Origin of the sequence: Nocardioides psychrotolerans, assembly GCF_900113685.1 — a bacterium.
Lineage (GTDB): Bacteria > Actinomycetota > Actinomycetes > Propionibacteriales > Nocardioidaceae > Nocardioides > Nocardioides psychrotolerans.
Genome location: NZ_FOQG01000007.1, coordinates 1 through 57,671 on the forward strand (window position 1 = coordinate 1; position 57,671 = coordinate 57,671).

General features: G+C 71.3%; 50 protein-coding genes and 2 tRNA genes (1 of these 52 running past the window's edge). 9 read left to right on the top strand and 43 right to left on the bottom strand.

All coding sequences use genetic code 11. The features are described from left to right. Positions 1–318 precede the first annotated feature (318 nt). The 30 genes from BM204_RS09930 to BM204_RS10075 form a co-directional block, all read right to left on the bottom strand. Positions 319–1,125: an SDR family oxidoreductase gene (locus tag BM204_RS09930; RefSeq protein WP_091112681.1), complete on the bottom strand. Its 807-nt coding sequence runs from the start codon at positions 1,123–1,125 to the stop codon at positions 319–321. 110 nt (positions 1,126–1,235) lie between these two features. Continuing rightward, positions 1,236–2,111 (bottom strand): Bax inhibitor-1/YccA family protein, encoded by an 876-nt coding sequence (locus tag BM204_RS09935; protein ID WP_091112684.1) that lies wholly within the window; start codon positions 2,109–2,111, stop codon positions 1,236–1,238. Positions 2,112–2,272: 161 nt separating this feature from the next. Continuing rightward, positions 2,273–2,938, bottom strand: coding sequence for a class I SAM-dependent methyltransferase (locus BM204_RS09940; protein WP_091112686.1), 666 nt, complete (start codon positions 2,936–2,938; stop codon positions 2,273–2,275). A gap of 45 nt (positions 2,939–2,983) precedes the next feature. Beyond that, positions 2,984–3,057, bottom strand: a tRNA-Leu gene (locus BM204_RS09945). A 61-nt stretch (positions 3,058–3,118) separates the two neighbouring features. Beyond that, positions 3,119–3,673: a peptide deformylase gene (locus BM204_RS09950; RefSeq protein WP_091112689.1), complete on the bottom strand. Its 555-nt coding sequence runs from the start codon at positions 3,671–3,673 to the stop codon at positions 3,119–3,121. Next, the gene (locus BM204_RS09955; protein ID WP_218031174.1) at positions 3,670–4,200 is read right to left on the bottom strand and encodes a glycine cleavage system transcriptional repressor; all 531 of its coding nucleotides are present in this window, start codon (positions 4,198–4,200) and stop codon (positions 3,670–3,672) included. Before BM204_RS09955 ends, BM204_RS09950 begins: the two co-directional genes overlap by 4 nt. Then, positions 4,197–5,030: a uracil-DNA glycosylase gene (locus BM204_RS09960; RefSeq protein WP_091112690.1), complete on the bottom strand. Its 834-nt coding sequence runs from the start codon at positions 5,028–5,030 to the stop codon at positions 4,197–4,199. Before BM204_RS09960 ends, BM204_RS09955 begins: the two co-directional genes overlap by 4 nt. A 33-nt stretch (positions 5,031–5,063) precedes the next feature. Beyond that, positions 5,064–5,330 (bottom strand): hypothetical protein, encoded by a 267-nt coding sequence (locus BM204_RS09965; protein ID WP_091112693.1) that lies wholly within the window; start codon positions 5,328–5,330, stop codon positions 5,064–5,066. Between the two features lie 71 nt (positions 5,331–5,401). Next, positions 5,402–6,295, bottom strand: coding sequence for a Ppx/GppA phosphatase family protein (locus BM204_RS09970; RefSeq protein ID WP_246166159.1), 894 nt, complete (start codon positions 6,293–6,295; stop codon positions 5,402–5,404). After that, on the bottom strand, positions 6,292–6,849 hold the full coding sequence (locus BM204_RS09975) for a DUF501 domain-containing protein (RefSeq protein ID WP_091112694.1): 558 nt from the start codon (positions 6,847–6,849) through the stop codon (positions 6,292–6,294). Before BM204_RS09975 ends, BM204_RS09970 begins: the two co-directional genes overlap by 4 nt. Beyond that, positions 6,846–7,436: an FtsB family cell division protein gene (locus BM204_RS09980; RefSeq protein ID WP_091112697.1), complete on the bottom strand. Its 591-nt coding sequence runs from the start codon at positions 7,434–7,436 to the stop codon at positions 6,846–6,848. Before BM204_RS09980 ends, BM204_RS09975 begins: the two co-directional genes overlap by 4 nt. Before the next feature lie 16 nt (positions 7,437–7,452). After that, positions 7,453–8,730, bottom strand: a complete 1,278-nt coding sequence (eno, locus tag BM204_RS09985) for a phosphopyruvate hydratase (RefSeq protein ID WP_091112698.1) — start codon at positions 8,728–8,730, stop codon at positions 7,453–7,455. Between the two features lie 134 nt (positions 8,731–8,864). Further along, on the bottom strand, positions 8,865–9,467 hold the full coding sequence (locus tag BM204_RS09990) for a nucleoside triphosphate pyrophosphohydrolase (protein ID WP_246166157.1): 603 nt from the start codon (positions 9,465–9,467) through the stop codon (positions 8,865–8,867). A 3-nt stretch (positions 9,468–9,470) separates the two neighbouring features. Continuing rightward, the gene (locus BM204_RS09995; RefSeq protein WP_091112701.1) at positions 9,471–10,184 is read right to left on the bottom strand and encodes a hypothetical protein; all 714 of its coding nucleotides are present in this window, start codon (positions 10,182–10,184) and stop codon (positions 9,471–9,473) included. Between the two features lie 10 nt (positions 10,185–10,194). Further along, the gene (gene mfd / locus BM204_RS10000) at positions 10,195–13,791 is read right to left on the bottom strand and encodes a transcription-repair coupling factor (protein WP_091112703.1); all 3,597 of its coding nucleotides are present in this window, start codon (positions 13,789–13,791) and stop codon (positions 10,195–10,197) included. 95 nt (positions 13,792–13,886) lie between these two features. After that, positions 13,887–14,294 carry a VOC family protein gene (locus tag BM204_RS10005; protein WP_091112705.1) on the bottom strand — a complete coding sequence of 136 codons (408 nt, stop codon included), beginning with the start codon at positions 14,292–14,294 and terminating at the stop codon, positions 13,887–13,889. A gap of 75 nt (positions 14,295–14,369) precedes the next feature. Next, positions 14,370–15,095, bottom strand: a complete 726-nt coding sequence (locus tag BM204_RS10010) for a phosphate ABC transporter ATP-binding protein (RefSeq protein WP_246166169.1) — start codon at positions 15,093–15,095, stop codon at positions 14,370–14,372. Between the two features lie 240 nt (positions 15,096–15,335). Next, on the bottom strand, positions 15,336–16,883 hold the full coding sequence (locus tag BM204_RS10015) for an Ig-like domain repeat protein (RefSeq protein WP_091112709.1): 1,548 nt from the start codon (positions 16,881–16,883) through the stop codon (positions 15,336–15,338). Positions 16,884–16,938: 55 nt separating this feature from the next. Continuing rightward, on the bottom strand, positions 16,939–17,904 hold the full coding sequence (locus tag BM204_RS10020) for a sortase domain-containing protein (protein ID WP_091112712.1): 966 nt from the start codon (positions 17,902–17,904) through the stop codon (positions 16,939–16,941). After that, a complete protein-coding gene (locus BM204_RS10025; RefSeq protein WP_091112714.1) occupies positions 17,901–20,555 on the bottom strand; it encodes a hypothetical protein in 2,655 nt (884 codons plus the stop codon). The genes BM204_RS10020 and BM204_RS10025 overlap by 4 nt, the downstream gene beginning before the upstream one ends. Further along, on the bottom strand, positions 20,555–22,222 hold the full coding sequence (locus BM204_RS10030) for a phosphate ABC transporter substrate-binding protein PstS (protein ID WP_246166155.1): 1,668 nt from the start codon (positions 22,220–22,222) through the stop codon (positions 20,555–20,557). The genes BM204_RS10025 and BM204_RS10030 overlap by 1 nt, the downstream gene beginning before the upstream one ends. After that, positions 22,219–23,379 (bottom strand): phosphate ABC transporter permease PstA, encoded by a 1,161-nt coding sequence (pstA, locus tag BM204_RS10035; RefSeq protein WP_091112717.1) that lies wholly within the window; start codon positions 23,377–23,379, stop codon positions 22,219–22,221. The genes BM204_RS10030 and pstA overlap by 4 nt, the downstream gene beginning before the upstream one ends. Further along, positions 23,379–24,362 carry a phosphate ABC transporter permease subunit PstC gene (gene pstC / locus BM204_RS10040; RefSeq protein ID WP_246166154.1) on the bottom strand — a complete coding sequence of 328 codons (984 nt, stop codon included), beginning with the start codon at positions 24,360–24,362 and terminating at the stop codon, positions 23,379–23,381. Before pstC ends, pstA begins: the two co-directional genes overlap by 1 nt. A gap of 229 nt (positions 24,363–24,591) precedes the next feature. Next, positions 24,592–25,014: an HAD-IA family hydrolase gene (locus tag BM204_RS10045; protein ID WP_246166151.1), complete on the bottom strand. Its 423-nt coding sequence runs from the start codon at positions 25,012–25,014 to the stop codon at positions 24,592–24,594. Positions 25,015–25,133: 119 nt separating this feature from the next. Beyond that, positions 25,134–25,955: a 3'(2'),5'-bisphosphate nucleotidase CysQ gene (locus BM204_RS10050; RefSeq protein WP_091112718.1), complete on the bottom strand. Its 822-nt coding sequence runs from the start codon at positions 25,953–25,955 to the stop codon at positions 25,134–25,136. Between the two features lie 247 nt (positions 25,956–26,202). Continuing rightward, on the bottom strand, positions 26,203–26,796 hold the full coding sequence (pth, locus tag BM204_RS10055) for an aminoacyl-tRNA hydrolase (RefSeq protein WP_091112721.1): 594 nt from the start codon (positions 26,794–26,796) through the stop codon (positions 26,203–26,205). 98 nt (positions 26,797–26,894) lie between these two features. After that, positions 26,895–27,587: a 50S ribosomal protein L25/general stress protein Ctc gene (locus BM204_RS10060; protein WP_091112722.1), complete on the bottom strand. Its 693-nt coding sequence runs from the start codon at positions 27,585–27,587 to the stop codon at positions 26,895–26,897. Between the two features lie 213 nt (positions 27,588–27,800). Further along, positions 27,801–28,379 (bottom strand): ABC transporter permease, encoded by a 579-nt coding sequence (locus BM204_RS10065; RefSeq protein WP_170259111.1) that lies wholly within the window; start codon positions 28,377–28,379, stop codon positions 27,801–27,803. A gap of 202 nt (positions 28,380–28,581) precedes the next feature. Then, positions 28,582–29,127: an ABC transporter permease gene (locus BM204_RS10070; RefSeq protein WP_091112728.1), complete on the bottom strand. Its 546-nt coding sequence runs from the start codon at positions 29,125–29,127 to the stop codon at positions 28,582–28,584. Then, positions 29,124–29,432: an ATP-binding cassette domain-containing protein gene (locus BM204_RS10075; RefSeq protein ID WP_091112730.1), complete on the bottom strand. Its 309-nt coding sequence runs from the start codon at positions 29,430–29,432 to the stop codon at positions 29,124–29,126. The genes BM204_RS10070 and BM204_RS10075 overlap by 4 nt, the downstream gene beginning before the upstream one ends. 60 nt (positions 29,433–29,492) lie before the next feature. Between BM204_RS10075 and pepN the strand changes: the two genes are divergently transcribed. Further along, a complete protein-coding gene (gene pepN / locus BM204_RS10080; RefSeq protein ID WP_091112733.1) occupies positions 29,493–31,967 on the top strand; it encodes an aminopeptidase N in 2,475 nt (824 codons plus the stop codon). 31 nt (positions 31,968–31,998) lie between these two features. Then, a complete protein-coding gene (locus BM204_RS10085) occupies positions 31,999–33,168 on the top strand; it encodes an SGNH/GDSL hydrolase family protein (RefSeq protein WP_143099710.1) in 1,170 nt (389 codons plus the stop codon). A gap of 144 nt (positions 33,169–33,312) precedes the next feature. Here BM204_RS10085 and BM204_RS10090 read toward each other — a convergent pair whose 3' ends face one another. The 8 genes from BM204_RS10090 to BM204_RS10125 all read right to left on the bottom strand — a co-directional run bounded on the left by BM204_RS10090 (position 33,313) and on the right by BM204_RS10125 (position 43,211). Next, on the bottom strand, positions 33,313–34,293 hold the full coding sequence (locus BM204_RS10090) for a ribose-phosphate diphosphokinase (protein ID WP_281290191.1): 981 nt from the start codon (positions 34,291–34,293) through the stop codon (positions 33,313–33,315). 64 nt (positions 34,294–34,357) lie between these two features. Continuing rightward, positions 34,358–35,857, bottom strand: a complete 1,500-nt coding sequence (gene glmU, locus BM204_RS10095) for a bifunctional UDP-N-acetylglucosamine diphosphorylase/glucosamine-1-phosphate N-acetyltransferase GlmU (protein ID WP_091112740.1) — start codon at positions 35,855–35,857, stop codon at positions 34,358–34,360. A gap of 116 nt (positions 35,858–35,973) precedes the next feature. Further along, entirely contained in the window at positions 35,974–37,806 is a 1,833-nt protein-coding gene (locus BM204_RS10100) for an AMP-dependent synthetase/ligase (RefSeq protein ID WP_091112743.1), read from the bottom strand. Between the two features lie 5 nt (positions 37,807–37,811). Continuing rightward, entirely contained in the window at positions 37,812–38,273 is a 462-nt protein-coding gene (locus BM204_RS10105; RefSeq protein WP_091112745.1) for a GNAT family N-acetyltransferase, read from the bottom strand. Positions 38,274–38,341: 68 nt separating this feature from the next. Beyond that, positions 38,342–38,686: a hypothetical protein gene (locus BM204_RS10110; protein ID WP_091112748.1), complete on the bottom strand. Its 345-nt coding sequence runs from the start codon at positions 38,684–38,686 to the stop codon at positions 38,342–38,344. Between the two features lie 177 nt (positions 38,687–38,863). Next, on the bottom strand, positions 38,864–40,054 hold the full coding sequence (locus BM204_RS10115) for a sensor histidine kinase (RefSeq protein WP_143099711.1): 1,191 nt from the start codon (positions 40,052–40,054) through the stop codon (positions 38,864–38,866). A gap of 987 nt (positions 40,055–41,041) precedes the next feature. Then, positions 41,042–41,120, bottom strand: a tRNA-Gln gene (locus BM204_RS10120). A gap of 48 nt (positions 41,121–41,168) precedes the next feature. Continuing rightward, positions 41,169–43,211 carry a hypothetical protein gene (locus BM204_RS10125; RefSeq protein ID WP_091112753.1) on the bottom strand — a complete coding sequence of 681 codons (2,043 nt, stop codon included), beginning with the start codon at positions 43,209–43,211 and terminating at the stop codon, positions 41,169–41,171. Positions 43,212–43,291: 80 nt separating this feature from the next. On the opposite strand from BM204_RS10125, the gene BM204_RS10130 reads away from it, so the two are divergent. From BM204_RS10130 to BM204_RS10155, 6 genes are read left to right on the top strand one after another with little or no spacing between them, the layout of a single operon-like run. Beyond that, a complete protein-coding gene (locus tag BM204_RS10130) occupies positions 43,292–44,446 on the top strand; it encodes an ATP-dependent DNA ligase (RefSeq protein WP_177223719.1) in 1,155 nt (384 codons plus the stop codon). After that, a complete protein-coding gene (locus BM204_RS10135) occupies positions 44,439–44,978 on the top strand; it encodes a hypothetical protein (protein ID WP_091112754.1) in 540 nt (179 codons plus the stop codon). Before BM204_RS10130 ends, BM204_RS10135 begins: the two co-directional genes overlap by 8 nt. Before the next feature lie 37 nt (positions 44,979–45,015). Continuing rightward, complete coding sequence (locus BM204_RS10140) at positions 45,016–45,912, top strand: hypothetical protein (protein ID WP_091112757.1); 897 nt, start codon at positions 45,016–45,018, stop codon at positions 45,910–45,912. After that, positions 45,912–48,593, top strand: a complete 2,682-nt coding sequence (locus BM204_RS10145) for a stealth family protein (protein WP_091112759.1) — start codon at positions 45,912–45,914, stop codon at positions 48,591–48,593. The genes BM204_RS10140 and BM204_RS10145 overlap by 1 nt, the downstream gene beginning before the upstream one ends. After that, positions 48,590–49,282 carry a hypothetical protein gene (locus BM204_RS10150; protein WP_091112762.1) on the top strand — a complete coding sequence of 231 codons (693 nt, stop codon included), beginning with the start codon at positions 48,590–48,592 and terminating at the stop codon, positions 49,280–49,282. Before BM204_RS10145 ends, BM204_RS10150 begins: the two co-directional genes overlap by 4 nt. Then, on the top strand, positions 49,279–51,966 hold the full coding sequence (locus BM204_RS10155) for a stealth family protein (protein WP_091112764.1): 2,688 nt from the start codon (positions 49,279–49,281) through the stop codon (positions 51,964–51,966). Before BM204_RS10150 ends, BM204_RS10155 begins: the two co-directional genes overlap by 4 nt. A gap of 75 nt (positions 51,967–52,041) precedes the next feature. Here BM204_RS10155 and BM204_RS10160 read toward each other — a convergent pair whose 3' ends face one another. The 3 genes from BM204_RS10160 to BM204_RS22630 all read right to left on the bottom strand — a co-directional run bounded on the left by BM204_RS10160 (position 52,042) and on the right by BM204_RS22630 (position 55,442). Further along, the gene (locus tag BM204_RS10160) at positions 52,042–53,031 is read right to left on the bottom strand and encodes a hypothetical protein (RefSeq protein ID WP_091112766.1); all 990 of its coding nucleotides are present in this window, start codon (positions 53,029–53,031) and stop codon (positions 52,042–52,044) included. 7 nt (positions 53,032–53,038) lie between these two features. Next, positions 53,039–54,106 (bottom strand): sulfotransferase family protein, encoded by a 1,068-nt coding sequence (locus BM204_RS10165; protein WP_170259110.1) that lies wholly within the window; start codon positions 54,104–54,106, stop codon positions 53,039–53,041. Positions 54,107–54,356: 250 nt separating this feature from the next. Beyond that, positions 54,357–55,442, bottom strand: coding sequence for a DNA polymerase domain-containing protein (locus BM204_RS22630; RefSeq protein WP_091112772.1), 1,086 nt, complete (start codon positions 55,440–55,442; stop codon positions 54,357–54,359). Between the two features lie 62 nt (positions 55,443–55,504). On the opposite strand from BM204_RS22630, the gene BM204_RS10175 reads away from it, so the two are divergent. Then, positions 55,505–56,374, top strand: a complete 870-nt coding sequence (locus BM204_RS10175) for a hypothetical protein (protein WP_143099712.1) — start codon at positions 55,505–55,507, stop codon at positions 56,372–56,374. Positions 56,375–56,384: 10 nt separating this feature from the next. On the opposite strand, the gene BM204_RS10180 is transcribed toward BM204_RS10175, so the two are convergent. Together BM204_RS10180 and BM204_RS10185 are read right to left on the bottom strand one after the other, a co-directional pair. After that, on the bottom strand, positions 56,385–56,711 hold the full coding sequence (locus BM204_RS10180; RefSeq protein WP_091112777.1) for a hypothetical protein: 327 nt from the start codon (positions 56,709–56,711) through the stop codon (positions 56,385–56,387). Continuing rightward, positions 56,708–57,671, bottom strand: the 3' portion of a protein-coding gene (locus BM204_RS10185; protein ID WP_091112778.1) for a fatty acid desaturase family protein. The gene runs 230 nt beyond the window's last position; 964 of the gene's 1,194 nt are visible here — the last part of the coding sequence; its start codon lies off the right edge, out of view; its stop codon occupies positions 56,708–56,710. Before BM204_RS10185 ends, BM204_RS10180 begins: the two co-directional genes overlap by 4 nt.

A 57,671-nucleotide genomic window follows, 5' to 3' on the forward strand; every position in this document is an offset into this window, starting at 1 on the left:
CTCTTCTTCCGTGTCGACCATCAAGGCACCACCCCAGTCGCCCCACCCGGCGAGACCTGAGTCCACCGCCCCACACCCCGCCGCCGGCGGGGCCATCGGGCACGTCCGCACACGTCGGACTTCGTCAGAACCCGTCCGGCGATGACTGATCCAGCACTGTCGGTCGCTCAGGCACCCCACCCTCGGCCGACCCGGGACGGACGTCTCCCCACACCCGTCGCCGACCCCACGCCGCCGACCTCACCGACCTCACCCTGCGACGAGACCCGGCTCTGCTCCTACCAGCCCCGGCCGGCGCACTTCTCGGGATCCGAGCCGTCAGCGGCGGAACCCACCCTCGGTGTGGAGGACCTGCCCGACCATCCACTCCCCCTCGTCCGAGACCAACCACGCGATGAGGCGGGCCGGGTCATCAGGTCGGCCGAGTCGCCCGGTGGGGAAGCGGTCGACGACGGCGTGGGCCACGTCATCGAGGTAGCCGGTGTTCACCGGGCCGGGGTTGACCGTGTTGAGCAGGATCCCGGCTTCGACGAGCTCGTCGGCGACCGTGGCGGTGGCGCCCTCCAGCGCTGCCTTGGACACGGCGTAGGCAAGGTTGCCGTGCATGGGACCCAGCCCCTGGCCGGAGGTCATCCAGATCACTCGTCCTCCGCGCCGACCGTCGTGCTGCTCCGCGAAACCTCGGGTCAGCAGCAACGTCGCGCGCGTGTTGACCTCGAAGTGCCGGTCGAGGGCCGCAGAGGTCAGGTCGGCGAGCGAGACTGCGTCGCCGCCGTGGGCGTGGTTGCAGACGAGGACGTCGAGGTGCCCCCCAGCAGCGACGGCATCCGCGAGGACCGAGCCGGGGACCTCAGCGCTCCCCAGGTCTCCCGCGACCTCCGCGACGACCGCACCACTGCGCACCCGGCCACGCAGGGCGTCGAGGAGAGCGTCGACGTCGTCGGCGTCGCCGTACTCCTCGACGTCGTGCGGGCCATGGTGGTGGACCACCACCGACGCACCGGCGTCGACGAGCCGGCTGGCGACGGCGAAGCCGATGCCGCGACGGCGGCTCACCCCGGTCACCAGGGCCGTGCGGCCGGCAAGCGGCGACGTGGGGTCAGGAGCAGGATCCAGGTCGTTCACGACCCCATCGTGCCCCCCGGGCGCCACAGGAAGGGCAATGGCAAAGGCCCCGGGAGGAAACCCGGGGCCTTGCGATGTGCGATGTCGGTCGAGCGTGTCGACCGCCCTGTTCAGTCCTGGCTGAAGAACGCCAGGATGCGGAGCAGGTTCGTGTAGATCCAGACGAGGCTCACCGTCATGGCGAACGCCGCACGCCAGGACTCGCGCTCCGGGATGCCGTTGGCGACACCCTGCTCGACGAAGTCGAAGTCCATGATCAGCATGAAGACGCCCAGGACCAGGCCGGCGACCGCGGTCACCATGCCCAGGCCGCTGACGCCGAAGAGGCCGATCTGGGCACCGAAGGCGCTCAGGACGAGCTCCATCAGGCTCAGGCCGATCATGCCGAAGACGGCAGCCATCACGAACTTGCGGAACTTGTCGCCCACCTGGATGTTGAACACCTTGTAGGCGGTCAGCGTGCCGGCGAAGGCAGCGAACGTGCCGATGACCGCGCCGGAGACGACTCCGTCACCGAACTGTGCGTCGAACACCTTCGAGATCGCACCGAGCGCGACACCCTCGAGCGCACAGAACGCCAGCACCAGGGCCGGGCTCACGACACGCTTGAAGGAGTTGACCATCGACAGCGCGAAGGCGCCGAGCGAGCCGACGACCATCGCGAGGTAGAGGGAGCCGAGGTCAGCGGACGTGGTGGCCGGGGTGATCTCGGGCGTGAGGATCCACGTCGCGAGGGCCGTCACGATGACGACACCGAGCGAGATGGCGGTCTTCTGGACGACCGAGTCGATCGTCATGGGGCCCTGGGAGACGGGAGCCTGGGGCGGCATGCCCGTGCCGGGCTCGCCCGTGCCCCACTGGGCCGGGTCGTTGCCATAGCCCTGGTAGGTAGCACCGTTGCCGGCGTGCGTCTGGTTGCCATAGGCGTTCGCGCCACCGCGCTGGAACTCCTCCGAGCGGCGGAACACCGGGTTGTTGCTCTGCATTGGTCTCCTCCTTGGAGGCCTGGTCACCGTCTCCGTGACGGCTGGACCCTGTCAAGACCCCCAGTCTAGGGGCCTTCACCGTTCACAACGCCGCCCCGGGCCCGGACGTTCCCCACATGAGAGCTTTCTCAGCAACCCCACAGGCGCCGGGGACAGCCAAGTCAGCGGCGCCGGGCCAGTACGACGGTGTCGCGCACCGTCACCACGCCGTCAGCGTGCTGGTGCTCGCGGGTCGGGGCCGCCACGACGACGATCTCCCACTCGGCCTGGTCGAGGGCCGCGACGACCCGCTCGGGCGTGAACAGCAGGTCCGGACCGTGCGGGCGACGGGCGCCGGTGGCGAGGTCGTCGGGGTGGTGGCCGACGACGAGCAGGTGACCGCCGGGCGCGACCGCGGCCCCGAGCCGCTGGTGCACCTCGTCGAACAGGTCGGCCGGCGGGTGGAAGAACTGCACCGAGACCAGGTCCTGGTCACCCGGCAGCCCCTCCCCCGCGATGACGTCGACCTGCACCAGCTCGACGCTCTCCTTCACGCCGGCCTCGGCGGCATGCGCCCCGGCCTTCGCCAACGCCACCGGGGAGACGTCGGCGCCGGTGACGTGCCAGCCCTGCCGGGCCAGCCAGACGACGTCGGCCCCCTCGCCGCAGCCGACGTCCAGGGCGCGGCCGGGCGTCAGGTCGGCGACGTGCTCGACGAGACGAGGGTTGGGGTTGCCGCTCCAGACACGGTCGGACTCGGCATAGCGGGTGTCCCAGGTCGCCTGGCTGTAGAGGTCGGTGATGTCGGCCGGGGCCTCATCGGCCTCGTGGTCGTGGTCGTGGCTCATGGGGACCACTGTGCCGCTTCAGGTCGACCTGAAGGCAAGTCCAGGTGCCCCCGGTGGGGCTCGAACCCACACTGGGCCGCTTTTAAGGCGGCTTCCTCTGCCGATTGGGATACGGGGGCGAGGTGGTCGGCAACATCATCCGGTGCGTGGAGTCGCGTCCTCGCACCGCATGACGTCACGCTACAAGTAGGTCGTGCGCGCGTAGATCGCGTGCGCGCCGGCGGCGCGGTCGAGGAACAGCAGCCCGGCGCAGTGGTCGATCTCGTGCTGCAGAGCCCGTGCCTCGAACGCGTCGGTCGTCAGCGTGACGACCTCACCGGTGCCCGGCAGCGCGCCGCGGACGACGAGCCGCGACGCCCGCTTCACGTCGCCGGTGAAGTCGGGCACGCTCATGCAGCCCTCGCGGGCCTTCTCGTTGCGGCTCGACTCCAGGACCTCCGCGTTGCACAGCACGAAGGTGCCGTGGCCGGTCCTGGTCTTGGGGTGATCGGTCACGTCGACACAGAAGACCCGCGCGCTGACCCCGACCTGGGGCGCCGCGAGGCCCACGCAGCCCGGGCTGACCCGCATCGTGCCCACCAGGTCGGCGGCAAGCTGCACGGTCTCGGGCGACGTGGGGTCGACGTCGGCGCCGACGGTCGACAGCACCGGCTCCGGGGCTCGTACGACGGGCAGCACCCTCCCGGGCACGCCCAGCTCGTCCTCCGTCCAGGAGGACACACGTTCGTCGCTCACAGTTCGTCGGCCTCCGCCGGACGCAGCGTCGCGCCGACCCCGAGGTCGCTGGCCACGGAGCGGATCGCGACCTCGACCGCATCGAGGTCGGCGGCCGCCGGCAGGTCGATCTCGGCGACCAGGAGGTAGAGGTCGCCGGCCAGGCGCGTGGTGAGGTCGGTGATGTTGCCGCCGACGCGTGCCACCTCGCTGACGACCGAGGACACGATGCCCGCGCGGTCACCGCCGTGGACGGTGAGCACCCACGGGCTGCCGTTGCTCGGGGCGGGCTGCTCGACGGGGACCTCGCGCACGGTCACCGTGAGCGTGCCGTCCTCGGTCAGCGGCGCGAGCGCCGCCTCGATCTCCGAGGCCGCCGGGGCTCCGGCGCAGATCAGCATCATCGCGAAGTGACCCCGCAGGAGGGTCATCGTGGAGTCCTCCAGGTTGAGCCCGAGGTCGGCGAGGCGACCGGTGGTCTCGGCGATGATGCCGGGCCGGTCGTGGCCGAGGACGGTGATGGCGTGCAGCGAGGACGACGGGGTCACGGCGACATTCTGGCAGCGGCGCGCCCGAGCACGTCGTCCAGCATGGGTTCGGTGAGCCGTCCGGTGAACGTGTTCTGCTGGCTGGGGTGGTAGCACCCGAGCAGGAGCAGCTCCCCGTGCGGTGTCGTGATCATCGCCTCCGCGCCGTGGCCGAAGCGTGGCTTGGGGCGGGGCACGCCCCAGCCGGCTCCGCGGAACGCACCCAGGGCGGCGTCCCAGCCGATCGAGCCGAGCGCCACCACGGTCCGCAGCGAGGGCGCGACGAGCGCCAGCTCGCGGTCGAGCCAGGGGGCGCAGCGGGTGCGCTCGTCGGTGGTCGGCTTGTTCTGCGGTGGAGCGCAGCGCACGGTCGCGACGATGCGGGTGCCGACCAGGACCAGGTCGTCGTCGGCGTCGACGCTGGTGGGCTGGTTGGCGAGGCCGACCCGGTGCAGGCTCGCGAACAGCCAGTCGCCGGAGCGGTCGCCGGTGAAGACGCGGCCGGTCCGGTTGGCCCCGTGCGCCGCAGGAGCGAGACCGACGACCAGCACCTGCGGGGCATCGGCTCCGAAGCCGGCGATCGGGCGGCCCCAGTAGGGCTGCGCGGCGTAGGCCGCGCGCTTCCCTACCGCCACGTCCTCGCGCCACCGGACCAGGCGCGGGCAGGCCCGGCAGACGCTGATCCGCGCGTCGAGCTCGGGGAGGCTGGCGCTCCGCGCCAGGCGTCGTACGACGGACGGCGAGGTCGCCACGTCGGTGCCAGGAGGTGCCGGGTCGCCCGGCCAACCGGTGCCGGGCGGCACGGGCGAGGCGAAGGCTCCGCCCACGGACGGGTGCGGGAGGAGGGTCACCTGACCATCCTCCCGCCTGTCGCTCTGCGACTCTCAGGGAGCAGGGTTGATCGAGGTCTCCTTGCGCACCTTGTCGGCCGCGGTCGACGCGACGTCGCTGACCTTGTCCTTCACGACACCCGCGGCCACGGCGGCCTGCTCGGCGGCGACGTCCTGGGCGCGCTGGGCGGCGTCCTGGACCTTCGGGTTGCGCGCGACCTTCTGCGCCTGGACCTTGATCTGCTCGTAGCGCTCACGACCGGCGCGGGCGCCGAGGACGTAGCCGACGCCGGCGGCGGCGAGGAGGGACAGCTTGCTCATGGTGGTGCTCCTTCGGTGGGGGTCAGCCGGTCCGGTGCCCGATGGGCCGGCGCGACAAACCCGGGATGACGTCAGGGCGTGATCGACCAGGCGATCCCGTCGAGGATGTCGGACTCGGAGACCAGCACCGTGGCAACGCCGGCACGACGCAGGACCCGGGACAGGATCAGCGCCCCGGCCCCGATCACGTCGGCGCGGCCCGGGTCCATGAATCCCAACGCGACCCGCTCGGCCACCGACATCGCGACCAGCCGGTCGACGACCTCGTGGACGGCCGAGACGGCCAGCACCTGCTGGTCGATCGCCTCGCGTGCGTAGACCGGCAGGTCGAGCACCCCGGCCGCGACCGTGGTCACGGTTCCGGCGACCCCGACGACCGTGGCCGCGCCACCGATCTCGACCGGTGAGGCGTCGAGAGCTGCGTCGATGTCGGCGACACAGGCCGCCACCTGGGACGCCGTGGGCGGGTCGTCGTGGAGGTGACGCTCGTGGAGGCGCACCGAGCCGATGTCCATCGAGTGCGCCGCCGTGGGTTCGGTGGTGCCGAGGACCAGCTCGGTCGAGCCACCCCCGATGTCGACGACCAGGACCGGCTCGGCCGGCCGCGACGCGAGGTTGCGCACCGCGCCGGCGAACGCCAGCGCCGCCTCCTCCTCGCCGGCGAGCACCTCGGGCCGGACCCCGAGCCTGGCGAAGACCCCGTCGGAGAACTCCTGGGCGTTGGCGGAGTCGCGGGTCGCGGACGTGGCGCAGAAGCGGACCCGGGAGACGTGGTGGGCGGCCACCAGCTCGGCGTACTCCTCGATGGCGGCGAACGTCCGCGCCACCGCCTCGTCGGCCAGTCGACCCGTGCGGTCCACGTCCTGACCCAGGCGCACCATCCGGGACTCGCGCACGGCCACGTCGGGGAGGTCCCCGATGAGCAGCTTGATGGTGTTGGTGCCGCAGTCGATCGCAGCGATCACGGCCCGATCACCGGCTCGACCACTGGCCCGACCACTGGCTCGACCACTGGCCGAGCGGCGTCGACGCAAGGCCCGGCGGCCCACCACTGCCCGAGCAGCTCGAGGACCTCGTCGCCGAGCGGGTTGACGCCGGGACCGGCGGCGAGCGCGTGGCCGGCGAGGACATGGAGGCACTTGACCCGGTCGGGCATGCCACCGGCGGTGATGCCCTCGATCTCGGGGACGTCGTGGCCGGACCGACGCGCCAGCTCGCTGCGGAAGGCGAGGTAGGACTCGTGGGCACCCTGGTAGGCCGCCGCCAGCTCGGGGTCCTCGCCCAGACGCGCCTGCATCTCCTTCATCAGGCCCGAGCCCTCGAGGGTGCCGATCAGCGACGCGGCGCGCGGGCAGGTGAGGTAGAAGGTCGTCGGGAAGGGCGTGCCGTTGGGCAGGCGCGGCTCGGTCGTGACGACGTCGGGGTTGCCGCACGGGCAGCGGTGCCCCACGGCGTGGATGGCGCGCGGCGCTCGGCCCAGCTGGGCGCTGATCGCCGCCTCGTCGGTCGGGTCGATCACGGCTGCTGCGAGCCGTCGATCTCGGTCAGCGGCGGCGGCTCGGCCCTCGGCGGCCGACCGGCGAGCTCCACGGAGTCCCAGGCCTTGCCCCACCAGGCCTCGGGGACCTGGCCGGCGTCGACCTCGGCGGGGTCACGCAGCTCCGACTCGCTCTCGAGCGCGTTGCCGTCCTCGTCGAGCACGATGTAGGAGGTCTCGTCGGGCATCACGTAGCTCAGCCGCTCGCGCGCCTGCGACTGCACGTAGGCCGGGTCGTTCCAGCGGCGCTTCTCACGCTCGAGGTCGTCGATGCTGGCGGAGCGCTGCGCGATCTCCTCGAGGTAGGCGTTGTTCTCGGCGCGCTGCTCGAGGAAGGCCCGCATGGAGGAGGCGTAGGAGACCGCGAGCACCGCGACCACGAGCACCAGGATCGCGGCGCGACCGGTCAGCCGGGGTCGAGGCTGGTCGGCGCCCGGCGAGGCGCCGCCGCCCGGCCGGGCCGTGACCGCAGGCTGGCGCCCGGTGCGGACGGTGGACGTCGCCCGTCCGGGTCCCGTGCGACCCCGCGGGCGGGACCCGCGGGGCGGCGTACGTCGGGAGTCGGCCATGTCAGCTCGCTCCCGATCAGCCCTGATAGCGCGGGAACGCGGAGGCGCCGGCGTAGCGCGCGGCATCGCCGAGGTCGTCCTCGATGCGCAGGAGCTGGTTGTACTTGGCGACGCGGTCGGACCGGGCCGGGGCGCCGGTCTTGATCTGGCCGCAGTTGGTGGCGACCGCGAGGTCGGCGATCGTGGTGTCCTCGGTCTCGCCGGAGCGGTGGCTCATCATGCAGCGGTAACCGTTGCGGTGGGCCAGCTCGACGGAGTCGAGGGTCTCGGTCAGCGAGCCGATCTGGTTGACCTTGACCAGCAGCGAGTTGGCCTGGCCGCCACTGATGCCGCGCTGGAGGCGCTCGACGTTGGTGACGAACAGGTCGTCGCCGACGATCTGGGTCTTCGCGCCGAGCCGGTCGGTGATGGCCTTCCAGCCGTCCCAGTCGTCCTCGTCGAGGGGGTCCTCGATGGAGACGATCGGGTAGGAGGCGACCAGGTCGGCGTAGTAGGCCGTCATCTCCTCAGCGGTCTTGGAGCCGCCCTCGAAGGAGTAGGAACCATCCTTGAAGAACTCGGAGGCCGCGACGTCCATCGCGAACGCGATGTCCTTGCCGAGCGTGAGGCCGGCGGCCGAGACGGCCTCGGCGATCAGGTCGAGCGCGGCGCGGTTGCTCTCGAGGTTGGGCGCGAAGCCGCCCTCGTCGCCCAGGCCGGTCGAGAGGCCCTTCTTCTTCAGCACCGACTTGAGCGCGTGGTAGACCTCCGCGCCCTGGCGCAGCGCCTCGCGGAACGTCGGGGCGCCGATCGGCGCGATCATGAACTCCTGGACGTCGACGTTGGAGTCGGCGTGCGAGCCACCGTTGAGGATGTTCATCATCGGGACCGGCAGCAGGTGGGCGTTGGGGCCACCGACGTAGCGGTAGAGCGGCAGGCCGGCGGAGTCGGCGGCAGCACGGGCCACGGCCAGGGAGGCGCCGAGGATCGCGTTGGCGCCCAGGTTGGCCTTGTTGGGCGTGCCGTCGAGGTCGAGCATCGTCTGGTCGACGAGGCGCTGGTCGTCGGCGGCGAGGCCCTCGAGCGCGGGACCGATCTGCTGGATGACGGCGTCGACGGCCTTCAGCACGCCCTTGCCGGCGTAGCGGTCACCGCCGTCGCGCAGCTCCACGGCCTCGAAGGCTCCCGTGGAGGCACCGCTGGGCACCATGGCCCGGGCGAAGGAGCCGTCATCGAGCAGCACCTCGACCTCGACAGTGGGGTTGCCGCGCGAGTCGAGGATCTCGCGGGCGCCTACGGCTTCGATCGATGCCACGTGCTGCTCCTGGTGTCGTGTCGCGTTGTTTCGCCGGGGACGGTTGCGCGACCAGCGTAGACCGGTCGCCGGCCCGTCTCGCGCAGCACGCTCCGCCGACAGCCAGACAGCCAGACAGGCGGCCCAGCACCGGGCTAGCGCTCCAGCAGACGTCGTACGGCGTCGCGCAGGGCCTGCTCGGGGTCGCGGTCGGCCGCGCGGGCCTCGGCTACCAGCCCCAGCAACCGGTCGCCGAGGTCGGCGTCGTCCGTGGCGGGCGGCAGCACGACGGGAGCGCCGTCGCGGGCCAGCCGGTCGAGGACCTTGTCGGCGTGGAGCAGCGCGGGCAGGGTCGGCGGGAGGCCGTCGGTGACGTGGTCACGAGCCTTCTCCTCGGCCTTGATCTCCTGCCAGGCCTCGTTGACCGCGGCCGCGTCCAGCGCCGGCGCCCCCTCGGCGGCACCGAAGACGTGGGGGTTGCGACGCAGCATCTTCTCGGTGACCCCGCGCGCCACGTCGTCGAGGGTGAACGCGCCGGACTCCTCGGCGATCACCGCGTGGAAGTAGACCTGCAGCAGCAGGTCGCCCAGCTCCTCACGCAGGTGGTCGGGGTCACCGGTGTCGATGGCCTCGATCGTCTCGTGGGTCTCCTCGAGCAGGTAGCGCGCGAGCGATCGATGAGTCTGCTCGGCCTTCCACGGGCACTCGGCGCGGAGCCGCCGCATCACCTCACCGAAGTCGAGGAGCGGCTCGCTCACGGCTCAGCCGCAGCGCTGGGAGTCGGGCAGGGACGCGGCGTAGGCGGGGTCCGGCTCCTCAGCCATCCCCTGCAGGGCGGTCTCGCCGACCGCCAGGGACACCGACTGGTCGTCGGTGTTGATCGCGGCGCCGTCGACGCTGATGCCGTATTCCGGGTTGAGCTCCGCACCGTTGTCGTCGAGCCAGGTGGTGAAGGCCGCGAGGCCACGCTCGCCGGCCTCGGTGGGGCCGGGCTCGGTGACGCCCTCGTCGAGCAGGATCTGCTCGCCGACGGAGAGCTGGACGGCGGCGACGTACGTCGCGGCGCCCTCGACCTGGACGACGGCCTCCTGCTCGGACTCGCTGAAGTCACCGATCTGCTTCTCGATCTCGGTGACGGCGCGCTGGTAGTCGTCGGCCGGCTCCACGCCGTAGTCGTCGGCCAGCTGCTCGGCCGCGGAGACCAGCGCGAGCTGTCCGGCGATGCCGGAGCGGAAGACGCTGAGCGGGACGACCTGCGACTGCTCCGCCAGGATGTCGTCGATCGCGGAGCAGTAGGTGCTCACCAGGGTGTCGACCTCGTCGGTGCTGACCGTGCGATCGCCCACCTCGGCGGCGATGCCGGGCCGGAAGCCGGTTCCGGCCACGCCACAGCCGGTCAGGCCCAGGGCCAGCGCCGCGACGGAGACCCCGGCGACGGATCGGGCCAGGGTGCGACGACGTCGAGTGGTGCTCACGCGGATCTCCTCAGGGCTGTGCTCGGGGTGGCACGGACGGTGCTGGTCTGGACTCGACCGGGTCGATGACGTTGTCGATCACACCGCGCGCCCATTCAAGCAGGGCGATGCCGGCCAGGGGCGTCCCGGTCCGGCCGGGGGTGCCGGGACGCGGCACGAGGATGGTGTCGGTCGGCGCCTTGACGATCGACTTGGGGTAGAGCCGCTGGAGCCGCAGCGTGCGCGACTCCGGCAGGCTGACCGGCGCGAAGCGGACGTTCTTGCCCTGGATCGTCGCCTCCCCGATGCCGGCCGACCGGGCGCGGGCCCGGAAGCGGGCCACGAGGAACAGCGCGGAGACCTCCTGCGGAGGCTCGCCGTAGCGGTCGATCATCTCCTCGCGGAGCACGTCGACGTCGTCGTCGGAGCGCACCTCGGCGAGCCGCTTGTACATCTCGAGACGCAGCCGCTCGCTGGGCACGTAGTCGTGCGGCAGGTGGGCGTCGACGGGGAGCTCGATGCGCACCTCACGCATGCCGTCGGTGTCGGGGTCCTCGCCCTTGAACTCACTGACGGCCTCGCCGACGAGTCGCACGTAGAGGTCGAAGCCGACGTCGGCGATGTGACCGGACTGCTCGCCGCCGAGCAGGTTGCCCGCCCCACGGATCTCGAGGTCCTTCATCGCGATCGCCATGCCGCCGCCGAGGTCGGAGTGCTGGGCCAGGGTCGCCAGTCGCTCGTGGGCGGTCTCGGTGAGCGGCTTCTCCTGGGGGTAGAGGAAGTAGGCGTAGGCCCGCTCGCGGGAGCGTCCCACGCGGCCGCGCAGCTGGTGGAGCTGGCTGAGGCCGAGGGTGTCGGAGCGCTCGATGATCATCGTGTTGGCGTTGGACACGTCGAGGCCCGACTCGACGATGGTCGTGCAGACCAGCACGTCGAAGCGCTTCTCCCAGAAGTCCAGCATCACCTGCTCGAGCTGGTTCTCGCCCATCTGCCCGTGGGCGGTGGCGACGCGCGCCTCGGGCACCAGCTCCTTGATCTTGGCCGCGGCCTTCTCGATCGAGTTGACCCGGTTGTGGATGTAGAAGACCTGGCCTTCGCGCAGCAGCTCACGCCTCACCGCGGCGATGATCTGCCGGTCCTCGTAGGCGCCGACGTAGGTGAGGACCGGGTGCCGCTCCTCCGGCGGGGTGGTGATCGTCGACATCTCGCGGATGCCGGTGATCGCCATCTCGAGCGTGCGCGGGATCGGCGTCGCGCTCATGGAGAGCACGTCGACGCTGGTGCGCATCCGCTTCATCTGCTCCTTGTGCTCGACACCGAAGCGCTGCTCCTCGTCGACGATGATCAACCCGAGGTCCTTCATCTTGATGTCGGGGTTGAGCAGGCGGTGCGTGCCCACGACGATGTCGACGGTGCCCTCGGCCAGGGCGGCGACGACCTCCTTGGCCTCCTTGTCGGTCTGGAAGCGGCTCAGGCCCGCGATGTTGACCGGGAAGCCGCTCATCCGCTCGCTGAAGGTGCTCAGGTGCTGGGTCACCAACAGCGTCGTCGGGACCAGCACGGCGACCTGCTTCCCGTCCTGGACGGCCTTGAACGCCGCCCGCACCGCGATCTCGGTCTTGCCGTAGCCGACGTCGCCGCACACCAGACGGTCCATGGGCACCGTCTGGCGCATGTCGGACTTGACCTCGTCGACGGTGGTGAGCTGGTCGGCGGTCTCGGTGAAGGGGAAGGCGTCCTCGAGCTCGCGCTGCCACGGGGTGTCCGGCCCGAAGGCGTGGCCCTTGGTCGCCTGCCGCGCGGCATAGAGCTTGATCAGCTCGGCCGCGATCTCACGGACCGCCTTGCGGGCGCGGCCCTTGCGCTTGGCCCAGTCGGCACCGCCGAGCCGGTCGAGGCTCGGCTGCTCGCCGCCGACGTAGCGGGTGACCTGGTCGAGCGCGTCGGCGGGGACGTAGAGCCGGTCGGCCGGGCCGCCGCGCTTGCTGGCGCCGTAGTCGAGGACGAGGTACTCGCGGACCGCGCCGCCCACCGTGCGCTGCTTCATCTCCACGAAACGACCCACGCCGTGCTGCTCGTGGACGACGAAGTCGCCGGCCTTGAGCTCGAGCGGGTCGATCTGCTTCTTGCGGCGCGCGGGCATCTTGCGCATGTCACGGGTGCTGGAGCGCTGACCGCTGATGTCCTCGCCGGTGAGCAGGACCAGGCGGTTGGTGTCGTCGACGAAGCCGTGCTGGACCGCCCCGCAGGTGACCGTGACGACGTCGTCGGCGAGGGTGTCGAGGTCGTCGACGAGGCGGGCCGGGACGTCGCGCTCCCCCAGCGCCTCCACCATCCGCTGCGCCGGGCCGTGCCCCTGGTGGAGCACAACGACGCGGTAGGCCTCCTGGCGCCAGAGGTCGATGTCGGCCAGTGCGCGCTCGACGTCGCCGCGGTAGGCGTCGACCGGGCTCGCGGCGAGCGAGCGGGTGGGCACGCCGGCGTCCTGGGCGCTGCCCTCGGGCATGCCGGCGGTGTCGTCGAGGCCGTCGAGGCCGAAGGGGCTCATCGTCCACCAGGGCAGGTCGCGCGCCAGGCTGTGCTCGCGCACGTCCGCGATCGAGACGTACGACGCCGCGCCCAGGTCGATCGGGGCCGTGCCTCCGCCAGCGGCGGCCGCCCAGCTCGCGCCGAGGAACTCCTCGCTCGTGGCGACCAGGTCGTGGGCGCGGCTGCGGGCGCGCTCGGGGTCGAGCACCAGGACGTGGGTGGCGGCCGGCATCAGGTCGACCAGCAGCTCCATGTCGTCGACCAGGACCGGCGCCAGCGACTCCATCCCCTCGACGGCGATGCCCGCGGCGATCTTGTCGGTGAGCTCGAGGAGCTGGGGGTGGGCCGCGCCGAGCTCGGCCGCGCGACGGCGTACGTCGTCGGTGAGCAGCAGCTCGCGGCACGGGGGCGCCCAGAGGCGGTCGGCCTTGTCGAGGGTGCGCTGGTCGGCGACGGAGAAGGAGCGGATCTCCTCGACCTCGTCGCCCCAGAACTCCACGCGCAGCGGGTGCTCCTCGGTCGGCGGGAACACGTCGACGATGCCACCGCGCACGGCGAACTCGCCGCGCTTCTCCACGAGGTCGACACGGGTGTAGGCGGCATCGGCCAAACGCCGTACGACGTCGTCGAGCGCCAGCTCGTCACCGCGGGTCAGCTCGACCGGCTCGAGGTCGGCCAGACCCTTGACCTGCGGCTGGAGGATCGACCGCACAGGCGCCACGACCACCTGGAGCGGGCCGTTGGAGGCGTCGGTGCCGGGGTGGGCCAGCCGACGCAGGATCGCCAGCCGCTTGCCGACGGTGTCGCTGCGGGGGCTCAGCCGCTCGTGCGGCAGCGTCTCCCAGCTGGGGTAGTAGCCCACGCCGTCGGGGTCGACCAGGTCGCCCAGCGCAGCCACCAGGTCCTCGGCCTCGCGCGACGTGGCGGTCACCGCGAGCACGCTGCGCCCGGCGCGGACCAGGCCGGCGACGACGAAGGGACGGAGCGCCTCCGGACCGGTCAGGTCGAGCGCGCGGACGCGGCCGTCACCGGCGTCCTCCAGGACGGCGGCGAGGGTGGGATCTGCGATGACAGCGTCGGCGAGGCCGGCGAGCGACACGGGTGCTCCTGAACGGTCGGACAACACAGCAGCCCCCGGTCAGGCGTGACAGGGGGTGGACGACTCCCAGGGTACGCCGGGGGTGGCGGTCGACATCACGGTGGCGGCGGGCCGGCGTCGGCCTCGGCCTGCGAGCGCAGGATGCAGAACTCGTTGCCCTCGGGGTCGGCTAGGACCACCCACGCCGTGCCGGGACCGTAGGCGCCACGATGGTCCTCCACGACCCTCGCGCCGTGGGCGAGCAGCCGCTCGAGCTCCTCGTCGCGGGTGCCCTCGCGGGGGCGCAGGTCGAGGTGGATCCGGTTCTTGCCGGCCTTGGTGTCCGGGACCTCGATGAACAGCAGCGAGTGCTGCGTCTCCGGGTCCTGGATCATGCACTCCTCGTGCCCGGGCAGGTTGGGGTCGCCGTCCAGGTCGACGTAGCCGAGCACCGGCTTCCACCACTCGGAGAGGGCATGGGCGTCCGCGCAGTCGATCGTCGTGTGCGAGATGAAGGAGGTCATGGGTCCACCCTGCTCACCCGGAGCCGCGCAGGGCAACGGGTTTGCCCTCGTGGTCGGCCCTGCGGGTCAGCAGGCTCAGCCGAAGCGGCCGTTGACGTAGTCGGACGTGCGCGGGTCCTGCGGGTTCTGGAACATCGCCGCCGTGTCGCCGTGCTCGACGATCACGCCGGGCGTGCCCTGGGAGGCGAGGAAGAACGCGCACTCGCTGGAGACCCGGGCGGCCTGCTGCATGTTGTGGGTGACGATCACGATCGTCACCTCCTTGGCCAGGTCGACCATGGTCTCCTCGATGACCCGCGTCGAGGTCGGGTCGAGCGCGGAGCAGGGCTCGTCCATGAGCAGCACCCGCGGCTTGATCGCCAGGGACCGCGCGATGCAGAGGCGCTGCTGCTGGCCGCCGGAGAGGCTGCCTCCAGGGGCGTCGAGACGGTCCTTCACCTCGTTCCACAGCCCGCCCTTGACCAGGCAGGTCTCGACCAGCTCTTCCTTGGCCGACCGCGAGGCCTTGGTGCCGGTGAGCCTGAGGCCCGCCAGCACGTTCTCCTTGATCGACATCGCGGGGAACGGGTTGGGCTTCTGGAAGACCATCCCGATCGCGCGTCGGGCGTCGATGAGCCGCTTGGACGGGTCGTAGATGTCCTCGCCGTCCAGCCGGACCTCACCGGCGAGCTGGGCCGAGGGCACCAGCTCGTGCATGCGGTTGAGGATCCGCAGGAACGTCGACTTGCCGCAGCCCGACGGGCCGATGAGCGCCGTGATCGCCCCCGGCTTCATCGTCAGCGAGACCCGGTCGAGCACCATCCGGTCACCGAACCACGCGGTGATCTCGTGCGCCTCGATGGTCGCCAGCGAGGGCGCCGGAGCCTCCGCGGGGACGGTCGGCAGGAGCGTGGTCTGGTCGGTCGCGTTCATCGTGGTGGCTCTCGTGTGATGTGGGAGGACCGGGCGGCCGCCGTACGACGGCCGCCCGGTCGTGGAACGACTTCGTCGTCCCTCGGGGAGTGCTCGCAGGGATCGTGCTCCCGCGACGTGGTGCAGGTGCTACTTGGTCTGCTTGATCGTGAACGCCTTGGACGAACCAGCGGCGACGCCGTTGCCGGCCCACACGACCTTGAGCCTGTTGACGCCGTTGGTCAGCTTGGGCAGGGTGATGACGGCCTTGCCGGCCGTCAGCGCCTTGCTCGCGAGGACCTTGGAGCCCTTGAGCACCTTGACGGTGCCGGTGGCCTTCGAGGAGACGCCGGCCAGGGTGACCGTGATCGTGCCCTTGGCCCTCTTGCCCGCCTTGATGGTCGCCGCGAAGCTCTCGGCGATCGTCGAGGAGGTCTTGACCGAGCCGGTGCCCTCGTCCTCGGAGGCGTCGAAGAACGAGCCCTCCTGCGGCGTGAAGACCGCGCGGTAGGTGTGGGCGCCGGGAGCCACGCCGGTGAGCGTGGCGACGGCCTGGCCCGACGTCAGCGGCACGTTCGACGCGACGGGGGTCTCACCCTCGAAGAAGGAGACGGTGCCGGCGGGCGAGGTGCTGCCGGTCACCGTGGCGACGAGGCGGGCCGAGCGGGCCGAGGTGCTGGTGACCGCGAGGTTGGTCGAGGTCACGACGCGCTGGTTGAGCGTGAAGTTGCTGCTCGCGCTCTGCGTCGGGGCGCCACACACGCCACCGAAGTCAGAGGTCGCCAGCTGCTTGAAGCCGGCGGCCTCGACGAGCGGTCGGGCGTCGGTGGAGCAGAAGAAGCCGTCCTTGCCGAAGACGCTCAGCACGCCGGCGTTGCCGACGTCCGTGCCGCGCACGACGTTGTAGAGGGCACGGTTCGCGCGGAAGCCGGTCTCGAGGCGCAGCGTGGTGCCCAGCAGGCCGGCGCGACCCTCGGAGAACGGCGCGACGGCGTTGGGGTTGCTCTTGACCGTGGTGTCGTCGTGCTCCTGGACCTCGACCACGGAGGCGGCCAGCGCCACGTCGACGCCGCCGTTCATGGACTTGAGCTGGGCGACGAAGAAGGAGCGCGTGCCCGACCCGGCCTGCGGAATCTTGGGCGCGATGACACCGGCGGTGCCGCCGATGGCGCTCCAGTTGGTGACGCTGCCGTTGTAGATGCCCACGATCTGGGCGTTGGTCAGCGCGGTGGGGGCGTTGGAGGGCACCGAGTTGGAGACCGCCATGACCAGGGTGTCCAGGGCGAAGGGAAAGGCCTGGAGGCCTGCGGCCGACTCGGCGGAGCTGTTGGCCGAGGAGGAGCGGGCGAAGTCGATGTCGGTGTTGTTGCCGGCGCCGTACAGCGTCGACTTGCCCGCACCCGAGCCGTTGGGACGGTTGACCGCGGCGGTGGGCAGCGGGATCGTGCCGCCACCGGTGGCAGCGTAGGTCGCGATCTTGAAGGAGGGGGCGGGGCTGCCGGTGTTCCAGCCGTCGGCGAGGAGCTTCAGGGCGCGCTGGCTGGTGTCGGAGCCGACACCGATCAGGTCGGCGACGACGGGGGTGAAGGTGGTGTCGTCGGGGTCGACGGCAGCCGAGGCAGAGCCAGCGGTCAGGGCGACGGCCGAGGCAGTGAGCGCGGCGGTGACCGAGGCGGCGAGCAGCTTGCGTGCGTACATCTGTCTTTCTCTCTTCTCCGTGAGTGGCCGCGGGATGCGGCCGGTGGTGGAACCGTCAGATCACGTTGGGCAGCAGCCGCATCACCACATCCGTCGTCGTCCACGACAGGGCGATCGCGACAGGACTCGCGATCACCCACACCAGGACCGACGACCATCGTTGGCGGGCGGCGATGACCCCGAGCGTCAGCGCCAACAGGAGGGCGAGGTCCAGTGCCAGGAGTGGCACGGCCCCGCTGTCAGAGGCGAGTGGCTTCTCCGAGTCCGGGACGGCGGCAGGTCTGCCGCTCGGAGCCGGGAAGCCCTCGGTGGCGTCGGCGTCGACGTAGAGGACGGAGTCGGGAGCCAGGCTCGCGAAGCGTCCACCCCCGCCCTCGGCCGTCACCAGGGTGAGGCGGGCGCTGCCCTCGACGAGGGGCTGGGGCAGCGGGTCGCCCGGCCGGCGGAGGCCGAGGACCGTGAAGGTCTTGGCTCCCTGCGCCATGACGACCTCGATCTCGTCGCCGGCCCGCAGCTCGCCGAGGGCGCCGAAGGGACCGCCGTACGTCGTCGCGCGGCCCATCACGACCGCCGTGCCGACCTGGCCGGGCAGGACCGTGTTGCGCAGGTGACCCGGTCCCGCGAGCGTGTCGCCGGACGCGGTGCCCTCGACGACCACCTCGTCGATCCCCAGGCGGGCGATCGTCAGGGTCGCGACCGGGTCGCCCACGGGCACGACCGGGCCGATCGGCGCGGTAGCGCTCGCGACCTGGGTGCGGAACTCGCCGTAGAGCAGGGACTGGTCGCGGTCGTGGGACAGGCCGCCCAGGACGAGCAGCTGGGCGGCGACCCAGAGGCAGACGATCGAGAGCATCGTGAGGGCCGTGGAGAAGGCGATCGCGGTCTCGTCACCCGGGCGCGGTGCGCGGACGGGCCGCTGGGCCCTGGGCTCGCGGGGCACCTTGGGCTGCTTGGGCTGCTTCGGGGCAGGCTCGGCCCGGCGGTTGCGCACCCGCGTGCGCTCGGAGAGCACGGCGGTCACGCTCGACCACCCGCACCCGCACCCGTGCGCGGGACCCGCGGCGGCTGCACGAAGAAGCGCAGCACGCTGGCGGCGGCGATGCCGAGCAGCCCGATGACCAGCAGGCCGGGCAGCAGCTTGCCGGCGACCGTGGAGCCCAGGGGCGCCGTGGCCGGCATCTCGATCGGCGCAGCCACGGGGGCGGCGCTGGGAGCTGCCGGGGCCGAGGGCTCGCCCGCGGGGCCAGGAGCGGCGGGCGGCGGGGCGACGGCGCCACCGGTCGACCCGCCAGGCGTGCCACCACCGCCGTTGCCGTTGTCAGGAGCAGGCTCGTCGGTCGGCTCCGGCTCGGGCAGCGGCGTCTGCTTCTCGACCGCGGCCGCGACCTCCAGGGCGGAGGCGTGGAGCTTCTGGGTCACCCCGCTGTCCCGGATCGGGAGGAAGCCGCCCGGCAGCTCCCCGTTGCCCGTGCCGGCGCGCTGTCCCTCGCTCGTCGAGACGCGGATGAACTGGGCGACCTTGTCTGCGTCGGCCTGATCGAGGTTGCGCAGCCGGGCAGCGGTGTAGACCACCATCGTGCCGGGGTAGGCGCGTCCTGACTTCTTGACGTCGGCCTGGTCGAGCACGAAGGCACCGAACTTCTTCGCCTGCGTCGCCAGGCCGATCGCGGCACCGATGGAGGCGTCGGTCGGCTCGACGTAGCGGTCCTTCGTGGTCTCGAGACCGGCCGAGCGCAGGCCGTAGCGCTCGACGTCACCCAGGCTGACGATGCCGAGCATGAAGCGCGAGCCGTAGGACTGCCGGTCGATGCGACCGAGCTTGTAGGTCTTGGTCGACTGGTCGAACTCGCAGCGGCTCTGCACGTTGGGCCACGCGTCGAGGAGCGACTCCGCGATCTTGCGCAGGCTCGTCACGGGGGCGGCCAGCTGCGTGAAGTAGACCGCCGGATTCTCCTGGCGACAGGTGTTCTCGGTCTTCGGGATGTAGGAGTCGAGCAACGGCCACTCGGCGGTGGGCACGCTGATGTTCTTGTAGGCCGGGTTGACCTTCATGCCCCACGGGTCGGTCTTGCCGCCGATGAAGTCCATCGCCGCCTTGTCGTGGGCGATGTAGTCAGTCACCTGCGAGATCACGTCGGAGGAGCTCGACAGCGAGAGCAGCGACGCCCCGACCTCCTGCGAGATCTGGCTGAGCCCGGGGTTGAGCTCGATGAACTCGGGGTCGTTCATGATCGCCAGTGGGTTCTCGCCGATCCCGGGGTGCTCACGGCCGAGGTCGGAGCCCAGGTAGGACTGGGTCATCAGCTTGGCGATGAGGCGGGCGTTGAGCCTGAGCGAGGAGAACTCGCCGGCGTTCTCGGGGCGGTCGATCACGTAGCCGACCGAGAAGCCGGTGACGGCCGTCGGGGCGTAGCCGACCGGGTCGGACCCCCGACGCTCGTGCTCGCCGGAGACGACCGCGGCGACTCCCCCGCCGGTCTCCATGAGGGTGAACCCTGCGTCGTCGGAGGTCTGGTTGAGCTGGAACTTGAAGCGCTGCTTGTCCAGGCAGTAGGCCGGGGACCACTGGAGGGCCGCCTGGGCCAGCAGCTCCGAGCCGTAGAACCCGGTGGGCGCGCGGGGGTCGAGCACGTCGCACGTGTCGGGCGGCAGCCCGAAGGTGATCGGGATGGCGAAGCGGTTCTTCCAGTTGGAGGCCGACCACCACAGGGCCGGCGAGACCGCCTGGTCGACGCCCTCGTTGCCGAAGTTGCTCGAGCCGGGCAGGAAACGACCGCCCTTGCGGCACGCGGTGTCGGCCGAGGTCGGGGGCGACGCCGGCTGGTCGCAGCTGAGCCCGTTGATCGGGACCACCACGATCGAGCAGGCCACCTTGTCGTTGCAGCCGAGCGACTCGTTCTCGACGTCGCTGCGCACCTCGAACTGCACCGAGCCGCTCCCGTCGGTGTCGGTGAACGCGGCGATCTCGTGAGGCGGGAACGCTGCGCCGACGGCCGCTTCAGGCGGCATGTTCAACGCGTCGCAGGCGGCGAACGTCTCGCCCTTGCGGGTGACGAACGGGGTCAGGCGGGTGAAGAACGGCGCGATGTCGGCCGTCGGGCACTGCTCCGCGCTGGGCAGCGGGAGCAGGCCGGAGACCCGCTCCTTGTCGGCCTGCTCGGCGTCCAGGTCGTGGGTCCAGGTCGCCTCGGTGTCCGAGCGGGTGATCTGGGAGCGCTGCGCGACCGACGTGGTCCAGCAGGTCTCCGGGCGCAGCTGCTTGGCCAGCGGCAGCGAGGGGTCGTCGACACCACGGCACTGCATGATCACGACCGGGTACTCCTGCTGGAGTCCGTTCTCCCCGTAGGGGTTGCTGGCCCGACCGCCGCTGGGCTGGGCCCCGCTCCACTCGATCCTGATCCGCTGACGTCCGCGCAGGTTGCGGGTCTGGTCGGCCCTGACCGTGACGGTGTTGGTGGGGAACGAGTAGGTCGTCCCGTCGGGGTTGGTGAAGACGCGGGTCAGCGCCTTGGTCGCCTTGAAGCCCGAGGCGGCCTTCGCGAGGGCCGGGCTCGGCGGCGTCCCCGCGCCGGCACCCGCGGGCACCCAGGCAATGAGTCCCGCGAGGAGCAACGACAGGGCGGCGACCGCCAGGGGGCGCCGGCTACGGCGCAGCGTGCTCGAGGGGGACATCAGCGCACCGTCCCCGGCTTGCGACGACGAGGCAGGGACGCGGCGTAGAAACCGGGCATGACCACGAGGCCGACGGCCAGCAGCGCGGCGAGCCAGCCGAACGTGCGGGTGTCCAGGGCACGGTCGGCGGCGAGCTCGGTCGGGTTGGCGTAGATCGCGTCACCCGTGGCGGCGCCGGTCGAGGTGCCACCCACGACCGCGCCCGTGGCCGGGTCCACCACCGGGGGCGGCGCGGACCCGCCCGGTGCCCCGGAGCCGGCGCCCGCGGCGCCGGAACCCGCGCCACCCCCGGCCGGGGAAGCACCACCCGCACCGGTCTCACCGCCGTCTGGCGTCGTTCCGCCGCCGGAGCCGTCGGTGGACGGCTCGTTGTTGCCGGTCTCCGTGCCGCACGGTCCCTCGCCCTGCTTGTCGCAGGCGGCCGGAGCCGGGGCGATCGCGGCGAGCTGGTTCTTGTTGAGGTTCTTGCCGTCGAAGGTCGGGTTGTTGCACGAGCGGACGTCGCGGTCGGTGAGGTCGACGGCACTGTCGGCCTGCTGGAGGAGGGCGATCTGCTCGAAGCCGGCCTGCACCAGGTTGAGCGGCAGGGGCGAGTAGCCGTAGGGCCCGGCCTTGGTCTGGCCGGCGCAGAGCGAGTAGTAGAGGAAGTCCGCGATCGTCTGGCGCTTGGCCGTCGTCATGCGCGGGTCGTCGGCCCCGGTCGGGATGACCATGTAGGAGTAGGACGAGATCGGGTAGGCACGGGCGTCGGTGTTGCGGTAGACACCGTCGAGGATCTGGGTGAGGTAGAGCGCGGATCCCTTGTCCTGGTTGATCTTCGCCTTGGTGAGGGCGACCGCGACGTTGTACTGGGTGGGCTCGACGAAGTAGCCGGACTTGTTGAGCACCTTGACGACCGGGTAGTCCTTGTTGACCGGGTAGGAGTACTCGACATAGCCGATCGTGCCGTTGCCGGCGAAGCCCGAGATCGTGTTCATGACCTGGTCGGAGCCGGCCTGGCCGATGGCGCGGCTGCCCGACTCCTTCGGGTAGTAGGACGTGAGCCCGGAGCCGCCGAAGAACGGGCGCCAGATGCTCGGGAACTCCGAGTCGAGCCAGGTGGTGAACTGCGCCGTCGTGCCCGAGCCGTCGGACCGGACGACCGGGGTGATCGGCAGCGACGGGAAGGTCCGGCCGTTGTTGTCGGCCGTGATCGCCGCGTCGTTCCAGTTGGTGATCTGGTTGGTGAAGATCTTGGCGATCGTCTCGCCGGACAGGCGCAGGTTGCGGACCAGGTCGTTGCCGATCTTGAGCTGGTAGGTGAACGCCGTGCCCCCGGCCACGATCGGCAGGTAGGCGAACTCACGGCCGTTGCTGGTGTCGGCCTGGCCGGTCTCGTCGGTGCCCTGGTAGGGGATCTCGGAGATCGCGAAGTCGGTGCTGTTCTGGGAGAAGTCCTTGCGACCCTTGGACGAGCCGCCGCCGGTGTAGACGACCTTCATGCCGTTGGCGTCGACGTCGGCGATCCACTGCTGGACGATCAGCTCCGACCAGGTCGAGCCAGTGCCCTCGATCTGGGCGTAGACCGTTGCGCTGGCCGTCCCGGGTTGGGTCAGGAGGGTGGCGAACGCCAGCGTCAGGGCGATGGCGGAGCGGACGGCTGGGCGGAGCAGAGCACGGCGGTTCACCGGGAGACTCGATTCGGACGGGCCAGGAGGCGGGCGATGACGAAGAGGACGAGGACGAGGCCGAGCAGCACGAAGGCCGCACCGAAGGCGCGGGCGATGGCCTGCGGCTCCCCGCTGCGGACGTTGGCGTAGATGAAGAGCGGCAGGGAGTTCATGACCCCGTCGGTGGGGCCGGCGACCGTGAAGGCCGCCGCACCGGAGGTGAGCAGCACCGGGCTGGTCTCGCCGACGCCGCGGGCGACGCCGAGGATGACCGCGGTCGCCAGGCCCGGCCGGGCCGTGGGCAGTACGACGTGCCACACGGTTCGCCACCGGCTCGCGCCGAGTGCCAGGCTGGCCTCGCGGAGCCCTCCCGGCACGACACGCAGGACCACGTCCGCCGCCCGAGCGATGATCGGCAGCATCATCACGGCGATCGCGAGCGCGGCGGCCAGGCCCGAGCGCGGGAAGCCGAGCGCCACGATCAGCACGCTGTAGATGAACAGGCCGGCGACGATCGACGGCAGTGCGGTCATCGCCTCGACGACCGTGCGCACGATCCGCGCGAAGGCGCCTCCGACCTCGGTCATGAAGACCGCGGTGCCGATGCCCAGCGGGAGCGTGATGACCAGCGCGATCCCGAGCTCGATGCCCGAGCCGATGATGGCGTGGAGGATGCCGCCCTTCTCGAACCCGTCCTTGGGCCCGACCCCGCTCATGTCGGAGGTGAAGAAGTTGAGGTGGGTGACGGGCTCCCAGCCCCGGACGCCGACGAAGATCACGGTGCTGACCACCGCGGCGCCGACGATCAGGGCGGCCGTCGAGACGACCGACCTGGCCACGCGGTCCTTGACCTCGATCATCCCGCCGGACATGGCCGCGGTGACGGCCGTGACCAGGGTGCCGAAGGCGAACCAGCCGATCAGCAGCCACGGCAGCCCGTCCAGGGGCAGCAGCTTCTGGGTCACCAGCCAGGCAAGGGCCAGGCCGGCCACCCAGGACCCGATGTGCGCGAACCGCTCGTCGGGGCTCGGCTTCCCCAAGGACGCGCGCGGCAGCGGCGGCGGCGCGTCCTCGTCGTACCGGGGCAGGGTGGTCGGCTGCTCGGGGGTCTGGTCCTCGGGGACCCGGTCCCGGAGAGCCTGGTCCTGGGGGCCGCGTTCCTGGGTCGCGGTCATCAGGCGTCCGTCCCGGCGCCCGAGCGGCTGCGGTTGACGACGACCGAGGCGACGGTGTTGACGAGCAGGGTGATGACGAAGAGCACGAAGCCGGCGGCGAGCAGGGCGGAGAGCTGCGACGAGCTGGCCTCGCCGAAGCGGCCGGCGATGAGTGAGCTGACCGTGGTCGTGCCGACCTCGAGGATGCGGGGCTTGATCTCGAAGGCGGGGCTGACGATCAGGACGACCGCGATGGTCTCGCCGAGCGCGCGACCCAGCCCGAGCATGGTGCCGCCGATGATGCCGCCGCGACCGAACGGCAGGACGACGGACGTGACCATGCCCCAGCGGGTGGCGCCGAGCGCCAACGCGGCCTCCTTCTCGCCGTCGGGGGTCTGGGAGAAGACCTGGCGCATGACCGCGCAGGCCATCGGCATCACCATCATCGCCACAGCGATCCCGGCGCAGAAGGCGCTGGCGACGTAGCGCGTGGTGTCCCAGACGGCGGCGTTCGGATCGGTGTTGGCGACGTCGAAGATCGGGATCCAACCGAGGTAGCGCTGGAGCCACAGGGCCAGCTCCGCGGCGTACGGCATGATCAGGAAGAAGCCCCAGAGACCGTAGACGATCGACGGCACGGCGGCCATCAGGTCGATCAGGGCCACCAGCGACGAGCGGAACCGAGCCGGTGCGTACTCGCTGATGTAGAGCGCCATGAGGATCGACAGCGGCACGGCGAACGCCATCGCGACCATCGCGACCGAGAACGTGCCGACGAGGACGGCGGCGATGCCGATGACGTCCTGGTCGGGCTGCCACTGGCTCTCGGTGAAGAAGCTCCAGCCGTAGCGCTCCAGCGTCGGGTAGGCCTGCCAGGCCAGGAACACACCGACACCACCGGTGATCAGCAGGACGCTGGCACCCACGGCGCGAGCGCCGTTCTCGAACACGGCGTCGCCGCCGGTGGCCTTGCGGGAGATCTTGCGAGGCCGAACGTTCGCCACGGGTTCTGGCGCAGGAATCGTTGTCAACAGAAGGCTTTCCGGGTTTTCCGAGAACCGCTCAAACGCCGAAAGTCTCAGGAGATCAGCGGAACGGTCGTGCCTCTTCAGATGAACGAAACGCGAAGAAGATCCCCGCTTTCGCCGAACAGACCGGGGGATGACGAACGACGTAGTTCCAACGGACTATGGCCCGTCGTGTTCGGTAGCCCGAACGGGCTAGGGGGGTGCGTCAGGCCCCTGGGCGCACTCCGTGCTCGGCCATCAGGTCGAGCGGCCGCGGGTGCCCGTGGGCGAGGTCCCCGTGGATGCCTTCCAGACCCGCTGAACGGGCACCGTCGACGTTGTCGGCCCGGTCGTCGACGAAGAGGACCTCCTCCGGGGCGCTGCCGATCATCGCGACGGCGCGCTCGAAGTAGGCCGGGTCGGGCTTGGCCAGGCCGATCTTGCAGGAGTAGATGCTCACGTCGAACCGGTCGTCGTAGCCGGCTGCTCGAAGCGCGTCGACGAGCTGCATCGAGGTCTCGCCGACCTCGATCGAGTGCCATACGGCGCGATAGAGCTCCTCGACGGAGACGTCGACTCCGTGTCTCGTCAGCACTGCCGGGAGGTCGACGAGGAAGTCGGCCTCGCCGCGCAGCGCCGGCTTCTCCACCCGCTAGGCATCCTCGATGAACACCCGACCGGCCCCGCCCGCGAAGGGCTCGACGGCCGCCAGTCAGCCCCCGGCCAGCTCCTGCAGGACGCCGTCGGCGTCGAGCAGGACGTGACGGATCACCCGGCGGAGGTGACGCCGTTGCGCTGGACGAACTCGAGGATGGTGTCGGCGAGCTCGGGGCGGCAGACGATCAGGTCGGGCAGGTAGACGTCGTCCTGGTTGTAGATCAGCGGTGAGCCGTCAATGCGGCTGGTGAACAGGCCGGCCGCCTGCGCGACGGCCACGGGGGCCGCGGAGTCCCATTCGTACTGGCCGCCGGCGTGGACGTAGGCGTCGGTCAGGTCGCGCACCACCGACATCACCTTGACGCCGGCCGAGCCCATCGGCACGAGCTCGGCGTCGATCTCCTCGGCCAGCTTCTGCACGAAGGCAGGCGGGCGGCTGCGCGACACCGCGATCCGGGGTCGCCCGGCGGTGCCCTCGGGCACCACCGGAGGCTGACCGGTGTTGAAGGTCTCGCCGAGGGCGGGCTGGGCCACGGCACCCGCGGTGAGCTCACCGTCGTGCTCGCCGTCCGGCGTGCGCTCCCAGAGCGCGACGTGCACGGCCCAGTCGTCGCGCGGCGGCTCGGAGAACTCGCGGGTCCCGTCGAGCGGGTCGATGATCCACACCGCATCCGCCGAGCGCCGGACGGCCTTGTCGTCGACACTCTCGGCGCCCTCCTCGGACAGCACCGCGTCGTCCGGGCGGTGCACGGCCAGCAGCTGCATCAGCAGCTCGTGCGCGGCCGCGTCGCCCGCGTCCTTGAGCTCGCGGCCCTCGAGTCCCTGCGTGCGGACCTCGAGCAGCTTGCGCCCGGCCTCCTCGGCCAGCCACGTGGCCAGCACGTGGTCGTCGGTCGCTGCTGCGTCGGGCGGGGTGCCGGGCTCGAAAGTCACCTGTCCACCCTAGCGAGGCGTATGCCGTCGGGCTGGACGGCGCCCCGGCGGCGTACGGGTGGTGGCGCACGGGGGCTGCATGAGTACCCGGACAACCGGGGACTCCCGCGCCCGGCTGCAGGCGCCCCGCGCGCTCCGGCCGACGGGACTTGGCGGGCGAGTCGGTCACTTGAGGGGTGTTGCAACACCCCTCAAGTGCAGGAGTCCCCGGACATCCGGGTACTCCTGCACCCGGCACCGCCTGACCTCAGGAGTTGAAGCGCTGCTGCGTCTTCTCGAGGCCGTCGGTGACGAGCGACTCCACGGCATCGGCGGCGGAGTCGACCTGGAAGGGCAGCTCCTTGCGCTCGACCTTGGCATAGTCCGACAGCACGAAGTCGGCGACGTCCTGGCGACCCGGGGGGCGGCCGATCCCGGCGCGGACGCGGTAGAAGTCACCGGTGCCGAGCGAGGAGCGCATCGACTTGAGGCCGTTGTGGCCGTTGTCGCCCCCGCCGAGCTTGGTGCGCAGCGTGCCGAAGCCGATGTCGAGCTCGTCGTGGATCGCGATGATCCGGTCGGGGGCGACCTTGTAGAAGGTGGCGAGCGCCTTGACCGGGCCGCCGACCTCGTTCATGTAGGACCGTGGTCGCGCGAGGACGACGCGCGGGCCGGGCACACCCGGGGCGCCGAGTCGTCCTTCGACGACCTCGGCGCGCCCGGTCTTGTGCGACTTGAAGGGCGACCCCAGGCGACGAGCGAGCTCGTCGGTCACGAGGTAGCCGATGTTGTGCCGGTGACCGGCGTACTTCTCCCCGGGGTTGCCCAACCCGACCACGAGCCAGACGTCGGCTGTGGTCACGCTGGGCTCCTTGCTGGGCTCCTCGGGGTTCGTCCCACCCGATGACGATGGCGAGACAGGTGAGATGAGACGGCCCAGGAACCACCTGAGCCGGCGGATCACTCCGCTGCGTCCTCGGAGGCCGTGTCGCCCGAGGCATCCATGGCCTTGGCCTCGTCCTGGGCCTCGGCAACCTCGTCCTCGGACGGGTCGCGCTCGATGCCGGCCTCGGACTCGGCCTCCTCCAGCTCGGCCTCGAGGGCCGCGGCGGACATCTGCTCGGTGACGTTGATGATGAGCGTGTCGCCGTCGACCAGCAGGGTCGAGCCCGAGGGCAGCTTGAGGTCGGAGGCGTGGATCTGGGTGCCCGCACGGGCGTCCTGGATGTCGATGTCGATCTGCTCGGGGATGTGCGTGGCCTCGGCCTCGATCTGGACCGTGACGTTCTCGGTCACGACCAACGTGTCGGGGGCGGCGTTGCCGATGACGTTGACACGGACGTCGACGGTGACCTTCTCGCCCTTGCGGACAGCCACGAAGTCGATGTGCTCGAGGTGACGCTTGATCGGGTCGACCTGGATCTCCCGGGCCAGCGCAAGCTGCGTGGTGCCGTCGATCTCGATCTCGAGGAGCGCGTTGGAGCCACCGCGCTTGAGCGCCATCATCGTCTCGTGGCCCGGCAGGGTGAGGTGGATCGGGTCGTTGCCGTGGCCGTAGATGACCGCGGGGACCTTGTTCTCGCGGCGGATGCGACGTGCGGCGCCCTTGCCGAACTCGGTGCGGGTCTCGGCGCTGATCTTCTCTACAGACATGGGGTGACTCTCTCCTGGTGCGATTTCTCTACGTCCTGGCCGACGAGCGACCACGGGTGGCTGGGGGCCGGGGCGAGAGCACGAACGCCGCACGCAACAGCGCGCGGCGTGAGAGCCGGCCCTGTCGATCACGGAGCTCTGAGACTCCCTCGCCGAGGCAACTTCCCGATCTTAGACAAGGGCGGGGGCCGGTGGCGAATCGAGCCGGTCAGGTCAGGTCCGGTCCAACGACGCCGTACGCCGGCTCTCGTCCTCGAAGAAGCGCAGCAGCGCCAGCCCGGCGACGGTGAAGAGCGCCCCGCCCCCGAGCTCGCGGAGCATCAGCCCGCCCACCGCCCCCAGACCGCTCCCGTCGGCCAGCAGTCGACCCGCCTCGATGGCGTGGGTCAGTGGCAGCCAGGTGCCGACCGCCGCCATCCACCCGGGCAGGTCGTCGAGCGCGATGTTGGTGCCACAGAAGACGAGCAGCACGCAGAACACGACGTTGCCGAGGACCGCGGTCTCACGGACCCGCAGCGCCAGCGCTCCCATCGCCAGACCCAGGCCCGTGCAGGAGACCGAGGCGACGAGCACGACCACGAGCAGCGCCGGCCAGGCACCGGCCGGGATCCTGACGTCGAGCAGCAGCACCCCTGCGAGGACACCGACCATGGCGACTCCCCACCCGTTGGCGATGACCGGCAGCGCCCGGCCCAGGAACAGCGGGATCCGTCGCGCCGGGGTCGCCAGCACGATGCCGAGCGTGCCGCCCTCGCGCTCGCGCCGATCGTGGAGCCCATCGCGAACAGGCACGGGATCGCTGCGTAGTTGAGCGCGTTGCCGATCACGTAGAACTCGTCGTCGCCGACGCCCGCACTGCGGCCGGTGTAGGCGAACAGCAGGATCTGGCAGATCGGCGACACGATGAGCGAGGGGATCAGGATCCAGGGGCTGAGCCAGCCGAACATCGCCCGATAGCTCATCAGGCCGCCGATGAAGAAGATCCGCACGTTGGTCATGTGAGGGCCAACGTCGCGTTGCGACGCGCCGAGTCGACCAGGCGCCGACCGAGGTAGGCCGCCAGCGCTGCGTAAGCGAGACCGATCGCCGCGCACACGCCGAGGTCGGCCCACGGGCTGCCGCCGGAGGCCGCCTCGCGGACCGCGTCCATGGCCCAGGTGGTGGGGATCGCCCACGACAGCGGCTGGATCCAGACGGGCAGCGAGGAGACGGGGATCAGGAAGCCGCAGAGCAGCCAGCCGGGATACTCCAGCGCCGCACCGAGCGCCCAGGAGGTGCGGTAGCGCACGGCGGTGACGGAGAGGAAGAAGCCGAAGAGCGCCAGGCTGAGCCCCGCCATCAGCACGCCCAGGACGAAGAGCGGCCAGCTGGCGACCTCGAGGCGGAGGTCGAAGACCCACCGCATCCAGAGGATCGTGGCCACGACGCAGTAGAGCCCGATCGTCGAGAGCGCCATCGTGGTCGGCACCAGCACCCGGGTCAGCGAGATCGGGGCCGCGACGACCAGCTCGAGGGTGCCCGCCCAGCGTTCGCGGGTCAGCCGAAGACGTAGCCGATGCGGCGCCGCACCTCGCGGACGTCCTGCTCGACGTCGTAGCCGAGCACGCTGGCCCGCCCGCCCGAGGGGATCAGCAACGTGATGAGCATCTTGATCGTGGTCGTCTTGCCCGCACCGTTGGGGCCCAGGAGACCGAAGAGCTCGCCGCGCTCGAGGTGGAACGAGACGCCCTTGACCGCCTCGACGTCCTTGCGGGTGCGGCGCAGGATGCCGGTGCGGGTGACGAAGGTGCGACGCAGGTCGACCGCCTCCACCGCGAGGTCGGGGCGGCGGGCGTCCGAGAGCATGCTGAGGAGCCTAGGCGAGCGGTGCCGCCAGGCGCGCTCCCTTTACGTAGGGTCGGGGGGGTGTCCCTCACCCTCGGCGAAGCCCGCACCCGCGCGTCCCTGATCCGCGACGTCTCCTACGAGATCGACCTCGACCTGACCGACGCCACGACTGGCCACGCCTCCGGGACCTTCGGCTGCACCACGACCGTCCGCTTCACCTCCAGCGCCGCCGACACGTTCCTCGAGCTCACGGCCGCCACCGACCTGGCGGTGACCGTCAACGGCAGGGCGCTTCCCGCCGACGCCGCCCGATCGTCGTACGACGGCAGGCGGCTGCTGCTGACCGGGCTGGTCGAGCACAACGTGGTGACGGTGGCCGCGCGGGTGCCCTACGTCACCGACGGCGACGGGATGTATCTGTTCACCGACCCTGCCGACGGGGAGACCTACGCCTCGGCCTACTGCGGCATGGACGTCGCGCAACGGGTCTTCGCCTGCTTCGACCAGAACGACCTGAAGGCCACCGTCGCGCTGGGCGTCACCGCCGACCCGACCTGGACCGTGGTCGCCAACGGCCGCGTGCTCGAGGACGGCACCGACCGCGACGCCGGTCGCTGGCGCTTCGCGACGACCGAGGTCTTCGCGATCCCGATGTTCGTCGTGTGCGCCGGTCCGTGGCACTCGCGCACCTGGGAGCACGCGGGGCTCCCCTTCGGCTGGCACGCGCGCCGCTCGCTGGGCGCCGAGCTCGACCGCGACTTCGAGGAGCTGCGGGCCACGACGACCGCGTGCTTCGACCACTACGCGACGCTCTTCACCGAGCCGATGCCCTACGACAGCTATGACCAGGCGTTCGTGCCGGGTCAGAACTGGGGCGCGCTGGAGTCGCCGGGCTGCGTGACCTACCGCGACGAGCTGCTCCCCCGCGGCCGGGTCACCGACCTGGCCCGCAGCCAGCGCGCGTCGATCATCGCCCACGAGATGGCGCACATGTGGTTCGGCAACCTCGTGACGATGACCTGGTGGGAGGACACCTGGCTCCAGGAGTCCTTCGCCGACTACATGGGCTACCGCGTCTCGGCCGACGGGGCCGGCTTCGCCGGGGCGCTGCTCCAGCACGAGCTGCTCCGCAAGCCAAGTGCCTACCAGGCCGACGAGCGCCGCTCGACCCACCCGGTCGCCCCCGAGGCCGAGGACGTCCCCGACGTCGACGCGGCGTCCAACAACTTCGACGCGATCAGCTATTCCAAGGGCAACTCGGTGCTCCGCCAGCTGGTCACGTGGCTCGGCGACGACGCGTTCCTCGCCGGCGTCAACGCCTACCTCGGCGCGCACCGGCTCGGCAACGGCACGCTGGCCGACTTCATGGCCGCCCTCGACTCCGCCTCCGACCGCGACGTCCTCGGCTGGGTCCACGCCTGGCTGCGCACGTCCGGCTTCGACACGATCCGGGTCACCCGCGACGGTGGCGGGGTGCCCGTCGTGTCGCGCGACGGCACCCGTCCCCACCGCCTCCGCCTCACGTCGTACGACGAAGCGCCGGGCGGCGCGCTCGTCGAGCGGGAGAGCGTCTTGGTCGATGTCGGCGACGAGCCGGTGCGCCTCGACGACTGGGCCGGGCGCGTGGTGGTGCCCAACAGCCACGGCGAGACCTTCGTGCGCGTCGTGCCCGACACCGCGTCCTGGTCGGCACTGCTCTCGGGGCTGTCGAGCATCGACGACGACCTGGTGCGCGCCATAGCGTGGACCACGGCGTTCGACCTCGCCCACACCCGCCGCCTGCCGGCCGAGGACTTCCTCGACCTGGTCTCGCGCCACCTGCCCCACGAGCGCCACGTCACCGCCGTCGCTGCCGTGCTCACCCGCACCCTCGACTCCGTGGTGCCGCGTCGGATCGCGTCGTCAGGGGCGGCGCACGCGGTCGACCGGGTCGCCGACGCGTGCGCACGTGGCCTCGACACCACCCTCGACGAGCAGGTCCGCATCGAGCTGACCCGCGGGCTGGCCCGCACCTCGCGCGACACCGCGCTCCTCCAGGGCTGGCTCACCGACGGGGTCACGGATCACGGCGTCGCGCTCGACCCTGCCCTGCGGTGGCGCGTGGTCCACCGGCTCGCCGAGGTGGGGGCGCTCGACGCCGACGCGATCGAGACCGAGCGGGTCGCCGACGGCACGATCGACGGCGAGCTGGGTGCTGCCCGGGCGCTCGCTGCCCGTCCCACGGTCGAGGCCAAGGACGCCGCCTGGACGGCGTTGGCCGAGGACGACCAGGTCTCCAACCGGCGCTACGAGGCGCTGACCAGTGGGCTGTGGTCGCCCGAGCAGGCCGACCTGCTGGCGCCCTACGTCGCGGCCTACTGGCAGGTCAGCCCCCGCATCGCCGAGCGCCGCGGTCAGGCCTTCTCACAGGTCGTGCACCGCGCGTTCCCCGCGCTGGCGCTCACCGACGACCAGGTCGCCGACCTCGAGCAGGCGCTGGCGGGTGACCTGCCGTCGGTCCTGCGCCGGGGCTGGGAGGACAAGCTCGACGACCTGAGGCCGGCAAATACCTGACACCTGGGGCTCGGCACTGCATCCTTGCGGCATGCCTCCGCGACAGCCCGTGCTCCGGGCCGCCCTCAGGTCGGCCCTCCTCGCGCTGGCCGCGGGCCTGGTCACCTCGCTCGTCGTCGTCGCCGGCGTCGCCACGCAGGCCGTGCCGGTCCAGGCAGACCCCGGGACCGAGCAGGAGCGGGTCGCGAGGGCGGAGCTCGGCAGCTTCGACGCCCGCCTGGGCCCGCGCGCCTGCGCGCTCCTGGGCCGCGCCTGGACCTCCCAGGGCTGCAGCCGCACGACCTGCGCCCGCGCCGCCGACAAGGCGCGCCTCAACGCCAACGCCGAGATGTGCTTCACCCGCTCCGGTGCGTCCTTCGGGCGCGCCATCGACTTCCGCGTCTGCCGCGCCCTGCACCGGCCGTGGATCGCGGAGGTGAACCTCTGCGCCTCCAACCCCGCACGCACCAGCAGCGTCGTCGCCGCCGCGCGCCAGTGCGTGGGCGCGACCAAGGACTACGTGATGGTCCGCGAGCGCGCTGCGCGCTGGGACGAGTGCGTCACCCCGAGCCGGCGTCGCGACCTGGAGCGCATCGCCCGACGCACCGGCACCACGTTGCGCATCGTGGCCCTCCAGCGGTCCCGGACGCTCTGCGCGCTGCGCGACCACACGTCGTACGTCGACGGCATCTGTCGTTCCGTCCCGCCGACCACAACTCAGGGACCGCCCTCGGGCACGCTGCTCGTGGGCGACTCGTTGAGCTGGCGGGCCAACGACGAGCTCGCCCGCCTGCGCCCGCAGTGGACGCTCGACGGCCTCCCCGGTCGGCGCGTGAGCCAGCTGCTCGTGCGCATCCGCGACCACCTCGCCACCCAGGTCGCACCCAGCACGCTCGTCGTCGCGCTCGGCACCAACAGCACGACGTCGTGGACCAAGCAGGACTACCTCGACGCGACGGCGCTGGTGCCCGAGGAGACCCGGGTGCTGTTCGTGACGCCCTACCGCGCCGACGTCGGCAACGACGCCGCCGCGGTCAGTCGGGTCGACTCCTACGACCGCTGGATGCGCGAGATCACCGCCGCCCGCCCGCACACCTGCCTGGCCGACTGGCGGTCACTGGTCGTCGACGACCCGGACCTGCTCGTCGACGGCACCCACCAGACCCCCGACGGCGAGGCCGTCTGGGCGCAGCTCGTCAGCAGCTCCTGGGACGCCTGCTAGACGGGGTGGGGTGGGTGGCGGTCGCCTCGGGCGGGCGCTTCATCAAGGTATGTCGACGACCCGCCACTGCCCATGGCGTGCACCCCGTGGGAGGTGGAGTGTCGTCGTGGGAAGTCGCGGCCACCACAGCCGCACGACACACCCTCAGGCGTGGCCGTCGAACATCGACGTGACCGAGCCGTCGGCGAAGACCTCGTGGATCGCGCGGGCCAGGAGCGGGGCGATCGACAGGCAGGTCAGCTTGTCGAAGTGCCGGTCGTCGGCGAGCGGAAGCGTGTTGGTGACGACGATCTCGGCGGCCGAGGAGTTCTTGAGCCGATCGACGGCGGGGTCGGAGAGGATCGCGTGGGTGGCGGCGATGATGACGCCCGCGGCGCCGTCGTTCATGAGGGCCTCGGCGGCCTTCACGATCGTGCCGCCGGTGTCGATCATGTCGTCGACCAGGACGCACATGCGCCCCTTGACGTCACCGACGACACGGTTGGCGACGACCTCGTTGGCCACGTCGGTGCGACGGGTCTTGTGGATGAACGCCAGCGGCGCCCCACCCAGGCGGGCCGACCAGCGCTCGGCGACCTTGATCCGGCCGGCGTCGGGCGAGACGACGGCGAGAGGCTGGTCGCCGTACTTCTCCTTGACGTAGTCAGCCAGGATCGGCAGTGCCATCAGGTGGTCGACGGGGCCGTCGAAGAAGCCCTGGATCTGGTCGGCGTGGAGGTCCACGGTGATCAGGCGGTCCGCGCCGGCGGTCTTGAAGAGGTCGGCCATCAGGCGCGCCGAGATCGGCTCGCGGCCGCGGTGCTTCTTGTCCTGGCGGGCGTAGCCGTAGAACGGCATGACCACGGTGATCCGCTTGGCCGACGCCCGCTTGAGCGCGTCGACCATGATCAGGTGCTCCATGATCCACTCGTTGACCGGCGCCGTGTGGCTCTGGATCACGAAGGCGTCGCACCCGCGGACGGACTCCTCGAAGCGGACGTAGATCTCGGAGTTGGCGAACTCGTAGGCCACCTGGGGCACGAGCTCGGTCTCGAGGATCGAGGCCACCTGCTCGGCGAGGACGGGATGCGCCCGGCCACTGAAGATCATCAGGTTCTTCTCGGTGGCCCGCTTCATTCCGGTCACAGCGTCGGTTGCTCCTGGGTCGCGGCGGGGTGGTGTGCTCGGCATTCTGCCCCCGGGAGGGCGATCAGCCCAAGTCAGGACCCCGGTCTTGAGACGAGTCCTCCGCCACATCGCCCGCCTGCTGTGCGGCCGCCTCGGCAGCAGCGACAGCGGAGGCAGCAGCGGCGGCCTGGGCCGTGCCGGCCCGCTTGCGCTGTGCCCAGCCCTCGAGGTGGCGCTGGGGCCCGCTGCTGACAGCCAGGGCGCCCGGCGGGACGTCACGTCGTACGACGGTCCCCGCGCCGGTCGCGGCGCCGTCACCGATGGCGATCGGTGCGACGAACGTGTTGTGGGAGCCGGTCCGGGCGTGGCGACCCACCGTGGTGCGGTGCTTGGCGACCCCGTCGTAGTTGGCGAAGATCGTGCCGGCGCCGATGTTGGTGCCCTCGCCGATCTCGGCGTCGCCGACGTAGGAGAGGTGCGGCACCTTGGCGTCGTCGCCGATCACGGCGTTCTTGGTCTCGACGAAACCGCCGATCTTGCCGCGGGCACCGAGCTGCGTGCCCGGGCGCAGGTAGGAGAAGGGCCCGACCGTGGCCTCGGCCCCGATCACCGCGAGCTCGGCCTGCGTACGCACGACCCGGGCGCCGGCGCCCACCTCACAATCCTTGAGCGTCGTGTCGGGGCCGATCACGGCGTCCTCGGCGACCACGGTCGCGCCGAGCAGCTGGGTGCCGGGCAGGATCGTGACGTCCTGGGCGAGGACGACGTCGGCGTCGATCCAGGTGGTCGCGGGGTCCATCACGGTGACCCCGTCGCGCATCCACTGGCCCACGATGCGGCGGTTGAGCTCGGCGCCGAGCTGGGCCAGCTCCTCACGGTCGTTGGCACCCTCGGTCTGCCACGGGTCGTCGATGGCGTGCGCGCCGACGGTGAGCCCGGCATCGCGGGCGAGCTGGACGAGGTCGGTGAGGTAGTACTCGCCCTTGGCGTTGTCGTTGCCGATCCGCGGCAGCGCCTCGATGAGGAACTCCGCGTCGAAGGCGAGGATGCCCGAGTTGATCTCGGCGATCTCGCGCTGGTCGATGGTGGCGTCCTTCTCCTCGATGATCGCCTCGACGTCCCCCTCGTGGTCCCGCAGGATCCGCCCGTAGCCGAAAGGATCGGCCACGATCGCGCTCAGCACGCTGACCGCACGCTGGGCCGCCTCGTGCTCGGCGGCGAAGGCGCGCAGGCTCTCGCCCCGCAGCAGCGGGGTGTCACCGGTGGCCACGATGACGGTGCCGGTCGTGCCCTCGGCGGCGAGCGCGTCCATCGCGACGCGTACGGCGTGCCCGGTGCCGCGCTGCTCCTCCTGGACGGCGAGCACGACGTCCGGCACGAGCGCCTGGATGTGGGCTCCGACGGTCTCACGCTGGTGGCCGACCACCGCGACGATCCGCCGCGGCTCGACGGCCTCCACGGCCTTCAGGACGTGGCCGATCATGCTTCGCCCCCCGACGGGGTGCAGCACCTTCATCGTCTTGGACCTCATCCGCGTACCCCCGCCCGCGGCGAGGACGACGACGGTCAGCTCACGTGACACAGCAACTCATGCTCCCCGGGGATGGTCGATAGGGACGCATGCTGTCACAGGTCCCTGCGGACCCGATCGGGGTCGACCTTCGTCGTGGCCCTGACGCCGGGCCGCGCGCCACCTGGTCAGTGTCGCTCCCGGTCAGCGTCGGCGTACATCGAGTCCAGCAGCGGCTTGTACGTCGACTCGACGAACTTGCGGCGGACCTTCATGCTGGGCGTGAGCTCCCCGCTCTCGACGGAGAGGTCGTGGTCGAGGATGCGGAAGCCCTTGATCGTCTCCCAGCGGTTGAGCCTGCTGTTGACGTTGTCGAGGCACTCCTGGACGTAGGCGCGGACGGCGGGGTCGGCGGTCTGGGATGCGTAGTCGGCTCCGGTGCTCTCGTGCGCCGCGACCCACTGCGCCAGGGCGTCGGGGTCCAGGGTGACCAGGGCCGTCGCGTAGTTGCGGCCCTCGGCGTGCACCACCATCTGGCTGCCGAGCGGGCACAGCGCCTTGAAGAGTCCCTCGATCGGCTGCGGAGCGATGTACTTGCCACCCGAGGTCTTGACCAGGTCCTTCTTGCGGTCGGTGATCCTCAGTCGGCCCTGGTCGTCGATCTCCCCGACGTCTCCTGTGGCGAGCCAGCCGTCGGCGTCCAGCACTTCGGCCGTCGCCTCCGGCTGGTTGTGGTAGCCGCGCATCACGCTCGGTCCCCGCACGAAGACCTCGCCGTCCTCGGCGGTCCTGATCTCGGTGCCCACGATCGGTGACCCGACCCAGCCGAAGACCGGGTCGTCGAGGCGGACGATGCAGGCGCCGGCGCTGGTCTCGGTCAGTCCGTATCCCTCGAGCACCAGCATGCCGGAGGCGTAGAACCAGGCAGCAACGTCCGGCGAGATCGCGGCGCTGCCCGAGATGAGGAAGCGGATGCGGCCGCCGAGCCGGGCCCGGACCTTCGACAGCACCAGCCGGTCGGCCAGGGTGTGCTGGAGCCTGGTCGCCAAGGCGGGCTGCTGTCCCCGCAGCCGGGCCTGTGCGACCCGGTCACCGACGCCGAACGCCCAGGAGAACAGCGCGCTGCGGAGGCCTCCCTCCTCCTCGACGGTCTGCACGACCTTGGCGTGCACCTTCTCGAAGATGCGCGGCGGCCCGGCCATGAAGGTGGGCCGCACCACGGCGAGGTTCTCCACGATCTTGTCCATCCGACCGTCCACAGCCGTCGGGAAGCCGATCTGGAGCTGGACGACCTCGAGCATCTTGCCGAAGGAGTGCGACAGCGGCAGCCAGAGGTACTGCAGGTCGTCGTGCGACAAGATGTCCAGCGACTCGGCACCGGCACCGATGTAGGTCCAGCAGCTCTGCGGCAGCTGCACGCCCTTGGGGCGGCCCGTGGTCCCGGACGTGTAGATCAAGGTGGCCAGGTGCTCGGGCAGGATCGCAGCGACGACGTCGTCGACCGCGCTCGGGCAGTCGGCGAGGTGCCGAGACCCCAGGGCCTGCAGGTCCTCCAGGCTGATCACCCACTCGCCGTCAGGTGTGCCGTCGAAGGTCACGACCCGCTCGACGCCGGGCAGCTGGGCGCGCTGCTCGCGGAGCTTGGCGATCTGGGTGTCGTCCTCGGCGAAGACGATCCGGGAGCCGCTGTCGGCCAGGATGAACGCGACGTCCGCCGCGCCGGTGGATGGATAGACGGTCGTCGTCGCGCCACCTGCACAGGCGACGGCGAGGTCGGCGTAGACCCACTCGATGCGGGTGCTGCTCGCGATCGCCACCCGGTCTTCGTGCTCCAGGCCGAGGGCGATCAGTCCTGCTGCCAAGGTGGTGACCGAGCCCTTGGCCTGAGTCCAGGTCACGGAGGACCACGCCTCGGCCGTGGGGAACCGGTAGGCCTCCGCGTCGGGCGTCGACTCCGCCCGGTCGTAGAACATCCGGGCCACCGAGGGGGCCCGGACCAGTGCTGTGGTCGTGTCCATCATGCGCCTCAGTCCTTCTCGTGTTGCTGGGTTGCCAGGTGGATCCTCACGTCGACGCGTCCGCCCCCGGCTGCGGTCGCGTCCATCTGCCCCAGGCGGGCCAGCATGGCCAGCGACGCCTCGTTGTCGGCCGCCACGGTGGTGACGACCTGGATGACACCCTGAGGTCGCTCCCGCACCAGCTCGGCGAGCAGCGCCGTGGCGACGCCGCGGCCGTGCCACTCGTCGACCACCGTCACCGCGACGTCCGCCGCGGTCGGGTCGTCCCGGTAGCGGATCATGCGCGCCACGCCGACCGGCACCCCCACGTGGTCGTCGCCGATGCAGACCAGGACCAGTGCCACGTGGTCGATCCCGTCCACGTCGTCGACCAGGTGGTCCAGCATCACGTCGGTGAGGTGGGGGACGGCACCGAGGAAGCGGCGCCGCCGACTCTCCGGGGAGAGGTGCTCGTAGGTCTCCCGGAGCATCTCCCGGTCGCCCGGCAGCAGCGGCCAGATCTGCGCGGGCGTGCCGTCGGGGAGACGGACCTCGGTGATCAGGCGGAGATCCGTGCCTTGCTGTCGAGCAGTGCCTTGCGCAGGTCACGCACGGCGCTCTCGAGGCCGCTGCGCATCGTGTCCCCCACCCCGCTCGCGGTCGAGGTCGCCTCGTCCAGCTGCCCGCGGACCTCGGCCCACTTCTTGCGGAGCTCCTCGAGGAGGACGGCGGCGCGGTCGTTGGCCTCCATCGCCCCGAGGTGGAACTGCACCTCGAGGTCCTCGACGCGGCTCTGCCACTGGTCGCGCTGCGCTCGGGCGAGCCGGTGCCGGAGCACGTCCTGCGTGCTCGTGAGCTCGTCGATCTGCTGCTCCAGCCTGGCGATTCTCTCGTTGGTGTCCATGTCTCGAGCGTGCCCCCGCCAGGACCGCCCCCGGTAGGGCTGAAGGTCCCGGCGGCCCGTGCACAGACGTCCCACTCCCCGAGATGGAGTCGAACCATCGTCGCTAGTCCTGATTCAAAGTTCGCGCCGCCGTGGTCCGGAGCATGCTGGGCCCAGGCCACCCCAATATGGGGGTTTCTACTTCCGGCGCAAACCGGCACCTGGGTCGGCTGAACCGAGGAGAGGAAGCACCACGATGAACGTGCTCCCGACCCCCGGTGTGCTCACCGCCGAGAGGTCGCCGCCCATCAGGTCGACCAGAGTGCGGCAGATAGCGAGCCCCAGACCGAGACCGCCATGGAGTCGGGTATCGGTCATGTCCACCTGGGTGAAAGAATCAAATAGTGACAGCAGGTGCTCGGGCGGGATTCCGACACCGGTGTCCTCGACCATGAGCACCACCCGGACCCTGTCGTCTGCCTCTGGGTCGGGCGCGACCGACGTCTTGGTACCTACCGTGATGCCGACGCTGCCGGACTCGGTGAACTTCAACGCGTTGCTGACCAGGTTCGAGAGCACCTGGGAGACGCGTAGCGCGTCCCCGTGGACGATGGGTGGCAGCGATGCGTCTAGGTCCACGTCCAACCGCACGCCTTGCACCGTGGCTTGCGGCCGTGCCCACTCCAAGACTTCTTCGACTACGTCGACGAGCCGGAACGGTGCTGGAAGGAGCGTGATACTGCCTGCTTCGAGTCGGGAGAAGTCGAGGATGTCGTTGACGTGGCGCAGCAGGCGCTGACTGTTGCGGTGCACCATGTCGGTCAGCTGGTCCTGGCTGGGGGTCAGGTCGCTTTCGAGGAGCATTTCAGTGGCCCCGATGACCATCGTGAGCGGGGTGCGGAGTTCGTGGCTCATGTTGGCCAGGAACAGTGCCTTGGTGGCGTTCGCTGCTTCCAGGTCACGTTGCATCACGTTCGCCTCGGTGAAGTCCTCGGCGATGCCGTGCGTCCCGACCACCTGGTTGGACACGATCACGGGAACTGCGGTCACCCTGACCTCGCGGACATCGCCGCTGACGGTCACCAGGCGTGCCTCCAGTAGTTGAGGGCGTCGTTCGATGACGGCCGCGAGAGCGTTCTCGCTCGTCTCGATGTCGTCGGGGTGAATGATGTCGTGGAAGTCGGTGCCGACCAGTTCGCTCAGGCTCATGCCGGTGAGTTGTTGCATGGCGTCGTTCGCGGCGGTGAGGTGGCCGGTCAGGTCGAGGGAAAACACGCCGTGAGGGCTGTAGGCGAACAGGGATCGGTAGCGTTCCGCCTCCTCGGCGAAGGCACGCTCGCTTGGGTTCATCGACGGCTGATTGGGGTCTGCGGGCGCTTCTGGCGTCACCGTTGCCTCCCACTCGTCGCGGTATCAGGCACCAGCGGCGGGCTGAAAGCTGGAGCGCGTTAGTGATGCTCCCACACCCGATAAACGACCGCCCCGTCAACAGCGAGGTCGATGAGCCGCTTGCTTAGGTCACGGCCTTCCACGTTCCCATGCCGCGCGGGCGGTTCGCTCTGTCCGTCGATCTCGATGGCTAGCGTCGCTTCTCGGTCGGGATACGTGAAGCGCGGAGCACACCTCGCGGGAGCACACCGGGAGGAAGTACGACGGTGGCTCTCGGCAGGTACGACCGCAGGACGTGACGCTCAATCGTGAGCGCTACGGCTCGGCACGGTGATCGTCGCCATGACTTGCCCGCTGCCACGTGGTCCGTTAGCCGTCGGTCGTGCACGTCGTGAGTGATGCCGGCCATGAGATGGGCCGGCGGAGCCCGCACCGCTCGCACTCCGCCTCAAGGTGCGCGGAGATGTCGCCGGGCCATCGCGAGGTGAGGCGCACGCCGACGTGCGCAAGTCTCTGCCGCACGCGGTCTCTGCTTGACGGGCAGCGCCGCGAACCGCACCTCGGGGGCTGCTCGCCTGCACCACTGACAGACCCACCCGCCGCACCGGATCATGGTCAGCGTCACGTCAACGACCGCACCGCACGGGCCGTGTCGGGTGCGGAACAACTCGCCCGGGCCATTTCCGAGCCGGATCGCCGTCGCGCCGCACGCCTCGATCATGGCGGTCAGGTGGTCGTCGTACCACGTCTTGCCACGGGGATGGACCGGCCACCGACCCACGTCGGGCACGAGTCCGCCGCGCATGGTGCGATCTGAAGTTCGGTCACTCCGGCCGCGTGCCACGCCGGTCCGACGCTCCGCCTGTTTCGGGCTGGTCACGACAATCCGTGACAGCGGTGTGACACGCGAACGTGAGACCGCCCCCACCGATTGCTCGACGGGGGCGGCTATCTGACGCCTTTACCTGCGGATACTCCGCGAACCTGCTCCCCGGGATGGAGTCGAACCATCGTCGCTAGTCCTGATTCAAAGTCAGGCGGGCCCTGCCGGCAGACCAACCGGGGAATGTGCGCTCAGATTACCGTCCGCGCAGGTCGGGGCCGAACGTAGCCGTCAGAACCAGCCGACCTGGTCGACGCGCACCCGTGCCCGGTGGTCCAGGCGGGCGGTCAGCCGTTGCGCTGCAGCGAGGCCCACGACCACGTAGCGGCTGACCGAGTCCCCCGCCCGGGCCGGCACCACGGCCGTGGCACCCGCGCCACCGGAGAGCGTGAGCCGGACGGCCCGGGTCGCGCGCGAGACGGTGACCCTCAGCAGCACCCGGTCGGCTGCGGCGGGCAGGGTCAGCGACGCCGTACGACGGCCGGTCCAGGTCGCCTCCAGGACCCGCCGCGCCGCAGGGACCAGGCACCCGGGGTCGCGCACGTCGATGGCGAGCAGGGACACCGCCCTCGGGCTCTGGCGCGCCACGAAGCCGGGAGTCGCCGAGCAGGCGAACCTGCCGGACAGCTGCCCCGCACCGAGCGCCAGCAGGCCGCGTCCGGTCTGGAAGCGGCTGGTCCCGGCGGTGACGAGGCGTCCGGCCAGACGAGCGGTCCCGGTGACGGAGAGCCGGCCGGTGGCGGCAGCGGTCGGCACGGTGGGCAGCGTGGCCACCAGGGTGCCGGCGGCGTTGGCGGTGTAGTCGCCGTCGATGACGAAGACCCCCAACGGCGTCACCCGGAGGGCTCCGGCAGGGAGGTCACCGATGATCTTCCCGGTGCCGCGGAACGAGGCGCCCGTGACGAAGGTGGTCCCTGCGAGGTCCCACTCCGACGTGCCGGCGTGGGTGATCGCTCCACTGCCACCGAGCTCGATCCAGTCGAGGACCGCCGGCTCTGCGGTCGCCGACCCGACGTCCGAGCCGATCGCCAGGGTGCCGCCCGACTGGACCGTGACGCGGCCGGGGTCGGTGCAGCACCCGTCGGAGGTCAGCGTGGCGCCGGCAGGCAGACGCATGGTGGCGTCGTCGGGGATCACGAGCCGGGTCCCACCGTGCACGGACAGCGTCGAGCCGCTCACCACGTCGAGCCCACCGCGCGGCACCACGAGGCCGTGCTGGCCGGGCACGTCGGGGTTCCACTTCACCAGCCGGGTCGTCGTGCCAGCCACGGTCGAGGTGGACACGCCGGGCGCGACCGTGACGTCGGCGTGGACCCGGGGCCCGGCGAGCCGGAGCACCCCCTCTCCGCCGATGGTCCCCACCCCCGAGAGCACCGACTGGTCGCCGAGCTCCAGGGTGGTGCCGTCGGCCAGGGTGAGGTCGTCGAGCAGCTTGACGGTGCGGTCGGGTCCGGCGGGGTCGGCGGGATCGAAGGCGTCGCCCTCCGTCTGGGGGACGACCACGGTGCCGCCGCCGAGCAGGGTCGCTCCCCGGTCGATCCGCACCGGCCCGCCGGTGAGCTGGAGCGTGCCGTCGTCGGGCACCTCGACGGTGCCGCGCAGGTCGAGCCCGACGTTCTCGAGCCGCGTGGTGCCGCCGTCGACGCGGATGCCGCCGTCGACCGTGATCGTCGACGTCGGGCCGGCGCAGCACCGGTTGGCGCGGATCCAGGTGCGCTCGCCCATCGCCAACCGCCCGGTGGTGCTGACCACCAGGTCGGCGTCGAACATCAGCTCCAGCTGCGGTTCCGATCCGCCGAGCGGGTCGTCGGCGATGGCGAGCGGACCGTTGACCGTGAACGTCTGCCCGGTCTCGCCGCCGAAACGCATCGGGGCGCTCGGGGTGAGGAGGCCCACCGCCAGCTGCTCCAGCACCAGGTCGACCCCGATGTCGCCGCCGCCCCAGACGAGCGCGCCCGCGACCGTCACGGTGCCTGGGCCGGACAGTGAGACCAGCTGGTCAGGGTCACCGCTGACCGTCAAGGCGCTGAGCACGACGTCGGGGACCTCGGTGATCGTAGGTCGCGGCCCGGGGGCGAGCGAGACACCGTCACCGGCCTGCGGGACACCCTCGGGCTGCCAGTTCTTGTTGTTGCCCCACACCGTCGACTGGGTGCCCGTCCACTGGTAGGTCGTCGGCCCCTCCGCGCCGGCGGGTGGCCCGCCCGTCACGACGGTGAGCACGGGGAGGAGCAGCAGCAGACCAGCGGCAGCGTGGCGTTTCACAGTGTCCATGGTGGTCGTCCTCGGCGCTTCGCGGAAGAGGCTGCTGCGTCCACGGCACCGACCGGACCAGGCCGGGCTAGCCTCGGTCCGTGGAACTGCCCGTGATGCCGCCCGTCCGGCCGATGCTCGCGAAGGCCGTGAAGGGGATCCCCGACCCGGCCAAGCACGGCGGGCTGGTGTTCGAGCCCAAGTGGGACGGCTTCCGCTGCCTGGTCTTCCGCGACGGCGACGAGGTCGAGCTGACCAGCCGCAACACCAAGCCGCTGACGCGCTACTTCCCCGAGGTCGTCGAGGCCGTCAAGCGCCAGCTGCCCGAGCGGTGCGTGGTCGACGGGGAGCTGTTCGTGGCCAGCACGTCGCCCGACGGTGACCGCCTAGAGTTCGAGGTGCTGCAGGAGCGGATCCATCCGGCGGCCTCCCGCGTGAAGCTCCTGAGCGAGACGACACCCGCGGGCTTCGTGGTCTTCGACCTGCTCGCGCTCGGCGACACGTCGTACGTCGACCGGCCTCTGCGCGAGCGCCGCGCGACCCTGGAGGAGGCGTTCGCCGACCTCGACGGGCCGTGCTACCTCACCCGCACGACCAGCGACCCGGCCGAGGCGGAGCGGTGGTTCGAGCAGTTCGAGGGCGCCGGGCTCGACGGGGTCATCGCCAAGTCGCTCGACGCGCCCTACACCCCCAACGGGCGCACGATGATGAAGATCAAGCACGAGCGCACGGCCGACGTCGTGGTCTGCGGCTACCGCGAGCACAAGACGAGCACGCCCGAGCAGCCGCTGCTGGGCAGCCTGCTCCTGGGCCTCCACGACGACCAGGGGCGGCTCCAGCACGTCGGCGTCAGCGCCAGCTTCACCGCCGCCCGGCGCGCCGAGCTGATCGAGGAGCTGCAGGAGCTGGTCTGCCCGATCGAGGAGCACCCGTGGAGCGCCTGGGCAGGTGACGCCATCGCCAACCCCGACCGGATGCCCGGCACCCAGAGCCGCTGGAGCGGCGGCAAGGACCTGAGCTTCACCCCGCTGCGCCCCGAGCGCGTGCTGGAGGTGAAGTACGACGCGATGGAGGGCCGGCGCTTCCGGCACACCGCCCACTTCAAGCGCTGGCGACCCGACCGGGAGGCGGAGTCGTGCGACTACGGGCAACTGGAGCAACCGGTGCGCTACGACCTCGGTAGTGTGCTCAGCGGGGTCTCGACAGGCCCCGGCGCTGCACCCGTGAAGGGCAATGAGGGAGAGACCGATGGCTGACTACGACGTCGTCCTGCTGATCGAGCAGGAGCTGAGCCCGGCTGATGCGGCCCAGGTGCGCTCGCTGCACGAGGGCCTCGACGACCCGGTGACCTATCACGTGCTGCTGCCGTTGGAGGACGCCGCGGCCCGCATCGAGGCCTCCATGGGCTCACTGTCCGGAGGCGAGATGATCGCCTCCCCCGCGATGGCGATGAGCGACGTCGACCTCGACGCCGTCCGCCAGGACTGCGAGGACCGCTCCGCCGCCGAGCTGCGCAGCACGATCGCCGCGCTCGAGGGCGTCGGCGCCACGATCGGCAGCAGCGCCGTCGTCACCGACCCACCCATCGACGCCCTCGCTGCCAAGGTCACCGAGGTCGACGGGCGCGAGGCGATCATCCTCACCCGGCCGCACGTGGTCGCGGAGTTCTTCCACCTCGACTGGACCAGCCGCGCCCGCCGCAAGATCGGCGTCCCGGTGCTGCACCTGCTCGAGCACGAGAACTTCGACGAGCAGTCCGGAGGCGGCGAGGGTGTCACCGGCCTCTGAACCGGCCCACCGTGGATGGCGTGGATAGCATCGCCCGGTGAAGTTCGCCCCGAAGGCCGTCCTGCGCCGCTCCGCGGAGGCCCCTGCTGCCGCGGCGGGCGCGCCCGTCGCACCTCAGCCGCCGCGCGGCCGACCTGTCGTCGCGTTCGCCGGCATCCTCGACGGACGCAGCCTGTGGTTGGCGATCCACGCCGCCCCCGGCTCGCTCGCGTTGCGCGTCACCGGCACCGGTGACGTGGTCGCGCTGCCCAGCGACGTCCCCGATGACGACCCGGCCTTCCGCGCGGTGCGCGTCGACCTCGGTGCGCTGCCCGGCGGCGCCGAGCCGACGTCGTACGACGTCGTGCTGGTGCCCGCCGGTGGCGGCACGCCCAAGCCGGTGTGGAGCCACCCGCTGCCGACCGACAGCCTCGTGCGCACGCCGCTGTCGGCCGACGGCACCCACGCGTGGTCGCTCGAGCGGGGAGAGGACGGCGGACTCCGCGCGGTCCGCACGCCCCAGCCCGCGACCGTGGCGCTGCGTGCCGTCGCGCAGGACGGCGAGGCGGTCACGCTGGCCATCGATCCCCTGCCCGGCGACCTCCCTGGCCACCACGGACCCGAGCTGCGCCTGGTCGACCAGGAGGGCGTGCTCGTGCACACCCTGCCGCTGACCATCGGCAACGACGGCCTCCTGCACGCCCGGATCTCGCTGGCCGACCTGCCCACCGGCGACGAGGTGTGGCCTCGCGTGCTGGTCGACGAGCACGCCGTGCGTCGCCGCGGTGACGACCTGGCCAAGGCGCAGGCCGCCACGATGCTGCCGCAGCTCTTCGGCGAGGACCCCGAGACGCCCGAGCTGCGCCTGCGCTGGACCCCCGAGGGCACGCTGGGCCTGCGCATCGCCGCTCGACCGGCGCACCCCGCCGCCACCTCGCAGGGTGAGGACGCCTGATGCGCATCGCCTACCTCGTCGACGACGTCGACGCGATGAGTGGCCCGGTCCGCTCGCTGCTGACCCAGGCGCAGGCACTGGCGCTCGACCACGACGTGCGCGTGATCAGCGTGCGCCGCACGGCCGACGAACCGCACTTCGCGGTGGACCCGAGCATCCGGCTCGACTACCTGCTCGACCTGCGTGACCCCAAGGCGCCGACGCCGCTCGAGCCCGACCTGGTCCGCCCGGTCGAGGCCAGGCGCCTGCGCGAGCGCGCCTCCACCGTGGCGCCCGGGCTCAGCGCCCTCGACGACCTGGTCCTCGAGGCTGCCTTCCCGGTGCTCGACGTCGACGTCGCGGTCACCTGCTCCCCCGACCTGCTCCGCCCGGCGGTGATCCTGCTGCCCGACGACACGATCGTGGTGCACCAGGAGCACCGGGTGCTCTCCGACCGGGTCAGCGGCCTGGACACCCTCGCCGCCCACGCACCCCGAGCCGACGTCGTCGCCGTGCTCACCGAGACGTCCGCGCAGTGGCTGCGCGACCGCCTCGGCGAGCTCGCCCCCGAGATCGTGGTCCTGCCCAACCCGTTGCCCATCGGGTTCTCGCCGCGCTCGCGCCTCGACACCCCGTTGATCATGGCGGCCGGTCGGATCGTGCCCGAGAAGCAGCTCGCCAAGCTGGTGCAGGCCTTCGGCGAGGTCGCCGACCAGATCCCCGACTGGCGCCTGCGGATCTGGGGCGAGGGCTCCCAGCGCGGCGAGGTGCTGCGCCAGGTCCGCAAGTGGGGCCTCTACGACCGCGTCGAGCTCCCCGGCCCCACCGACCAGATGGCCGCCGAGTGGGCCAAGGCGTCGATCTGCGCGCTCTCCTCGCGCACCGAGGGCTTCCCGCTCGCCGCGCAGGAGGCCATGGCCGCGGGCGTCCCCGTCGTCAGCTTCGATTCCGCCTCGGGACCCCGTGAGCTGGTCGAGCACGAGCGCACCGGCCTGCTGGTCGGCCCCGAGTCGATCTCCGGCCTCGCCGCCGCGCTGCTGCGCCTGGCCACCGACGCCGACCTGCGCCGCCGCCTGGGCGAGGGCGCGCTCCGCGCCTCCCGGCAGTACGACGCCGCGTCGGTCGCCGAGCGCTGGCACCGGGTCTTCGCCGACGCGAGAGCCCGTCGCGCGGGCCGCGGGCGACTGGCCTCGCGTGCCCTCACGCCTCCCGCCCGTCGCCGGGTGGTCGACGGCACCCACGCCGACATCACCGGCATCACCCCGACGCAGGCACGCCACGACGCCCTCGCTCTCGCCGTCGACACCGCGCGCGGCGTCACCGACGCGTGGCTGGTCGTGCCCGGCGACCACACCACCGCGACCGCAGTCGTGCTGCCGATGGCCGCACGTCGCACCTTCCTGGAGGCGCTCGCGGCGGCCGACCACCCGGCACACCTCTGCCTGCGCGACCCCGAGATGCACGGCTGGCCCGAGCGGCGCGGCGAGATCGCGCCGCTGGCCCGCGAGCTGCACCGGGGCATGACCTCGGTCGTGGCGCTGGAGCCGTGGCCGACCCAGGACGGCGCCCCGAGCGTGCTGTCCCAGGGCTGCAGCGTCGAGGTGGAGTTCTGGGAGAGCTCCGCCGACGGCGACCTGCTCTCGCCGCGTCGCAACCGTTACGCCGACCGCATCCCGCACGACGTGCCGGCGGTCGAGCACGAGGTCGAGGGCGTCGCCGTGCGCACGCTGCCGCTGATGGCGGCGCCGAGCGTCAGCCAGTGCGCCTTCCCGATCGACGTCGTCTACACCTGGGTCGACGGGAGCGACCCGGAGTGGGACGCCGCCCGACAGGCCCGCCTCGAGGGCATCGCCGGCACGGCGCAGACGCGGGAGTCGAGCGGCCAGGCACGGTTCCTGGCGCGCGACGAGCTGCGCTACTCGTTGCGCTCGCTGCACCTCTTCGCCCCCTGGGTCCGGCGCATCCACGTCGTCACGGCCGGGCAGGTGCCCGACTGGCTCGACACCAGCGATCCCCGGATCAACCTCGTCGACCACCGCGACCTCCTGCCGGCCGACGGGCTGCCGACCTTCAACTCCCACGCGATCGAGACCTCGTTGCACCGCATCGAGGGGTTGGCGGAGCACTTCCTCTACTTCAACGACGACTTCTTCCTCGCCCGTCCGGTCCACCCGGAGACCTTCTTCAGCCCGGCCGGTCTCTTCGCGACCTACTTCTCCCACACCACGATCGGGCTCACCAACACCCCCGACGCCCCGCCCTACCTCAAGGCCGCGTGGAACAACCGCAACCTCCTCTACGACGCCTTCGGCCAGGTCACCACCAACAACCTCGCCCACGCGCCCTACCCCCACCGGGTCTCGGTGCTCCGCGAGATCGCCGAGCGCTTCGCCGAGCCGGTGGCCGCGACCGCGCGCTCGCCGTTCCGCTCGGACACCGACGTGGCGATGCTGAGCTCGCTGGCCCAGCACTACGGGCTGCTGACCGGCAGCTCCTACGTCGCCACGGCCGACCTGGAGTTCGTCAACCTCGCCAACAACGACGTCGACCGCCAGCTCTCGCTGACGTTGGAGCGCGACCAGGACTTCATCTGCCTGGGCGACCACCACGACCACGCGCTGCGGCAGTCGACGCTCGACGAGCTGCTCGCCGCCTGGTATTCCGCCTACTTCCCCGTCGTCGCCCCCTGGGAGCTGGCATGACCGCTGTCGCGGTCTACGCACGGGTGCTCGACGGCGACCACCTCTGGCTCGCCGTCCCCGCACCCACCGGCGAGACGCTGGCGGTGCGCGGCGGGCCTGATGGTGAGCTGCCGGTGCCGACCGAGCACCGCGACGGGCTGGCGGTCGCCAGGCTCGACGTCGCTGCGCTGCTGGGCGGGGTCGACGCCGACAAGGTGGTGCTCACCTTCGCCCTCGACGGCGAGACCGTGACCTGGGACGGCGGGCCGATGGTCGGTCCGACCAAGGTGCCCCCGACCCGCGACGGACGCTGGCAGCTGCGTGCGTTCGCCGCCGACGGCGAGCTGCGCGTGGCGCGCACCCGCGCCGATGCTGCTTGTGTCGTGGACGGCATCGAGCACGACGGCGACGTCGTGACGCTGGGGCTCTCCATAGCCGATGGCGTCCTGGTCGCGCTCGATGAGTCGACCGAGATCGGCCGGGTCGCCGTGGTCGACGGCCGGGCCGTCCTCGACGCGTCACTGGTCGTGCCGGACGGCGTGGTCGCCCGGCTCGCGGTGAGGTCCGGGGACCTGGACGTGCCCGTCGTACGACGCGAGCGGGACCTGAAGCGCGCCAACTTCGCCGTCGTGCTGCCGGCCACCGCGGGCGGGCGCCTGCAGTGGCAGCCGGACGGCCAGCTGGCGATCGCGGGCGGTGCCGGAGCATGAGGATCGCCTACCTGCTGCCGACGATCTACGGCATGGGCGGCACGGCCAGCGCGATCGTGACGCAGGCCAACGCGATGGCGCGCTTCCACGACGTGGAGATCTACAGCGTCTACCGCGAGGTCGAGGCGGCGCACTACGCGATCGACCCTGCCATCACCGTGCACGACCTGGTCGACGCCTCCGGCGAGCAGGTGCACGTCGCGGGACTGATGCCCGATGAGGCCGCCGCGCTGCGCGGCACGCCGCCGCTGCTGATCAACCCCTCCTGGGACCCCAACCTCGACGCGCTCGCCGACGTGGCGCTCGAGGCGGCACTGCCGATCGTGACCGCCGACGTGCTCGTCAGCGTCACCCCGGCGTTGCTGTCGCTCGCGACCCAGCTGGTGCCTTCGCATGTCGCGCTGGTCCACCAGGAGCACCGCTCCTCCTCCCAGCGCACCTCCGGCCTCGAGCCGCTGCTCACCTTTGCCCCGCGCGCCGACGTGGTCGCGATGCTGACCGAGCCGATGGCGACGTGGCTCAGCGACGAGCTGGGCACGGGCGCGCCCGAGATCGTGGTCATGCCCAACGCGATCCCACCCGGCTTCCGGCCCCGGTCGCTGCGCGACGCCCCGCTGATCGTCGCGGCCGGTCGGCTGATGGGCGAGAAGCAGTACGCCCACCTGGTCAACGCCTTCGCCCTCGTCGCCGACCGGATGCCCGGGTGGCGACTGCGCATCTACGGCGACGGGCCCTCGCGCTTCGAGGTCATGAGCACCGTGCGCAAGCACGGCCTCTGGGACCGCGTCGAGCTGCCCGGACCCACGACCGACATGGCCACCGAGTGGGCCAAGGCGTCGATCTCGGCGCTGACCTCGCGCTCCGAGGGCTTCCCGCTGGTGATCCAGGAGGCGATGGCCGCCGGCGTCGCGGTGGTCTCCTACGACTGCCCCTCAGGCCCCCGCGCCATCATCGAGGACGACGTCGACGGGCTGCTGGTGGCGCAGGGCTCCGAGCAGGCGCTCGCGGCGGCGCTGCTGCGCCTCGCCACCGACGCCAGCCTGCGGGACCGTCTCGGCGAGGCCGCGATCGCCAAGGCGGCATCGTGGGACATCGACTCGATCACCGACCGCTGGCGCACGATCTTCGAGCGGGCGGTCGCCCGTCACGGGGCCTCGACCTCCGGGCGGAGCACGGCACACCTGCGCGCCGGTCGCCCGGCTGCTGCCCGGTCGCGCCACGAGGCGCCGGCCGGGGCCGAGGGCACCGGCGTCACCCCGGCCCAGGCGCGCGAGGCCGCGTTGGCGGTCGCCTCGCGGGTCGCCGACCAGGTGTGCGACGACTGGTTCGTGGTGCCCCCGCATGCCGGCGAGACCGTGCTCGTGCTGCCGATGTCCGCACGCCGTGCCTTCCTCGACGGGCTCGCGGCGACCGACCTCCCGCCGTACCTCTCGGTGCTGGATCCCGAGCGCGGCGGCTGGCCCGCCCGTCGCGGCACGCCCTCCGACCTGGTGCCGCACCTACGCGGTGGCCGCACCAGCGTGCTGGTGCTCGAGCCGTGGCCCCTCGTCGACGGCCGCCCCTCGCTGCTGGCCGGTTGCGGGTTGCGCGTCGAGTGGTGGGAGGAGGGCGTCGACGGCGACCTGCACTCACCCGGCCAGGCGCGCTACGCCACCCATGTCCCCCGCGGCGCCGCGAGCGCGACGACCGTGGTCGAGCGCCTCGAGGTCCCGACCTTCCCGGTGATGGTCGAGCCGACGCCCGAGGAGTGCCGCTTCCCGATCGACGTCGTCTACACCTGGGTGGACGGGAGCGACCCCGTCTGGGACGAGGCGCGCCGCCGTCGGCTCGCCGAGGCCACCGGCACCATGCAGACGCCCGCCGCGAGCGGGCGGGCCCGCTTCGTCGACCGCGGCGAGCTGCGCTGGTCGATGCGCAGCCTCCACCTCTTCGCCCCCTGGGTGCGCACGATCCACCTCGTCACCGCCGGCCAGGTCCCGACCTGGCTCGACACCTCGCATCCCCGGGTCAACCTCGTCGACCACCGCGACATCCTCCCCACCGACGCGCTGCCGACCTTCAACTCCCATGCGATCGAGACCGCGCTGCACCGGATCGAGGGCTTGTCCGAGCAGTTCCTCTACCTCAACGACGACGTCTTCCTCGGTCGGCCGAGCCGCCCCGAGCAGTGGTTCACCCCGTCAGGCTCAGCAGCGGTCTTCCCTTCGAGCGGTGTCGTGGGGCTCCCGGACCAGGACGACCTGCCCTTCCTCCATGCGGCCGCCACCAACCGTCGCCTGCTCCAGGACGCCTTCGGCGTGACGACGACCCGCACGTTCAAGCACACGCCACACCCCCAGCGTCGGTCCACGCTCGCGGCGATCAGCAAGCAGTTCGCCACCGACGTCGACCGCACCGCACGCGCGCCGTTCCGCTCCGAGACCGATGTCTCGCTGCTCTCCTCGTTGGCCCAGCACTACGGCCTCCTGACAGGAGCCGCCCACGTCGGGGCCGTCGACTACAGCTTCGTCAACCTCAGCGCGGCCGACGTGAAACGCCGGCTCACCCAGCTGCTCGACCGGGACCAGGACTGCTTCTGCCTCGGCGACCACCACGAGATGGCGCGGCCGCCCGAGGTCGTCGACCAGCTCGTGGCCGAGACGTTGGACGCCTGCTTCTCGGTCGCTGCCCCCTGGGAGCACTGACCTTCTGCACGCTCGTGAGAAGGGTCCACGTGGCCCCCTCTCACGAGCGAGCGGAGTGGCTGGTGCTGGTGCGCCTCAGCCGGCGAAGCGCGGCCGCCACAGCCACCGCAGCGAGCGGTACGGCGAGCGCTCGTCCCGGTGCGCCCAAGCCAACCCGACCGCAGCGACGGGGTGCTTGCGACCCCACTGCGGGTCGGACATCACCCGCGCGCTGAACTCGACGTCGATGTCGCGCAGGTAGGGCGCGCCGGTGCCGGCGAAGTCGCGCAGCATCTCCTCCACCTCGGCGATGCTGCGGCCGCGGGCCGACGCCCAGAGCTCGTCGTGCGCCTCGGCGTGGGACCGGACCGCCTCGTCGTCCCACTCCTCCACCCGAGGAGGAGACTCGAACGGCGCGTAGGCGAACCACCCCGTCGACTCGTCCCCGCGCGCCCGCGCCTCGCGAGCACGACGCTTGAAGTCCGCCCCGGCCGGCAGCGGCGGCAGCTCCTCGCGGACCGACCAGCACAGCTCGTCCTCGTGGAAGACGAGGAACACCTCGTCCTCCGAGGTCGGGTTGAAGTCCTGCGGGTCGTCGGCGTGGTGGTCCAGCGGCTCGGCGATCCGGGCCCACTCATCGGGCGTCGCGACAACGGTGATCTCGCGATCCTCGTCCGTCACCCTGACCCGCCCGTCACCCTGGTCGACGACCGGACCCAGCAGGGCCAGTCGCTCGAGCAACCACAGCCAGCGCTCGGCCACCTCATTGGCGGTCGAAGCCTCCTGGAGCTCGTCGTTGAGTCGTCGGGCCGCCCGCGAGACCTCCCTCTCCAGCAGCCACGCGTAGTCCTCGGGGACGTCGCGGGCGCTGAGGTAGCGCCAGTCCGCACCGAAGGGTGCGTGTGCAACACCCGAGGTCGGGCCGTGCCACCACCGCGGCGGCGTGCCGCTCAACCGGAAGGCCACCTCCACCCGGGGCCAGGCCCGGCCGTCGACGACGCGCACGTCGAGGACCTCCAGTCCCTCGTCCGCCAGCAGGTCAGGGAGCAGGCGTCGCACCTCGCCGAGGAACTCGTCGTCGTCCATCGCGGGCTCAGCCCTTGCGACCGAACAGCTTCCGCCCGGACCCAGCGGGAGCCGTGGACGCGGCGGCCTCGAGCTCCGCGATCCGCGCGTGCAGCGTCGTGAGCTCGCGGGCGTGCTCGCGGGCCATGTTGGCCTTGACCGTGCGGCGCACGTGGGCCTCGCGGGCCTTGGTGTGGTCGGTGGCGATCGCGACCGCGTAGTCGTGCGCGCGGGCGTAGTCGACACGCATCGCCGCGAACTCCTCCCCCACCGCCGTGTCCTGCGGCGAGTCGACGAGGTGGTTCATCAGCTCCCACGTGCGGTCGGCCATCGCACGCAGGTCGTCGGAGACGTCGATCTCGTCCCAGCTGATGTGGGAGCGGTAGAGCGTGGCGTCGATGAAGTCGTCGACCGCGTGGTGCTCCCCCGAGGCCAGGTCGGCGTTGTAGTCGAGCCCCAGCTGCTCCCCGGCCCGGCGCAGCGCGGTGCGCCAGTCGGCGAGCAGGTCGGCGTAGCGGACCATCGCGCGCCGGCCGTCGCGGGTGGCGATCTCGGTCTCGAAGGCGGCGTTGCACCAGGCCGCGATGTTGGCGGTCGCGCGCTGGCGGCGGAACTCCTCGGTCTGGTCGCCGAGGTAGGCAGTGTCACGCGACTTCGCGACCTCCACCGGGTGGCGCAGCATCGTGAGGAAGGTCAGCTCGCGTCCGGTCTCGGCCGCGGCCTCGCGCCACACGCCGTGCACCCAGAACGCCCGGGGGTCCTTGAGCAGCAGCTGCGGGTGACCGGCCTGCTCGCGCAGCCAGTCGACGAGCGTACGCCGTACGGCGGGGTCGGCGGCGACGCCGGCGGCCAGGGCCGCGGCCTCGGGCCGGGTGTCGATCGTGCGCACCGGGACCCGGTTGAGCAGCTCCTTGTGGAAGTCGATGACCCACTTCGACTCGTAGAAGCCGCGTGGGTTGGTCTCGTCGGCCTCGATCAGCGGCGGCGGGATGTGCAGCCCCAGCCGCTCGAGGGCGCCGGCGACCGTGCTGGTGCCGCTGCGGCCGGAGCCGGTCACCAGGACCAGGCGCCCCGCGGTGTAGTCGATGTTCGTCACGCGACTGGACCCTATCGTCCGGGGCGCGACCGGCCGCAGGCCTCCCGTCTCCCCCGTCCCACCCGCCACCGGCCGGAGGCGCCGTTACCGAATTGTGGATGTTCTGTTGATCCTTGCTGGGCCCCGCCGTCATAGGTTCTCCGAGTCAACAAAGTCTGACTCTGGTGACACGGGAGTCCGATCGGTCGCGATTCCGGGGGGAACGCGAACGGTCGGATTCACGGGAGCATGCTCGAGGACCGAAGAGCGCTCAGCCCTCCCCGACGCGGTTGCCCTCAGCGTCCCAGTGCGCGTCGACCTTCTTGCTCGGCTGCACGCGCGGCGGCTCCCCGGGCATCTTGGGGTGGTCCGGCGGGAAGTTGAGCTCGCCACCCGGCTGCTCGTCATAGAGCTTCAGCAGCGGCTCGATCGAGTAGGCCTCCTCATCGATCCCGGCCCACGGGTCCCCGTCGGCGAGCCGCTCCGGCACGCTGAAGAGGTGGTGCACTCCCGGGTCCGTCGTGGTCGCGAGCTCGTCCCAGGTCATCGGCGTCGAGACGGGAGCGCCCGGCAGGGGCCTCAGGGAGTACGCCGACGCGATGGTGCGGTCGCGACAGTTCTGGTTGTAGTCGACGAAGATCCGCTCCCCGCGCTCCTCCTTCCACCACGCCGTCGTGACCTGGTCATCGCGCAGCTCGAGCTCGCGCCCGAAGCCGATCGCGGCGTGTCGCACGTCGGCAAAGTCCCACTCGGGCCGGATCCGCACGTAGACGTGCACCCCACGGTTGCCCGACGTCTTGGCGAAGCCGCGCAGCCCGAGCTCCTCGAGCAGCTCCTTGGCGACCCCCGCGACCCGCACCGCGTCGGTGAAGCCGGTGCCCGGCTGCGGGTCGAGGTCGATGCGCAGCTCGTCGGGCCGGTCCACGTCGGCGCGCCGCACCGCCCACGGGTGGAAGGTCAACGTGCCCATGTGGGACGCCCACACCGGCACCGCGATCTCGGTCGGGCACATCTCGTCGGCCGTGCGCCCCGAGGGGAACGTCACGCCGACCGTCTCGAGGTAGTCGGGGGCACCCCGCGGCACCCGCTTTTGGTAGAACGCCTCCGCCGCCTCCCCCGGCCGTCCCGTCGCCAGCGTGAACCCGTCGCGTACGCCGTCGGGCCACCGCTCCATCGCCGTCGGTCGATCGCGCAGGGCCCGCATCAGCCCGTCGTCGACGCTCGCGAAATACTCCGCCACCATCAGCTTGGTGACCTCGGGCGTCCGTCCGGTCGCCTCGTAGATCACCCGGTCCGGGCTCGACACGCGCACGGCGCGCCCCCCGGCGACGACCTCGGCAGCTGGTGTCTTGGGCATGGCTCAACCTAACCCGGCCGGCACCCCCATCCGTCGATGTGGCGATCGTTAGAGTGACGCGCGTGCCACAGCCCCGCAAGACGTTCCTGATCGGCGCGGGCTGCCAGAAAGGCGGCACGACGTGGCTCTACAACCACCTGAAGAAGTCGCGGGAGCTCGCCCACGGCTACCGCAAGGAGTACCACGTCTTCGACAGCCTCGACCTGCCCTCGGAGGACTGGATGCGTCAGCGCATCCTGCGCCAGGCCGAGCGGGCCGTGGCCGCCGCCCAGCGCGGCGAGAAGGCCGACGCCGAGGTCATCCACCGCGCCAGCATGTACGTCGACCCGGAGCTCTACTACGACTACTTCGCCGGCCTGCTGCGGCGGGCTCCGCGCTTCCGCGCCGCAGCCGACCTGACCCCCGACTACGCGATGCTCCCCGCCGACCGGTTCCGCGCCGTGCGCGACGGCTTCGACGCCCGGGGCGTCAGGACGGTGTCGGTGTTCCTGATGCGCGACCCGGTCGAGCGCACCTGGTCGCAGATCCGGATGCAGGCCGACCGCTCACCCGACCGGTTCACGGTCCCGACCGAGCAGGTGCTCGCCGAGCAGCACGCCGAGCCGGTCTACGAGCTGCGCAGCCACTACGGCGACACCATCGCCGCCCTCGACGCGGTGTTCGCACCCGAGGACGTGCACTACGGGTTCTACGAGTCGCTCTTCACCCACGACTCCGTGCGCGCGATCACCGACCTGCTCGGCATGGAGCCGATCGAGCCCGACCTCGGCACCCGCCGCAACTCCTCGAGCAGGACGACCTCACGGCTTCCCGAGGACGTCGCGCGGCACGTGGCGCAGCACTACGCCGACACCTACCGCGCCGTCGCCGACCGCTTCCCCGACGTCGACCTGCTCACCCTGTGGCCGCACAGCCGTCACGTGCTCGGCTGACCCGGGCCGGCTAGAGCAACGAGTTGGGCTCGAACGTCGGCTGCTGGTCGGCGTCCTCGCGGTTGGGCCGGACGAACTCGAAGCCTGAGGTCGTCACGACCTCCCACGTCGGGTCGGCGTAGGGCAGCGCCCGCAGCTCCGTCACGCACCCAGCGTGCAGCGGTGGCGCGTGGAAGGCGTTGCGGCCGACCTCGAGCGGGGTGCCGACGAAGGCGACGGGTCGCCCGAGCGGCCGCGAGCACATCCCGCAGATGCGCGACAGCGCGCACTGCGTGACGCGGGCCTTGACCAGCTCACCCCCGGCACCCCACGCGAACGGCAGGACCGTCACGCTCACGAAGCCGCCTTGCGCATGTAGGCGCCCGTCTCCTGGCGACGGGTCGGGCGCTCGGCGTCGGTCTTGCGACCACGGTCGATCGACGGTGACGGCGGCTCGGGCGAGTCGTCGGACGTCATGGCGTTGGGCAGCGAGAGCTTCATGATCGTGCGCAGCGTCTGGCCGTACTGACGGTAGAGCGGGCCGGTCGTGTAGGGGATGTCGTACTTCTCGCAAAGCGCGCGGACCTTGACCGCGATCTCCGGGTAGCGGTTGCTCGGGAGGTCGGGGAAGACGTGGTGCTCGATCTGGTAGCCGAGGCTTCCGGCCATGACGTGCGTCAGCCGCGAGCCCTCGAAGTTGGCCGAGCCGAGCATCTGGCGCAGGTACCACTCGGCGCGGGTCTCGTCCTCGATCTCCTCCTCGGTGAAGTGCAGAGCACCGTCAGGGAAGTGCCCGCAGAAGATGATCATGTAGGACCACAGGTTGCGCGTGACGTTGGCCGTCGCGTTGGCCGTGAGCGTCGTCTTCCAGTTCTTGCCCGAGAGCGCCGGGTAGACGATGTAGTCCTTGAGGATCTGGTTGCGGCCCTTCTTGACGATCTGCTTGAGCTGCCGCTTCATCTCCTTCGGGTCCTTCTTGCCCTTCCGGATCGCCTCGAGGTCGAGGTCGTGGAGAGCGACGCCCCACTGGAAGAGGCCGGCGAGCAACGCGTTGTAGACGGGCTGCCCGAGGTTGACCGGGTGCCACTTCTGCTCGCGCGCCATCCGCAGGATGCCGTAGCCGATGTCGTTGTCGTGGCCGAGCACGTTGGTGAACTGGTGGTGCACGTAGTTGTGCGAGTGCTTCCACTGCTCCGCCGGCTGGGCGGTGTCCCACTCCCAGTTGGAGGAGTGGATCTCGGGGTCGTTCATCCAGTCCCACTGGCCGTGCATGACGTTGTGGCCGATCTCCATGTTCTCGAGGATCTTGGCCGCGCCG

Coding starts and splice junctions, on each gene's coding strand:
- BM204_RS09935 (WP_091112684.1), bottom strand. CDS start 2,111: ATGCAGAGCAACAACCCGGTGTTCCGCCGCTCGGAGGAGTTCCAGCGC.
- BM204_RS09940 (WP_091112686.1), bottom strand. CDS start 2,938: ATGAGCCACGACCACGACCACGAGGCCGATGAGGCCCCGGCCGACATC.
- BM204_RS09965 (WP_091112693.1), bottom strand. CDS start 5,330: ATGAGCAAGCTGTCCCTCCTCGCCGCCGCCGGCGTCGGCTACGTCCTC.
- BM204_RS09980 (WP_091112697.1), bottom strand. CDS start 7,436: ATGGCCGACTCCCGACGTACGCCGCCCCGCGGGTCCCGCCCGCGGGGT.
- BM204_RS10005 (WP_091112705.1), bottom strand. CDS start 14,294: ATGACCTCCTTCATCTCGCACACGACGATCGACTGCGCGGACGCCCAT.
- BM204_RS10010 (WP_246166169.1), bottom strand. CDS start 15,095: ATGGTGCTCGACCGGGTCTCGCTGACGATGAAGCCGGGGGCGATCACG.
- BM204_RS10015 (WP_091112709.1), bottom strand. CDS start 16,883: ATGTACGCACGCAAGCTGCTCGCCGCCTCGGTCACCGCCGCGCTCACT.
- BM204_RS10025 (WP_091112714.1), bottom strand. CDS start 20,555: ATGTCCCCCTCGAGCACGCTGCGCCGTAGCCGGCGCCCCCTGGCGGTC.
- pstA (WP_091112717.1), bottom strand. CDS start 23,379: ATGACCGCGACCCAGGAACGCGGCCCCCAGGACCAGGCTCTCCGGGAC.
- BM204_RS10060 (WP_091112722.1), bottom strand. CDS start 27,587: ATGTCTGTAGAGAAGATCAGCGCCGAGACCCGCACCGAGTTCGGCAAG.
- BM204_RS10075 (WP_091112730.1), bottom strand. CDS start 29,432: ATGCTCTCGGACGCCCGCCGCCCCGACCTCGCGGTGGAGGCGGTCGAC.
- BM204_RS10085 (WP_143099710.1), top strand. CDS start 31,999: ATGCCTCCGCGACAGCCCGTGCTCCGGGCCGCCCTCAGGTCGGCCCTC.
- BM204_RS10100 (WP_091112743.1), bottom strand. CDS start 37,806: ATGATGGACACGACCACAGCACTGGTCCGGGCCCCCTCGGTGGCCCGG.
- BM204_RS10105 (WP_091112745.1), bottom strand. CDS start 38,273: ATGCTCCGGGAGACCTACGAGCACCTCTCCCCGGAGAGTCGGCGGCGC.
- BM204_RS10110 (WP_091112748.1), bottom strand. CDS start 38,686: ATGGACACCAACGAGAGAATCGCCAGGCTGGAGCAGCAGATCGACGAG.
- BM204_RS10125 (WP_091112753.1), bottom strand. CDS start 43,211: ATGGACACTGTGAAACGCCACGCTGCCGCTGGTCTGCTGCTGCTCCTC.
- BM204_RS10135 (WP_091112754.1), top strand. CDS start 44,439: ATGGCTGACTACGACGTCGTCCTGCTGATCGAGCAGGAGCTGAGCCCG.
- BM204_RS10145 (WP_091112759.1), top strand. CDS start 45,912: ATGCGCATCGCCTACCTCGTCGACGACGTCGACGCGATGAGTGGCCCG.
- BM204_RS10150 (WP_091112762.1), top strand. CDS start 48,590: ATGACCGCTGTCGCGGTCTACGCACGGGTGCTCGACGGCGACCACCTC.
- BM204_RS10155 (WP_091112764.1), top strand. CDS start 49,279: ATGAGGATCGCCTACCTGCTGCCGACGATCTACGGCATGGGCGGCACG.
- BM204_RS10160 (WP_091112766.1), bottom strand. CDS start 53,031: ATGGACGACGACGAGTTCCTCGGCGAGGTGCGACGCCTGCTCCCTGAC.
- BM204_RS22630 (WP_091112772.1), bottom strand. CDS start 55,442: ATGCCCAAGACACCAGCTGCCGAGGTCGTCGCCGGGGGGCGCGCCGTG.